This is a genomic window from Bacillus sp. 2B09, assembly GCF_003946835.1.
Lineage (GTDB): Bacteria > Bacillota > Bacilli > Bacillales > Bacillaceae > Bacillus > Bacillus altitudinis.
The window spans coordinates 57,672-105,467 of record NZ_RPSG01000010.1 but is presented as its reverse complement, the minus strand read 5'-3'; the positions used below and the strand labels follow the sequence as shown (position 1 = coordinate 105,467).

The window sequence follows — 47,796 nt, the reverse complement described above, 5'->3', positions numbered from 1 at the left end:
TGCATGTATTAGGCACGCCGCCAGCGTTCGTCCTGAGCCAGGATCAAACTCTCCGAAAAAGTACAAAACCGAAGTTTTGCTTTTCGCCAGTTTGACTGACTACCTATGATGTATCATAGGATTTTTTTATAAAAACTCGAATTAACAGGTACGTTTTGTCTTGTTTAGTTTTCAAAGAACTTGTTTGCCACTCTCTCAAAGCGACCACTTAAATATATCATATATCTCTATCAATAGTCAACATTTTTCTTGAAAAACATTTTATTTTTTTAAGAAGTTTTTGTTATGAAAGAGATAAAAAATAGAGTCTCTTTTTGCTCCTTTGAAAGATTAACACATATCTATGAAAAAAGCATTATAAACTTCAAAAAAAATCATGTTTTTTCAAAAAAAAATAAAGCCGGTGAAAAACCGGCTTTATCTTTACTCAGATTGCTCTTGATCTGACTCTACATTTTCTACGTTTTCTTCACTATTCTCTTCATCGTCTTCTGGTGATTGTTCTACTAATGCCACTGTAGCGACATGTTCATCATCACCTAGACGGATCAGGCGGACACCTTGAGTGACTCGGCCTGTTGTGGAGATATCTGAAACAGCCATACGGATGATGACACCACTACCTGTAATAATCATCAAGTCTTCTTCAGCTTCAGCGTTAGTCGCCTTCACTGCAACAAGCGGACCGTTGTTGTCAGTGATCTTGCATGTTTTCAGACCTTTACCACCACGGCTTTGGACACGATATTCTTTTTCAGGCGTTAATTTACCATAACCTTTTTCAGTTACGATCAATACGTTTGCATCTGGCTCAAGGATTTCCATTCCAACGACGATGTCATCCTCAGAAAGTGTGATCCCTTTAACTCCAGCTGCTGTACGTCCCATTTCACGAACATCTGTCTCGTCGAAACGAATGAGCATTCCTTTTTTCGTTCCGATGATGATTTGTTTTTCACCATTGGTTAAACGAACAGCCATCAATTCATCTTCATCACGCAGGCTGAGTGCAATCAAACCATTGTTTCGGATGTTTGCAAATTGAGACAATGACGTTCGTTTCGATACACCGTGTCTTGTTGTAAAGAAGAGATACGAATCTTCATCAAATTCGCTGACTGGAATAATGGCGTTTATCCACTCTCCCTTTTCTACTTCAAGAAGGTTAATAATCGGAATCCCTTTCGCTGTTCGTCCGAATTCAGGGATCTCATAGCCCTTCGCTCGATAAACCTTCCCTTTATTAGAGAAGAAGAGAATCGTATCGTGCGTAGATGTTGAGATCAGCTGTTCAACGAAATCATCTTCGTTGGTTCCCATTCCTTGTACACCTTTACCGCCTCTTTTTTGACTGCGGTATGTTGATGCAGGCAGGCGCTTAATATAACCATTATGAGTCAGTGTGATCACAATATTTTCAACAGGAATCAAATCTTCGTCTTCGATTGTTTCTATACCCGCTGTCACAATTTCTGTGCGGCGCGTATCATTGAAGCGTTCTTTGATTTCTGTTAATTCTTCTCTAATGATTTCTAGAACTTTCTCATTGTCTGCTAGAATGGCTTTCAATTCAGCAATCAAGTCAACAAGCCCTTTGTATTCATCTTCTATTTTCTCTCTTTCTAAACCAGTCAAACGCTGGAGTCGCATATCGAGAATGGCCTGTGCTTGTTTTTCAGACAAGCTATAGTTTTCCATCAAACCATTTCTTGCAATTTCAGCAGTTTGAGAGCCTCTAATTAAGGCAATGACCTCATCTAAGTGATCAAGCGCAATTCTTAAGCCTTCTAAAATATGAGCTCTTGCTTCCGCTTTACGCAATTCATACGCCGTTCTTCGACGAATGATCACTTTCTGATGCTCAAGGTAATATTCGAGACATTGTTTGAGAGACAACACTTTCGGCTGTCCATCAACAAGTGCAAGCAAGTTAATACCGAAGGACGTTTGAAGTGTCGTTTGTTTATAAAGATTGTTTAATAGAACATGGACGTTTGCGTCTCTTCGTAGTTCAATGACAATTCTCATTCCATTACGGTCAGATTCATCACGAAGATCTGTAATGCCATCAATCTTTTTATCACGGACAAGATCAGCGATTTTTTCGATCAAACGAGCTTTGTTAACCTGATAAGGAATCTCGTTGATGACAATGCGCTGCTTACCACTAGATGTTTCTTCGATATTTGACTTTGCACGTAATGTAATAGAGCCTCGTCCTGTTTCATACGCTTTACGAATACCACTTCGGCCAATGATTTGTCCCGCAGTTGGAAAGTCTGGACCTGGAATGATGTCCATTAGTTCCTGTGTCGTCATTTCAGGATTTTGACTAATTGCCAATACCCCATCAATCACTTCACCTAGTTGGTGAGGCGGGATATTCGTTGCCATCCCTACAGCGATTCCAGTTGCCCCGTTCACTAATAAGTTCGGGAACCTAGCAGGCATAACGACTGGCTCTCTTTCACTGCCATCGTAGTTATCTTGATAATCAATGGTGTCCTTTGTGATATCACGCAGGATCTCCATCGAAATTTTAGAAAGACGTGCCTCGGTATAACGCATGGCTGCTGCACCGTCTCCATCGACAGAACCAAAGTTCCCGTGCCCTTCAACCAGCATATTACGATAGTTGAAATCTTGCGCCATCCGAACCATCGCTTCATATACAGCGCTATCACCGTGAGGGTGGTACTTACCGATAACTTCCCCAACGATACGTGCAGATTTCTTAAATGGTTTATCACTTGTCATACCTAGGTCATTCATCGCATACAAAATTCTTCGATGCACGGGCTTCAATCCGTCTCGCACATCTGGTAATGCACGCGAAACAATAACACTCATTGCATAATCTAAAAAGGACGTACGCATTTCATGGCTAATATTCACTTCGCGTACATTTGGTGTATGTTGTTCACTCACTATAAGAACCTCCCTTTACGTATCACATGAAATAAATTATGTGGGAGTAAAATATGTATTTATCTTCACAAGACTATTCTCCATTATATCAATAATCTTGCCTTTATACACATTTATTTACTAGAAAATCAACGAAACGCAGAAAACCAGGACATTCGTTTCACGCCCCTGTTTCTTGAAAAACAACCTTATTCCAAACAAGAAATAAGGTTGCTCTCAAGGGGGATACCTATCTAAATATCAAGATTTTTTACGTATTGTGCATTTTCTTCGATAAAGTTACGTCTCGGCTCTACTTTATCTCCCATTAGCATTTCAAAAGTCTCATCAGCATCGATTGCATCCTCAAGTGTCACTTGAAGAAGTGTTCTCGCATCAGGATCCATTGTTGTTTCCCAAAGCTGAGTAGCATTCATCTCTCCAAGACCTTTATAACGCTGAAGTCCAGGTTTCGGTGTTTGAGGCAGTGTTTTTAACAGTTCATCTAGCTGTTTATCGTTATACACGTATTCAACACGTTTTCCTTGCTGCACTTTATATAAAGGCGGCTGTGCAATATACACATAACCATTTTCAATAATTTCACGCATGTAGCGATAGAAGAATGTTAGGAGTAGCGTCCGTATATGCGCTCCATCAACATCAGCATCAGTCATGATCACAATTTTGTGATAACGTGCTTTCTCTAAAGTGAAGTCTTCTCCGATTCCAGTCCCTAGCGCTGTAATCATTGAACGAACCTCGTTGTTAGATAAAATTTTATCTAGTCGGGCTTTTTCAACGTTTAGGATCTTCCCTCTTAACGGTAAGATCGCTTGGAAATGTCGATCACGACCTTGCTTAGCAGATCCGCCCGCAGAATCTCCCTCTACGATATAAAGCTCAGAGATGGAAGGATCTTTAGAAGAACAGTCTGCCAGTTTCCCAGGCAAGCTAGAGACTTCCAGTGCACTTTTACGTCTTGTCAGCTCACGTGCCTTTTTGGCAGCCATTCTTGCACGAGCTGCCATCACACCTTTCTCCACAATTTTCTTTGCAGCATCAGGGTTCTCTAAGAGGAATTTCTCAAGTGCTTCGGAGAAGAGGGAGTCGGTAATGGTTCTTGCTTCTGAGTTACCGAGCTTTGTCTTCGTTTGTCCTTCGAATTGAGGGTCTGGATGTTTGATAGAGATAATGGCTGTTAAGCCTTCTCGTACATCTTCTCCGCTCAAATTCGAGTCACCATCTTTGAATACGCCATTTTTACGAGCATAATCATTGATGACACGCGTCAGACCGGTTTTAAAGCCAGCTTCGTGTGTTCCGCCTTCATATGTGTTGATGTTGTTGGCGAAAGAATAAATATTGCTTGTATAGGAATCGTTGTATTGCAGTGCAACTTCAACTGTGATTCCGTCTTTTTCACCCTCGATGTAAACTGGTTCTTCATGAACGACTTCCTTCGAGCGATTCAAATGTTCTACATAGCTCTTAATACCGCCTTCATAGCAGTATTCGTTTCTTCGCTCTTTTCCTTCACGTAAGTCTTCAATGATGATGTTGACGCCTTTTGTTAAGAAAGCTAACTCACGTACACGGTTAGCAAGTGTGTCGTAATCAAATTCAATGGTTTCAGTGAAAATTTCTGGATCTGGCACAAAATGAGTGGTTGTCCCTGTTACATCTGTTTCACCAATGATCTCTAAATCTCCAACTGGAACACCGCGTTTGAATTGTTGATAATGAATTTTTCCATCACGGTATACAGTCACATCTAAGGTCGTAGATAACGCATTAACAACAGATGCCCCTACACCATGCAGACCGCCAGATACTTTATAACCGCTGCCGTCAAATTTACCACCAGCGTGAAGAACCGTCATAATCACTTCTACAGCAGGACGCCCCATTTTTTCGTGAATCCCAACAGGAATTCCGCGGCCGTTATCTTTCACTGTGATGCTATTATCTTTTTCAATTTGCACTGTAATGTCTGTACAATAACCAGCTAAAGCCTCATCAATACTGTTGTCGACAATTTCCCATACAAGATGGTGAAGTCCTTTTGCACTGGTTGACCCAATGTACATTCCTGGACGTTTTCTAACCGCTTCTAGTCCTTCGAGCACCTGTATCTGATTTTCATCATAACTATTATGTTGCTGTTCCATTGCCACGTACATTCACCTACACTTTTCTTAAACGATATATTTATATGAATTGAGCTTTTAGACTTCAATTTCAATCACAAATGAAGCACGTTTTTTGAGCGTGCTTGAGGAAAGAGGAGAGTAATACACGGATTCAGTTGTGACGACGATGGATTTGGGTGTCCCATGAGACAATGAAATGATTTGTTCTTCTTGTTTTTGAAGAAATTCCTCTACAACAGAAGATGACCTCATTTTGTAATCAACAATTGCGACAATCTCTCGTGTAGAAACAACACAATCATCACCTAAATGAATATACAAGACTCACACCTCATTTATCAGTCAATTACTTTTCCACTGGCTACTCTGAAAATTTCCGCTTCTTTCAGGGTGGCGTGATCGATGCCTTCAACACTCGTAGTGGTGACAAAGGTCTGTACACGTCCCTGAATGGTATGGAGCAAATGAGACTGTCTGTAATCATCAAGTTCAGATAAAACATCATCGAGTAGAAGAATTGGGTATTCACCGATTTCTTCATGAATCAGATCAATTTCTGCCAGCTTTAGTGAAAGAGCTGTTGTTCTTTGCTGCCCTTGAGAGCCATATGTCTGAACATCCCGACCATTCACAAAGAAAAGAAGATCATCTCTGTGAGGCCCCCATAGCGTCACCCCTCGGTCTATTTCTCTGTCTCTTAGTTTCTGAAACGATTCTTCATAGCTATTTTTTATTTTCGACAAGTCTGACGCTTCTGATACCTCTATGGCCGTCTGGTATTGGAGCGTGAGCGTTTCCAGCTCTCTTGAAATCCCAAAATGCAGCGGCTGCGCCCATTTTTCGAGCTGTTTCGTAAAAGTCAGTCGTCTTTTGACAACCTTCGCTGCCGCATCAATCAACTGCTCTGTTAAAATCTCCAGCATCGTTTGATCCGTTTGCTTTCTTGTTTGCAATTGTTTCAAGTAATGATTTCGCTGAGTGAGGATTTTTTGATAGAGCGATAAATCATGCAAGTAGACAGCAGACACTTGTCCAATCTCCATGTCGAGGAATCTTCTGCGGATTTGCGGGCTACCTTTCACAAGGCTGAGATCCTCTGGTGCAAACATGATGGTGTTCAAGGCACCAACATAATGACTGAGTTTCTGTTGTTCAATGTGATTGACCTTGCCCTTTTTTCCTTTTTTTGAGATCACGAGCTGCATGGGGAGTGGACCATTTTTTTTGATGACTCTACCTTCTATTTTAGCATAGTCTTCGTCCCATCGGATAAGTTCTTTATCATTTGACGTACGATGAGACTTTGCCATCGACAATACATAGATCGCTTCCATCAGGTTCGTTTTACCTTGGGCGTTCTCACCAATCATCACATTCACCTTATTGTCGAATTGAAGCTCGGTGTGTTCATAGTTTCGGTATGAAGTTAACGCCAGACTTTGAATGTACATGTATTGTCACCCGTTTCTAATTCACAACTTGAAATGTGCCGTGACCTTCTATCTCGACAACATCACCTGGGTATAATTTGCGTCCCCGTCTATTATCTGGCTCTTGATTGATGAACACCTCATGTTCACTTAAAAACCACTTCGCCATTCCACCAGATTGAATGACTTCGGCTAATTTCAAAAACTGCCCTAATGTAATCATTTCTGTTTCAATCGTTATCAGATTAGGCATTGTATCGACCTCTTTCAATATCACTAATATCTAATTGTACTAAAAAACAAGACAAGAAGGAAAGGGGGAAAGCGAACTGGGATGAAAGAAAGCTGAGGAAACGAGGAAAAAAGCTGCTGTGCGCTCACACAGCAGCCATTTTAGACCAAATTAATACGTTCTAACTGGAAGAATCAATTGCAAAATGGAATCATCATTTGGCGTGCGTAATAAGAATGGTCTCATTGCGCCAGTGAAACTGACATGAATCTCTGTTCCCTCTAATACTTTTAAAGCATCAAGCATATATTTCGGACTGAAAGAGATTTTGAGATCCTCCCCTTTAATGTCATCTGCTTGCACCGTTTCAACTACTTTACCGATTTCAGGCGAATTAGAAGAAATTTCAAGGCTTTGCGCAGGATCAGCAGAAAGCTTCACAACGTTGTTACGCCCTTCTCTTGCTAAAAGTGACGCGCGATCAATCGCTTGAAGGAATTCTTTCGTATTCACCACTACATCCGTTTTACTTTCTTGCGGAATGAGGCGAGCTGTATCTGGGTAATTACCATCCAGCAATCTTGAGAAGAACAGCACGTTCTGCGCTTTAAAGAGAACCTGTGTCTCCGTAATGACGATGCTCACAAGATCTTGTCCATCATCAAGAATTTTACTTAGCTCTGTTAAACTCTTTCCAGGAATGACCACATTGTACGAGCTTTCCTCGTTAATATCCAACTTCGCTTTTCTTAAAGCAAGACGATGACTATCCGTTGCTGTGCATATTAATTCACCTTTTTCAACCTTCCAGTTTACACCTGTCAAGATAGGTCGTGTTTCTGAGGTGGACACTGCGAAAACCGTTTGACGGATAAGGTTTTTAAGCAAATCTGTTGGAATTTGAAAAGCATGATGCTCTTCAATTTGTGGCAGATGCGGATATTCTTCAGCATCTAAGCCGTTTAAATTAAATTCTGCTGAACCAGAGCGGATGATGGTCAGATGATTTTGTTCTACCTCAATTTCGACAGTAGACATAGGCAGTTTCTTAACGATTTCGCTAAAGAAGCGGGCTTGCAGCACAATACTTCCTGGTCGATCAATTGTAATGACTTCTAAATCTCCATCTCTTTGAGGAATAAAAGATTCGATTGAGATATCAGAATCGCTCCCTGTGAGAGAAACCCCTTCGTCAGATGCAACAATTTTAATCCCTGTCAAAATAGGAATCGTTGTTCTAGAGGATACGGCCTTTAATACATCTTGGACACTTTCAACAAGACGATCTTTTTGAATCGTGAATTTCATAGTGGTCCTCCTAATTTTTCTTAATGACATGTATATATATTTATTTAATAAAAATCATAGAAGTACTAGTAGGGCTTGTGAATATGTGGATAAGTCAGTAGAAAGAAAGGAAAGACAGCCTATCCACATGTGGACAGACTGTGTATGACTATGCTCTAGTTATTCACATTTTCCCGTACTTATCTTATCAGCTTGATTATTTTAGTTGTTCTTTGATCTCTTTGACATGCTGCTGAAGCTGTTCATCTTCAACGATTAATTTTGAAATTTTCTCATGAGCATGAATGACGGTCGTATGATCTCGTCCGCCAAATTCTTCTCCGATTTTAGGTAGAGAGGAATCTGTCATTTCTCTAGAGAGATACATCGCAATTTGTCTTGGATAAGCAACTGATTTCGTACGTTTCTTCGCTTTGAAATCTTCTAATCGAATATTAAATTGCTGCCCTACAATTCTTTGAATATCTTTAATTGTAATCACCTTAGGTTTTGATGAAGGAATGATGTCCTTTAGGGCTTCAGCTGCTAGATCAGCATTGATGTCTTTATTGATTAAAGAAGAGTAAGCAACAACACGAATCAAAGCACCTTCCAGTTCCCGAATGTTGCTGTCGATTTGATTGGCAATATAAAGCATGACTTCATTCGGAATGTCTAAACCTTCTGCTTTTGCTTTTTTACGTAAGATCGCAATACGCGTTTCTAGATCTGGCGGGGTAATGTCTGTAATTAAGCCCCATTCGAATCGAGAGCGTAATCTGTCTTCAAGTGTCGGAATTTCCTTTGGCGGCCGGTCACTAGAAATGACGATTTGCTTACTTTCTTCGTGAAGTGTGTTGAATGTATGGAAAAACTCTTCTTGTGTTTGTTCTTTTCCTGCTAAAAATTGAATATCATCTATCAAAAGCACATCTACATTCCGATAGCGATTACGGAAATCGACTGCTTTGTTGTCCCGGATTGAGTTGATAAATTCATTTGTAAATTTTTCAGATGATAGATAGACCACTTTGGCTGATGGATTATGGTCGATGACGTAATGACCGATCGCATGCATTAAGTGAGTCTTTCCTAAACCAACGCCCCCATAAATAAAAAGCGGGTTATATGCTTTTGCTGGTGCTTCTGCGACTGCAAGTGAAGCGGCATGAGCAAAACGGTTGCCTGAACCAATAACAAAAGTATCAAATGTATATTTTGGATTCAGCATATTTTGTGGAATTTCAACGGGTTCTTCTTTCGACATTTTTTTGATTGGAGATTTTGGCATGGCTTCCTCTTCGTCCTGATTTTGAGGAATGATAAATTTGATGCTGAGCTCTTCGCCTGTCAGTTCATAGATGGTATCTGCAATTAAGTGAAGATATCTTGACTCGAGCCAGTCTCTTGCAAATTCATTAGGTGCAGTAATAGTCAGCGTATCTCCTTGAAGAGAATGGGCTTTAGTGGACTTCATCCATGTTTCAAAACTAGGTTTGCTCAATTTTGTCTCTATTTTTTGAAGTGCTTTATTCCACAGATCTAAAATATTTTCCATAAGGCTTCTCCCCCCTCCTTTTCTTTTTAAAATGACCAGTATCAAACTGTTATAGAACACGAAAAAGAGCAAATGGTCATCACCATTCGTGCACATACTTTGTTGAAAACAATTAATATAGTAGAAAAACGTCTTTTCGACAAATTACACAGGTTGTGGATAAACAATTCAACAAGCTGTGTAATAACTTTCCACAGGTTATCCACAAATTGTGGATAAGATAAATAGGCCAGATAAGTAATTAAGAGTTAAAACACAAATATAATATCAAAATAAACAAGATGGTGCAATGGGTGTCACAAACTTATCCACACACTTTACATCCTGTTGAAAAATAATTATCCACATAGGTTATTTGTGTGAAAAAAATGTCGATAATGGATGTGGATAGTCAAAATATGCCGAAAAAATATCCACAACCTTGTTTTGAAGGTTTTTTTGAAGGAAAAAAAGAATAAAATGCTGGAAACTAAAAAAGAAGGTTTCTTCACTTGATAACTTGTGTTATGCTTATAAGGTTGATAATAAGAGTTTTATCATTGATATTGACAATCGATGGGTTACACAAATATAATGAGTTAGACTGTCTTAAACAGCTATTCCTCAGGGAGGTGTCATAAATGAAAAGAACGTTTCAACCAAATAACCGTAAGCGTAGTAAAGTTCATGGCTTCCGCAGCCGTATGAGTTCTAAAAACGGACGTCTAGTTTTAAAGCGACGCCGCAGCAAAGGTAGAAAAAAATTATCAGCTTAGGCCACTGAATAATGTCAGTGGTCTTTTTTACATAAAATCGTAAATGAACTGTCAGTTTTTATCGGAGTGGAAGAAAACATGAAGAAGCGAAACAGGCTAAAAAAAAATGAAGAGTTTCAAACAGTGTTCAAAAAAGGTCAATCAATGGCTAATCGCCAATTCGTCATTTATCAGCTGGATCAACCAAATCAAGAAGAACTGCGTTTGGGATTGTCTGTCAGTAAGAAGATAGGTAATGCAGTGATAAGAAACCGGATTAAACGATTGATCCGTCAGGTGTTCTTAGAGGAAGGTCATAAGCTAAAGCAAGAAAAAGACTACATTGTTATCGCACGAAAACCAGCAAGCGAATTGACCTTTGAAGAAACAAAGAAGTCTCTCCAGCATTTATTTAGAAAATCCGCTGTTTATCAACAACAACCGAAAAAGTCTTCGTAATAGAAACTTTCGTTGAATCAATTTTTAAAAGCGCTTCCTTCATCTAGTGAATTAAAATGAAACCACCACTTTGTAATGAAAAAATGTTACCATACTGATTAGGTGAGTCACTTTCGTAATCAATTCCAACTTAAATAAAGTTTGAAGTAATGGGAGGAATCTTGTTGAAAAGGCGATTATTACTAATATTTAGCTTGATTGGCGTGTTGGTTCTATTGGCAGGATGTACACAAATCAATGAACCAATCACATCAGATAGTAAGGGATTTTGGAATTCTTACATTGTATACCCGCTATCTCAATTAATCACTTACATGGCAAACTTAACTGGTGAAAACTATGGTGTAGCGATTATTATTGTAACTCTTTTAATTCGTTTGCTTATTTTACCATTAATGATTAAACAATTAAGAAGTACAAAAGCAATGCAAGCACTTCAGCCAGAACTAAAGAAGCTTCGTGAAAAATATAGTTCAAAAGATCAAAAAACACAGCAGCAGCTTCAACAGGAAACAATGGCTCTTTTCCAAAAGAATGGTGTAAATCCATTAGCAGGGTGTTTCCCAATCTTAATTCAAATGCCAATCTTAATTGGTTTTTATCATGCGATCATGAGAACAGCTGAAATCAAGAAACATACTTTCTTATGGTTTGACTTAGGCAGTCCAGATCCATTATTCCTGTTACCGATTATTGCAGGTGTAGCTACTTTTATTCAGCAGAAGCTAATGATGGCTGGAAATCCTTCGGACAACCCTCAAATGGCGATTATGCTTTGGGTGATGCCGATTATGATCATTGTATTTGCAATCAGTTTCCCAGCGGCACTTTCACTGTACTGGGTTGTAGGTAACATTTTCATGATCATTCAAACTTTGGTCATTAAAACACCTCAAGTAAAAGTTGATACAAAAGAAAAAGCTGGCGGGAACAAAAAATGAAGGAAATAACTGCTGTCGGTCGCACAGTCGAAGAAGCAGTAGATTCCGGACTGAAACAAATTCAACTACTACAAGAAGAAGTAGATATCACAATAGTAGATGAAGGAAACAAAGGATTTTTAGGATTATTTGGTAAAAGACAAGCTGTTGTCAAGTTAGTAGAAAAGCGAGATGCGCTCAAATTAGCAACACAGTATTTAGATAAAATTGTTAAATCAATTGATCCTAAAGCAAACATTGTTTCGAAAAAAGAAACGAAAAAGATCTCTTTTCACATTGATGGAGACAAAACTTCATTAATGATTGGAAAAAGAGGACAAACACTGTATTCTTTAGAAACATTGGTGCAGTTAGTGTTTAATCGTTATTCTGATCAGTATCATCATATTACAATTGATATTGGAGATTATAGGAAGAAACGACAAGAAGCACTTGAACAATACGCAATCAAAACGGCAAATCGTGTTTTAAAAACGAAGAGAAAGGTTCATTTAGAACCGATGCCTTCGAATGAACGAAAAGTCGTTCATGATACGATTGCAGCATTTTCTAAAGAACTTGCCACGGCATCCGAAGATACAGGCACCAAGCGTCATGTTGTGGTGCTGTATAAAAAATAGCAGAAAGGCTAAGATTCAGCAAAGCTGGATTTTAGTCTTTTTTTATTGAAAAATTACCTTTTAATAGTAGATTCCTCCTTTATTTCTAAAAAGTTAGTGTGTTATTTAGATCGAAAACGTCGTTGTCCCTTAGTTGCAAAGGGAGAAGGGCGTTTTAATTTATTGGATTTAGGTGTAAGATGTGAAGACAAGTTTAGAACGTCGTTATTCACATGTGGATAAGTTAAGTGTTAAAATAGACAGGGTGCAAAACTGTGGATAATTAAATGTGGGCTACTTTCGCTTCGCATGCATTTATGGTATCTTTAAATTTTGGATTAAGCGTTTTTGATATAGAGATGGACAACGTCCATTTAATAGATATAAGACTGTCTATTGAATAGAGAAAGAGGTGAATGAGCGGTGGATACAATTGCAGCAATTTCTACACCAATGGGTGAAGGGGCAATTGCCATTATACGTTTAAGCGGGCCTGATGCAGTTCAGATTGCTGATCGCATGTATAAGGGGCCTAAGGAGAAAAAACTTGTATCAGTGGATTCTCATACAATTCATTATGGTCATATTGTAGATTCAAGTACCAAGCAAGTGATAGAAGAGGTCATGGTGTCTGTATTAAGAGCGCCAAAAACATTTACGAGAGAAGACGTTATTGAGATCAACTGCCATGGCGGAATTGTCACGGTCAATAAAGTCTTGCAGCTTGCTTTAAAAGAAGGAGCGAGATTAGCGGAGCCAGGTGAGTTTACAAAACGTGCTTTCCTAAATGGAAGAATCGACTTGTCACAAGCAGAAGCCGTAATGGACTTGATTCGTGCAAAAACTGACCGTGCGATGAATGTCGCAATTACTCAAATGGAGGGACGTCTCTCTGGTTTGATTAAACGTCTTCGTGGTGAGATATTGGAGACACTTGCCCATGTAGAAGTGAATATTGATTATCCAGAGTATGACGATGTGGAAGAAATGACACATCGAGTCTTAGTTGAAAAGGCGACCTCTGTGAAAAAGGAAATTGAATCGCTTCTAACGACTTCACAGCAGGGGAAAATCCTACGTGAGGGCTTATCTACTGTTATTATTGGAAGGCCAAATGTTGGGAAGTCTTCCTTATTAAATAGTCTTGTTCAGGAAACAAAGGCGATTGTGACCGATATTCCTGGAACAACCAGAGATGTCATCGAGGAATATGTGAATGTAAGAGGAGTACCGCTCCGTTTAGTAGATACTGCGGGTATACGTGAGACTGAAGACATTGTTGAGCGTATTGGGGTCGAGCGATCAAGACAGGTCTTAAAAGAAGCTGACCTGATTTTACTTGTGCTCAATTATAGTGAAGAGTTATCTGAGGAAGATATTAAGCTATTTGAGGCTGTCTCAGGTATGGATATTATTGTGATTGTCAATAAGACAGATCTTGAGCCTAAACTTGATGTAGAAAAGGTAAAAGAGTTAGCGAAGGATCGTCCGGTTGTTACAACATCTTTATTACAAGAAAAAGGGATTGATGAGCTTGAAATGGCCATTCAATCTTTATTCTTCACAGGCTCAATTGAAAGTGGAGATTTAACGTATGTGAGCAATACTAGGCATATTGCGCTCCTTCAAGAAGCAAAACAATCGATTGAAGATGCTCTAGAAGGAATTGAAATGGATGTACCGATCGACATTGTTCAAATAGATTTAACACGCTGCTGGGAGCAGCTAGGTGAAATTATTGGGGATGCTGTTCATGAAAGCTTAATCGATCAGTTATTCTCTCAATTCTGTTTAGGAAAGTAAAGGGAGGAACAAAAGAAATGGGTTATGAAGCTGGCCAATATGATGTAATCGTCGTCGGTGCCGGTCATGCTGGTGTTGAGGCTGCTCTTGCTTCTGCAAGACAGGGCGCCAAAACACTTGTATTGACCATCAATCTCGATATGGTTGCTTTTATGCCATGTAATCCGTCCGTAGGAGGTCCCGCTAAAGGGATTGTCGTCAGAGAAATTGATGCGCTAGGCGGAGAAATGGCACGAAATATAGATAAGACGCATATTCAAATGCGTATGCTGAATACTGGGAAAGGACCTGCTGTCCGTGCGTTAAGAGCGCAAGCAGATAAGTTTCAATATCAGCACGAAATGAAAAAAACAATGGAAAATGAACCAAACCTAACAATGCTGCAAGGGATGGTAGACCATTTAATTGTAGAAGATGATGAATGTAAAGGTGTTGTGACTCAAACAGGTGCAAATTATCGCGCGAAGTCTGTTGTTCTAACGACTGGTACTTTCTTAAAAGGCCGCATTATTTTAGGGGATCTTTCTTATTCAAGCGGTCCTAATAATCAGCAGCCTTCCATTAAATTATCGGATCATCTAGCAGAATTAGGATTCGATTTGGTTCGCTTTAAAACTGGGACACCACCTCGAGTAAACAGCCACTCGATTGATTATAGTAAGACGGAAATTCAACCAGGTGACGATGTACCACGTGCGTTTTCTTATGAAACTGTGGAATATATTACAGATCAATTACCATGCTGGTTAACATACACGAGTTTAGAGACTCATCAAATTATTGATGAGAATCTTCACCGTTCTCCTATGTATTCAGGTATGATTAAAGGAACAGGCCCTAGATACTGCCCGTCTATTGAGGATAAGGTGGTTCGTTTTAATGATAAACCGAGACATCAAATTTTCTTAGAGCCAGAAGGCCGTAATACGCAAGAAGTGTATGTTCAAGGTTTATCTACAAGTCTGCCAGAGGATGTACAGCAGCGAATGCTGTCAACCATTCCAGGGCTTGAAAATGTACAAATGATGCGAGCGGGTTATGCCATTGAGTATGATGCGATTGTGCCTACACAATTGTGGCCGACACTTGAGACGAAGAAAATTTCTGGATTATATACAGCTGGCCAAATTAATGGTACCTCTGGTTATGAGGAAGCAGCAGGTCAAGGAATTATGGCAGGTATCAATGCAGGAAGAAAAGCATTGGGTAAAGAAGAAGTCATTTTAAGCCGATCTGATGCATATATCGGTGTTCTCATTGATGATCTTGTCACGAAGGGTACAAATGAACCTTACCGTCTTTTAACTTCTCGTGCAGAGTACCGCTTACTTCTGCGTCATGACAATGCTGATTTAAGATTAACTGAACTTGGATATAACATTGGTTTAATTTCTGAAGAGAGATTCCAAGCATTCACACAGAAAAAAGAGGCCATTGAAGCAGAGAAAAAACGTTTATATTCTGTCATTATTAAACCTACAGCAGAGACACAGGAATATATCCGTTCTCTTGGTGGAAGTGAATTGAAGGACGGTATTCGAGCAAGTGATCTGATGAAGCGTCCAGAGATGAACTATGAATCTGTTGTGAAACTAGCTCCTGCTGACACACCGCTTCCTGCTGATGTGTGTGAACAGGTAGAGATTCAAATTAAATATGAAGGTTATATTGAAAAGTCGCTCCAACAAGTTGAAAAGCTGAAAAAGATGGAAAACAAAAAGATTCCGGATCGAATCGATTATGATGCCATCAAAGGGATTGCAACTGAAGCGAAGCAAAAGCTAAAAGAAGTCCGACCGCTTTCTGTTGCACAGGCTTCTCGTATTTCAGGCGTTAACCCTGCTGATATTTCTATCCTTTTAGTGTATTTGGAGCAGGGACGTATTGCGAAGATAGCAGAGTAGAAAGGATGTCGGCATGAACATTGAACAATTTACAGCAGCACTAGAGGAGAAAGGGATCACTCTTTCTCCAGTGCAGCTTGAACAATTTGAAACTTACTTCCATATGCTTGTAGAATGGAACGAGAAGATGAATTTAACGTCCATTACAGAAAAGGAAGAAGTATATTTAAAGCATTTTTATGACTCGATATCAGCAGCATTTTTTATTGATTTTCACAATGTGACAACAATTTGTGATATTGGAGCTGGTGCTGGTTTTCCAAGCATTCCTCTTAAAATTTGTTTCCCTCATCTACATGTGACCATTGTTGATTCTCTCCAGAAACGCATTACGTTTCTCAATGAGTTAGCAAAAGGGTTAAACTTACAAGATACTACTTTTTATCATGATCGTGCGGAGACCTTTGGACAACGTAAAGATCAACGTGAAAGCTATGACCTTGTCACCGCTAGAGCAGTTGCGCGCTTATCTGTCTTGAGCGAACTATGCCTGCCTCTTGTGAAAAAGGAAGGATTGTTTGTTGCATTAAAAGCATCTGCTGCAGAAGAAGAGATGCAAGCAGGAAAAAAAGCCGTCACTGTCCTCGGAGGAGAGGTTGTTGAAAAGCATTCCTTTGTTCTTCCTTTAGAAGAAAGTGAACGGAACATCATTGTCATTGAAAAGAAAAAACAAACACCAAAAAAATATCCTAGAAAACCAGGAACACCTAATAAATCACCAATAGAGGGTTGATCATGTAAAAGGTCGGTTTTTCTTCAATATTTATGATTTTACAGAAGGAAAAAACATGAGAAAATAGAATTATAAAAAGGTAGTTTTTAAAGGTGGTGTAGGTTCATGAAGCATTCACTCTCACGCTTCTTCGGGCTTGGTGACAAAGAACATCCTGAGCGTGATACCGAAATAGAGGCAGAGATTGCTGAGCATGAAACATTAAAGGAAGAGATACAGGAGCTCCCGGTCGACACAATTATGCCTAACCGTTTTCAGCCACGCACCATTTTTTCAGAAGAAAAGATACAAGAGCTGGCCACAACCATTCATACCCATGGCATTATTCAACCGATTGTTGTTAGACCAACAGAAGAAGAAGGAAAATATGAACTGATCGCCGGCGAAAGACGTTGGAGAGCGGTACAAACTCTTCAATGGGAGAAGATCCCCGCTATTATAAAAGATTTTACTGATACGGAAACGGCATCTGTGGCATTGATTGAAAATTTGCAAAGAGAAGAGCTGTCTGCAATTGAAGAGGCTCATGCTTATGCACGTCTTTTAGAGCTTCATGATTTAACGCAAGAAGCGCTTGCTCAGCGTTTAGGTAAGGGACAATCGACTGTTGCAAACAAACTAAGACTTTTAAAGTTGCCTGAAGAAGTACAGCAAGCCATTTTGGAGAAAAAAATCTCAGAGAGACATGCCCGTTCACTTGTACCTCTAAAGCTGCCAGAATTACAGATCACGCTGTTGCAGGAAATCATCGAAAAGCAGCTGAATGTGAAACAGACTGAAGAGCGTGTAGTGAAGATGCTTGAACAAAAAACAGATCGCAAACCGAAGCCGAAACGTAAGGCGTTTAGCCGAGATACGCGAATTGCGATGAATACCATTCGTCAGTCTCTCCACATGGTAGAAGACAGCGGACTTAAAATAAATACCGAGGAAGAAGAATTTGAGGAATATATCCAATTAACGATTCGAATTCCTAAATAGAAAGAAGCTGATGAGCATTACTCGTCAGCTTTTTTGTCTTTCTCTCCCTTCAATTCATGATATTTACTTATTATTAATTAATTGGTAAAATATGATTTTCATAGTAGAAGGGAGGTGACATGTAACCGATGAAAATGAAAAAGACTATTTTTGCTATTATCTGTTATTTACTAATCTCTTTTTCTCTTTTTTCAAATGAAACGACTGTGTTTGCTGTGAGCACGTCAACGAATCATGAGACCCATTCAGCGGAAGAAACGATTACGAAAGAAGAACTGAGTACTCTGAAGAAACAAGGTGTGGTTTCGACAGATGTAACGGTTCAACAATTAAATCAAGAGCAAGCGTCTCAGGACGATGCGATCGATGTGATCACAGCTGATGATGATTTGGAGAACTATGGTTTAAGGCAAAACAAACAGGATGAAATGGTAACAGATGAAAGACCGAATACCATTCGCCATCTTTTTGGTAAACCGTATCCTGGAACCGATATTATGCCTCAAAAAGGGGATATATTGGTGACGAGCACTGGTGCTTTGAATGGTTTAATTGGTCATGCAGGCATCGTCATTAATGAGAAAAGCTATGCATCCATTCCTGGGTTCCGGCAGCATCCCAATATTGATTCCATTCAAAGCTGGTTTCGCTATAGTGCCAATACAAAGGTGATTCGGATTAATCATCAGGAAAAGGCAGATTTAGCTGGGGATTGGGCGCACGATTACGTGAAAGACCATCCGAAGGCTCGATATTCGATCACTATGTCTATTCAATCCTTGGACCCTACTTATTGTTCAAAGATTGTATGGCAGGCTTACGCGAAAACCGGGGACGCTGTTGGACATGCCACATTTACCATTAAAGCACCCTATGGGTTTTTGAAAAAGAAGAACTATAAAACAGTGACACCTAAAGTCATTGTGAGCGAAGGTCGTAAAATTGGCGGATTAAACTTTTGATTGTATCTCCCTCACTTTTCATGAAAGTGGGGTTTTTTTGTCTCGTTATTTTCTTTGAAAAAATATATCAATATATCTTTAGAACGCATTTTTATGCAACTATTCATGTACGGAAACACAGATTCATTCACGAATTTATAATAGGGAAACAAAAAAAGCAAACGTTTCATACTTTTTTTGATAGAATAGGAAGTATGAATGAATGAGAAACTTGTTAAGTTGAAAGTGGGTGACATCGTGGGGAAAATCATAGCGATTACCAACCAGAAGGGCGGCGTTGGGAAGACGACAACTTCTGTTAATTTGGGTGCGTGTTTAGCATACATAGGAAAACGAGTGTTGTTAGTTGATATTGATCCGCAGGGAAATGCCACGAGTGGTATTGGGATTGAGAAGGCAGACGTAGAGAAGTGCGTGTACGATATTTTAGTAGACGATGCAGATGTACTTGATGTGATTAAGACGACAGAGGTCGAAAATCTTGATGTCATTCCTGCGACGATACAGCTTGCAGGGGCGGAAATTGAGCTTGTGCCTACGATCTCACGTGAAGTGAGGCTGAAAAGAGCACTTGAATCTGTGAAGCAAAATTATGATTATATGATTATTGACTGCCCGCCATCGCTTGGATTACTGACGATTAATGCGTTAACTGCATCCGATTCTGTTTTAATACCGGTTCAGTGTGAGTATTATGCGCTTGAAGGATTGAGTCAATTGTTGAATACGGTTCGTCTTGTGCAGAAACATCTAAATACCGACCTTGCCATTGAAGGTGTCTTACTGACAATGCTGGATGCAAGAACAAACCTTGGAATCCAAGTCATCGAAGAAGTAAAAAAATACTTTAGAGATAAAGTCTATCAGACTGTGATTCCGAGAAATGTGAGACTAAGTGAAGCGCCTAGTCATGGGAAACCTATTATCTTGTATGATCCACGTTCAAGAGGTGCAGATGTCTATTTAGACTTAGCAAAGGAAGTGGATGCGAATGGCTAAAGGTCTTGGAAAGGGTATTAATGCGCTATTTAACAATGTGGATTCCAATGAAGAAACTGTCGAAGAAATTAAGTTGAAGGATTTGCGCCCGAACCCTTATCAGCCAAGGAAAACGTTTGATGATGATGCATTGTCTGATCTCAAAGAATCGATTCAGCAGCATGGTGTTTTACAGCCGATTATTGTTCGTAAATCGATTAAAGGATATGACATTGTCGCAGGAGAACGCCGTTTCCGTGCAGCACAACAAGCTGGTTTGACAACGATTCCTGCGATCGTCAGGGAATTTTCAGAAACACTGATGAGGGAGATCGCTCTTTTAGAAAACTTACAGCGCGAGGATTTATCTCCATTAGAGGAAGCGGAAGCCTATGCCTCCTTACTAGATCACTTAAGTGTGACTCAAGAGGAATTAGCCAAGCGATTAGGCAAAAGCAGACCGCATATTGCGAACCACCTTCGTTTATTAACATTACCGGATGAAGTACAAAAGCTGATTGCGGATGGAACATTATCCATGGGACATGGACGCACGCTGCTTAGTTTGAAAAACAAAAAGAAGCTGGCGCCATTGGTAAAGAAGGTCGTGGACGAAGGATTGAATGTCCGTCAGGTTGAGAAACTTGTTCAGCAATTAAATGAAAATGTTCCACGTGAAACAAAGAAAAAAGAAGCACCAAAGGATCGCGTGTTGAAAGAAAGAGAATCTTTCTTACAAAATTACTTTGGTACTTCAGTGACGATCAAGAAACAGAAGAAAAAAGGGAAAATTGAGATTGAATTTCTCTCAAATGAAGATTTAGAAAGAATCCTTGAATTGCTTTCTACGAGAGAATCATCGGAATGACCATCTTGATATGAGATGGTCTTTTTTATATTCTTCCCGTGATATTTTGAATAGGGGTAAAGAGAGAACGGCTTTTTTCTCTCGTCCAATCCATTTGATCAATGTGGGATAGACTTTCAGAAAGTGTATTGGCCATAGACATTACAAGATGAAGACGTGTGTTTTGGAGAACGAAGTATTCCATAAAACCGCTCACGTTGACGATTCCATTAATATGAATATTTCCTACTTCTGGTAGCTCTTTTTGCACACCTGCACCGGGCTTTAACGGTCCTTCTCCAATTTGAAACGATCCTACACTTTTCACTCTCCCTAAACAGGCATCAACGGCTACGATAAATGGGTGTTTATGAGCTTGTTCAATTTCAGCGAGCTTTTCCTTTAAATTGACCGCATGCACTGGGTCAGAGAGAGTGCCGTATACATGCAGCTTTTTTAAATCAAGACTTGAAAGCTTTGTTCCTACAAGTGGACCTAGAGAGTCACCGGTTGATCGGTCTGTTCCTATGCAGACGATGGCAACGGGTCTTTTTCCTGCTTTCTGGAGATGCGAGAATAAAATACTTTTAAGCTGCTGAATGGCATTTGTATCCGTATGGGACACGTATTCTTTCACCCTATTTCTTAAAAAAAGACCGTTCTTGCTATTCATAGGTCTCACTTCCTTGTCATAGTAGTTAGTATCAGTATACGGAAACAAGCTTAATTCTATACCTATGAGGTGATGATTGTGTGGAAGGCTGGTTCAAGGTGGACGCTTTTAATTTTAGGAAGCTTGATAGGAGCGGGATATGCCTCCGGTCAAGAAATTTGGCAGTTTTTTGGCCTTGATAGCGGACTAGCCATTCTACTGTTTACGCTCATGTTTATGCTGTCTACCTATGTGGTGTTAAAAATCAGTTATGAGGTTCGTGCCGATCATTTTGTGCCGGTGTTAGAGCGTCTTGTAGGTCCTTGGCTGGCCAAGGTGTATGATATTTTAATTGTTCTTTATCTATTCACGACAACAACAGTCATGATTGCCGGTGGCGGGGTGACACTTGAGATGTATCATGTGCCATTTTGGGTTGGAATCGGTGCATTTTGTTTATTCTCATTTATGATTTTTTTCTGGGATGTGAAAGGGCTCTTATCTGTGAATGCTTTCATTATACCAATTTTGGTGGCGGGGCTCATCTATGCGTTTGTTTTTTATTATATGAATCATGATCATATGTGGAGAATTGATTTTGGCCAGCAATACAATTGGCCTGCCAGTATCGTCTTTGCTTCTTTGAATATATTATCTGTTGTGGCGGTGCTGTCTTCAGTGGGGAAAGAAATGAAGGGGCTTGGAGAGGCCAAGGTTGCGAGTATATTAAGCGGTTTGATTTTTGGTGTCATTTCTTATGTGTATAACGAAATACTAGTTGATATTTCTGGGAGTCTTTCAGCAGAGGGGATTCCTTTGTTTACAGTATTAGAGGGGGCACCAACATCATTGTTTGTGTTTATGACCATTGTTCTTTGTTTAGCGATTTATACAACAACCGCTGCGGGATTATTTGGTTTATCCAGCCGCATGCTCTCTTTTGTACGAATGCCCCGCTGGTTCATTGTATTCATCATGCTTCTTTTGATGGCACCTTTAACCTCTCTTGGATTTGCTGATTTGATTGCTTTCTTGTATCCGATTTACAGCTTGCTCAATCTTTATTTACTTGTCTGTTTAATGCTGTATCCGATTTTAAGTAAAAAGATATTTTTTCGTTCTAAAAATTATACTGATAAAATAAAATAAACACCTCTCTTTCAAAGAGAAGTGCTTATTTTATCCGAATGGAATCAATCGCTTCCTTGATATCGTCATATACAGGCATGTGCTGGAGACGCTGCATGCGTTCCTCTATTTCTGAGATGGCTTGTCCCTTTAAATGCTGGGATACATGCTGTTTGACAATGGTTGTCTGGTTCATCATGTCTTCTGTTTTGGACAATTGGTACTCCAAGTGCATGCGTGTGTTTGCCAATTCATCGTGAAGCCGCATTTTCAGCAATCGCTTTAAATCTTTTCGTTGTCCTTCTCTGCGCATGGCCTGAATAGCGGCAATTTCTTCTGGTGATTGCGATTGTGTTTGTGGTGCAGATTGACTTTCGAATACAGACATGGAGCGGCGGGCACTCACATTTTGCAAGAAACGCTGGGCGTCACTAGGAGGTTTATTTTGATTGATCATATGGCGACTCCTTTCTTAACGAATACCCATTTGCATCGCAAGGCGTCTATCTGCCTTGGCATAGTCATCACCCATTGTGTACATATGTCTTGAAAGGGTGGAAAGTTCTTGTTCGTAGTCCCTCAAGGTGTACAAGGCATTCAGTTGTTTTTCATGAGAATAAAAGGATGATTGCGGCTGCTCCATCCTTACTTCCTCTAACAGTGCTTCTACATCGCTATGGGTTAATAAATCATAGTGACCAAAGCCGACAAGTCCTTTCAGTTCTTGTTTTACATGATGGACGGCATCTTTTACACTATCATCAATTCCATCTATTTTCTCAAATACAGTGTGTACTTCATGTTCAATAATACTTTGTAGATCATAAGATGAATTTTTTAGTAAATGGGATTTTATGATAATTTCAAGCCCGCTTTGTGCATATGCACGGCCTGAATGGATTTCTTGTAAAAGCATCGCTGTAAAACTTGTATTGTGATCAAGCTGTTCATCTAAAATACGAGCGGTTCCATTCGAATGGAATGAATATCCATTTACTTTGAACTCTCCTGAAACGAGAGCTAAAAATGCATTTGTATCAAATGATTCGTTCCATTCTATATTCATCGATGCAAAAGCTGATCTTAAAAAGGTGTCAATTTCTCTTGGTTTATATTTTATGGATTCTTGGACCGATCCCTGCTCCCGGGGCGGTACGGTGTACTTGACTTGTCCAACTCCATGATCATGGCGATTGAGTAAACCTACATAATGATTGGGTTGAATATATTCTGTGAGAACATGGGTGTATTTTCCTTCTACTGCTTTTTGCTGAATGGAAGGTGCCAGGCTGCTCCATATATTTGGGCTATCGAATGTGATGGCTTTTTTGACAGCTGGCTGTTCTGTTGCAATATAAGCACAAACAGCACCGGCAAGCGCTTGTCCAGTGAGATAGATGGTTGCATTCGGGTGCTTCTGACAGACGTCCTCGATGTATTCCTTCCCTTTAAAAAAGACATGATCTTGCTTTCCGGCTAAGGATTTTCTTTCAATGGGGTAGGCATAATCCGTTTTTAACAATGATTGGGTAGCCGTTTGAACATCTTGTGTCGATGTCACCGTCATTTGTTTTGGCAGAGGACAGTGAAACGCGACAATGAACTCATCTGACTGTTCCTGCTGCATCGTTAAACCATATAATTGATGATCTATTTTTAGAAAATCGTTGACAGTGAGCGTATGCTGACCTACTTCTATCGTATGGTTCTGCTGGTAATTCTCTGCGTTTCCAGCGTGATCGGATATGATTTTATAATCTTTGTCGGTTAATCTATCCTTTCGATTGACCATCGTACCTGCTCCCTCACATAACATTTATGCAGATATCATAAATCAAAAAATATGGAAAAACCACAGCGTTCTACCAATAAAAACCTTTTGACCTACAGTGTTTGTGACAATATTGAAAAAAAGCGGAGTTTAAGTAACTATTGGTCACAAATAAAATGATCTAAAAGAAGGGTTTTTTCTATAAAAAAGAACGGGATTGATACATGACAGCGGCTCTTTATTTTGTGCATTGCTCTCCATCGGCGTTTTTTTGTACAATAGATTTAATGAAGTGAGCAAGAGAGGTGAATGCTGATGGCAGACAAAGCATTTGGGTTACATGACGTCGTTGAAATGAAAAAACCCCATCCATGTGGTGCCAATCGGTGGAAAGTCATTCGTTTGGGCATGGATATTCGTATTAAATGCGAAGGGTGTGGGCACAGCGTGATGATCCCAAGAAGAGATTTTGAACGAAAAATGAAGAAAATTCTCGTCAAGCATGAGGAGCCAACTGCTTAAGTAGGCCTCATGCTTTTTTGATGAAATTTGTCTTTTGTTCAGAGAAACAGATGCAATTTCTTATTTTAAAGCTCCGATTTAGTCTTTTTGGTAATGTTTCTTCTATTGAAAATGCATGATGGTTAGCTTGTCTTTTCATGTAAACCTACTTATAATTGCTCTAGGTTCATATTACGCAGTATAACGAGCACGTTTCATATAGAGGAGATGAAAGAATGGCTTTAACAGCTGGTATTGTTGGCTTACCTAACGTCGGGAAGTCAACGCTATTTAATGCAATTACACAGGCTGGAGCGGAGTCTGCTAACTATCCGTTCTGTACCATTGATCCAAACGTCGGAATTGTAGAAGTTCCAGACGAGCGTTTGCAAAAACTAACAGAATTAGTGCAGCCGAAAAAGACAGTTCCGACTGCTTTCGAATTCACTGATATTGCTGGTATTGTGAAAGGTGCATCTAAAGGAGAAGGTTTAGGGAATAAATTCCTTTCTCACATTCGTCAAGTAGATGCGATCTGTCACGTGGTGAGAGCTTTTGCTGATGATAACATTACACATGTGTCAGGTAAGGTTGACCCAGTGTCAGATATTGAAACGATTAATTTAGAATTGATTTTGGCTGATCTAGAAACGGTTGAAAAGCGTTTAACTCGTGTGAGTAAGCTTGCGAAACAAAAAGATAAGGAAGCGGTAGCTGAATTTGATATTTTGGAAAAGCTGAAGGACGCATTTGAAGCTGGAAAATCTGCAAGATCGGTTGAATTTACAGATGAGCAGCAGAAGCTTGTGAAGCAACTTCATTTACTCACGTCAAAACCTATTCTGTATGTAGCAAATGTGAGTGAGGACGAAGTAGCAGATCAGGACGGAAACGAATATGTACAGCAAATTCGTGAGTTTGCATCTGGCGAAAACGCTGAAGTCATCGTCGTTTGTGCGAAGATTGAGTCTGAAATTGCAGAGCTTGAAGGAGAAGAGAAGCAAATGTTCCTTGAAGAGCTTGGCATTAAAGAATCAGGTCTAGATCAGCTGATTAAAGCGTCTTATTCACTTCTAGGTTTAGCTACGTATTTCACAGCAGGTGAGCAAGAAGTGCGCGCTTGGACATTTAAAAAAGGAATGAAGGCGCCGGAATGTGCTGGAATCATTCATACGGACTTCGAGCGTGGATTTATTCGTGCTGAAACGGTGGCTTATGAAGATTTACTAGCTGGCGGAAGTATGTCTGCTGCAAAAGAAGCAGGTAAAGTTCGTTTAGAAGGTAAAGAATATATAGTGAAAGATGGAGACGTCATTCATTTCCGTTTTAACGTATAGGTTCTTGTCATAGGCCAAGTAATTTGTTATAATATACAATTGTGAGTAATATAATTTATTGCTCCTTGCCCGTATAGGGCCGCTTAGACCAAAAGGAGGTGCAATCAGATGAGAAAGTACGAAGTTATGTACATCATCCGCCCAACAGTTGACGATGAGGCTAAAAAAGCAGTTATCGACCGTTTTAATAACGTGTTAACTTCTAACGGTGCGGAGATCACTGGAACAAAGGATTGGGGTAAACGTCGTCTTGCATACGAAATCAACGATTTCCGTGAAGGCTTCTACCAAATCGTAAACGTTCAATCTGACGCTGCAGCAGTTCAAGAATTTGACCGCTTAGCTAAGATCAGTGACGATATCATTCGCCACATTGTTGTTAAAGAAGAAGAGTAAATCATTGAAATATATATTTAAAGGTGGTCTTTCAATATGCTAAACCGTGTTGTATTGGTCGGAAGACTAACAAAAGACCCTGAGCTTCGCTACACGCCTAATGGTGCGGCTGTAGCCACGTTTACTCTAGCTGTGAATCGTACGTTTACGAATCAATCTGGAGAGCGTGAAGCCGATTTCATTAACTGTGTTACTTGGAGAAGACAAGCCGAGAACGTGGCTAATTTCTTGAAAAAAGGAAGTCTTGCCGGTGTAGACGGTCGCTTGCAGACAAGAAACTATGAAAACCAGCAAGGACAGCGTGTCTTCGTGACAGAAGTTCAAGCTGAAAGTGTTCAATTTCTTGAGCCTAAAAGCGGCGGTGCTGGTTCAGGTGGATACAGCGGCGGTGGCAATAGCGGAGGCCAGTATTATGGCGGCAGCCAAAATGATCAGAATCCATTTGGAAATGAACCAAGTCAAAATCCATATGGCAATCAAAACAACCAAAATCGTAATCAGGGAAATAGCTTCAATGATGACCCATTTGCGAATGATGGTAAACCGATTGACATCTCCGATGATGATTTGCCATTCTAATTGATCTGAAAAAAATGACCAAAGGAAAGGTGTGAAAACAAATGGCAGGTGGACGCAGAGGCGGTCGTGCGAAACGTCGTAAAGTATGTTTCTTTACTTCTAACGGAATCACGCACATCGATTACAAAGATGTTGATCTTCTTAGAAAGTTTGTTTCTGAGCGTGGTAAAATTTTACCTCGTCGTGTAACAGGAACTAGCGCTAAGTATCAACGTAAATTGACATTAGCGATTAAAAAATCACGTCAAATGGCATTACTTCCATACGTTACTGGTGAGTAAGTCGTTGACTTAAAAGCGAAGGGCCTTGAGCTCTTCGCTTTTTTTATTTGTCTCACTTTTATGAGAAAGTCGTTTCTGGCAGTCTAACTAGGGGAAGTATGTAAAAAGAGAGTTAACGTGACAGTTTGTTCTATACAAATACTAGGTTAATCTGTCATATTGGTATTTTAAAATATACTTGCAGTCAGGGCGTGGGAAGATGATTGAATTTAAGAATGTATCGATGCAATTTTCTGATGACCGCTATGCCGTTCAATCTGTTGATTTGGAGATTCAGAAAGGTGAATTTTTTGTATTGATTGGACCTAGTGGAAGCGGGAAAACGACGACTTTGAAAATGATTAATCGTCTCATCTCTTCTACAGAAGGTGAGATTTACATAAAGGGTCGAACCATCAGCGATTATGATATTTATGAGCTGCGCTGGGATATTGGTTATGTGCTTCAGCAAATAGCGTTGTTCCCTCATATGACCATAGAAGAGAATATTGCTGTAGTGCCAGAGCTGAAACAATGGAAGCGGACTGAGACGAATCAGCGTGTTGATGAGTTGATGTTCATGGTGGGGCTTGAGCCTTCTACCTATCGACATCGAAAGCCAGCAGAGCTTTCAGGAGGACAGCAGCAGCGAGTAGGCGTAGCACGGGCACTTGCTGCTGATCCTGAGATTGTCCTAATGGATGAACCTTTTAGTGCGTTAGATCCACTGACGAGAGAGAAATTACAAGATGATCTGCTTGAGTTACAGCGCCGTATTCAAAAGACTATCGTTTTTGTGACACATGATATGCAGGAAGCCATGAAGCTTGGAGATCGAATATGTGTGATGAATGAAGGAAAAGTGGTGCAGGTTGGACGCCCAGAGGAATTGATTCAGCATCCAGTTAATCCATTTGTGCGGGAGTTTGTTTCAGGAGCTGCCCGTCATGTAGACCATCAAGCATTTGAGCTGACAACTATTTATCAGCCCATGCCTCAAGATGATCTGTTAGGCGATGAGGCGGTCTCCATCCATGCGACGCTGGAAGAGGTTCTATCTCGACTGGCAGAGCATGAAGAGCTTGTTGTTGAAAAGGATGGGGAACGGATCGGGCTCATCACTCGTCAAGCGGTGATTCAGTATTTAGCCGGTACTTCTGCTGAGAGGGGCGAGACACATGAATGAATGGACCAGTGTGCTATGGGCTCGAAAAGATCAGCTCGGACACGCCTTACTTGAGCATATTCAAATTTCCTTCATTGCGTTATTTCTAGCGATTTTGATTGCCATTCCATTAGGGATTTATTTAACGAGAGTCCCTAAGATAGCAGAGTGGATCATTGGGGTGACGGCTGTCTTGCAGACAATTCCGTCTTTGGCGCTGCTTGGACTGCTGATTCCTCTCGTTGGGATTGGTCAAGTGCCCGCAATTATCGCTCTTGTCGTCTATGCTCTTCTTCCTATTTTAAGGAACACATATACAGGCATTCGTGAGGTCGATCCGTCGCTGCGGGAAGCGGCGCTCGCTATGGGAATGAATCACCGCAAACGCTTATTAAAAGTAGAACTCCCTCTTGCTATGCCTGTGATCATGGCAGGTATCCGAACAGGGATGGTTCTTATTGTAGGGACAGCCACTCTTGCAGCTCTTATTGGGGCAGGTGGATTAGGGAGTCTGATTCTGCTTGGAATTGATCGGAATGATATGTCCTTGATCATCATTGGTGCTATTCCAGCTGCATTACTTGCGCTCTTATTTGATGTGGTTTTGCGGACACTTGAGAAAATCTCCTTTAAAAAAACCGTGATCTCTGTGACGGTCTTTGCTGTAATAGCAGGAGCAGTTGTCGCTGCCCCATTGCTGTTTCAACAAGAAAAAAAAGAGATCACCATTGGAGGGAAGCTGGGGTCAGAGCCTGAAATTTTGATCTCCATGTATAAGCTTTTAATTGAGCAGGATACAGATATCCAAGTCAATCTTAAGCCTGGTCTTGGTAAGACGTCCTTTGTTTTTCAAGCACTGCGGTCTGGTGATATTGACATCTATCCTGAATTTACAGGGACAGCGATTTCTGAATTTCTGAAAGAAACAGCGAAAAGCACGGATAAGGAAAAAGTGTATGAGCAAGCGCGCCAAGGTTTGGCGTCATCCTTTCAGCTTCAGCTTCTTCAGCCGATGGCTTATAACAATACATATGCTTTAGCCGTGCCTCAATCACTAGCGGATCAATATGATTTATCAAAGATTTCAGATCTGGGTCAAATCAAGAATCGTATACGTGCTGGCTTTACTTTAGAGTTTTCTGATCGTCAGGATGGATATTTAGGCATTCAAAAAGCTTATCAGTTTTCTTTCGACGATGTGGTCACGATGGAACCGAAACTTCGATATCGAGCCATTCAAAAAGGGAATATTCAGTTGGTCGATGCGTATTCGACAGACAGTGAATTGAGACAATACAAGTTGAAGGTGCTTGATGATGACAAGCATGTTTTCCCGCCCTATCAAGGAGCGCCCTTGCTAAGACAGGAGACATTAAAAGAGTATCCTGAGATTGAGGCCTCTCTCAACAAGCTCGCTGGTCAAATCACAGATGATGAGATGAGAGAAATGAATTACGAAGTCAATGTGAAGGGGAAAGATGCATTTCAAGTAGCCGAAGCCTATTTGAAAAAGAAAAAATTGCTTCAATAATCAAGGGAAAGCAGGTCTGCTATAACAAAGCGGCCTGCTTTTGAAAAGAAAAAAACAAAAATCATTGACATCTATTTCAAAAAATAATATCCTTAATTCGAGATAAATATATTTTTTGGTCATATATCTCGAATTCGAGATAATATAAAAGCGTCAGTCAAGACATAATGAGTAGGGACATGTTACGTCATGAAGAGGAGGTCATTAGAAGTGAAGAAAACAGAAGGAATTCACCATATCACAGCAATTGTTGGTCATCCTCAGGAGAACGTTGATTTTTATGCAGGTGTTTTAGGTCTGCGTCTCGTGAAAAAGACCGTCAATTTTGATGATCCAGGCACATATCATTTATATTTTGGAAATGAAGGAGGTTCTCCAGGTACCATAATTACGTTTTTTCCTTGGCCAGGTGCACAAAAGGGACAAATTGGAGCAGGTCAAGTAGGTGTGACAACATATGTCGTACCAACCGGTGCTTTCTCTTTTTGGAAGGAACGCCTTGAGCAGTTTGACGTTTCTTATGAAATGATTGAACGCTTTGGTGAGGCCTTTCTCTCATTTGAAGATCCGCACGGTTTATTGATAGAACTTGTAGAACGTGAAGAAGCAAAACAGAATGACTGGACATTTAATGGAGTGACACCAGAAGTAGCGATTAAAGGGTTTGGCGGAGCTGTTTTATTAACTTCACAGCCTGAGCAAACGATGCAGTTGCTAGAGCAAACGATGGGACTTGAAAAAGTCGGCACGGAAGGAGATTATGTGAGATTCCGTTCGTTTGGAGAAATCGGCAATGTCATTGATGTGAACAAGACACCTGTTGCACGAGGACGTATGGGCGTGGGTGTTGTACATCATATTGCGTGGAGAGCAACAGATGATCAGGATCAATTAGATTGGCAAAGACATGTTGCGCAAAGCGGATATCAAGTGACGCCTGTGCAAGATCGAAATTATTTCAATGCCATTTATTTTAGAGAGCTTGGCGGCATATTATTTGAGATTGCGACCGATCCTCCAGGGTTTGCACACGATGAATCTGTGGAAACGATGGGTGAAGCGTTGAAACTGCCGCCGCAATATGAGGCGCAGCGTAGTCAAATTGAACAAATCGTGCTGCCGATTGAGGTAAGAGAAATCAAAGGGAAAGGAGATTCATGATGAAGCATCTTTTTCAAAAAGGAAAGAATGAACAAAAACCTGTCCTTCTCATGCTGCATGGAACTGGCGGGACAGAGCAAGACTTATTGCCGCTTGCAGAAGTGGTAGACCCTGAAGCATCTGTTCTTAGTGTGAGAGGAAATGTATCAGAAAACGGCATGCCGCGTTTTTTCAGGCGTTTGGCAGAGGGTGTTTTTGATGAGCAAGATTTAATTGAGCGTACAGAGGAATTATATACATTTATCGGGGAAGCAGCAGATAAGTATGGATTTGATCGTCACAATGTGGTAGCCATCGGCTATTCAAACGGGGCGAATATTGCTGGAAGTCTGTTATTCCATTACGGAGATGCGCTGAAAGGAGCGATCCTGCATCATCCAATGGTCCCAAGACGAGGGGTTTCATTACCTTCATTAGCGGGGAAACAAGTCTTTATAGCAGCTGGTGAAAATGATCCAATGTGCCGTCCTGAGGAATCTCAGGAACTGGAGCAACTGCTTCAGGAGGCGGGAGCATCCGTAACGCTTCATTGGGAAAATCGTGGACATCAGCTAACGAGAGAAGAAGTCGATGCTGCGGCATTGTGGTATCGTCGTCAATTTAAATAAGGTGGGGAATACAGGTGGGATTTTTACAGAAGCTTTTTGGGCAAACCAAACAAAAGGAGATGGAACAAGTGGAAAACGTAAAACTAGCGATTATTTATTATAGTTCAACAGGTACAAACTATCAGATGGCGAAATGGGCGGAGGCTGGAGCGAAAGAAGCTGGTGCTGAAGTCAAAATTTTAAAGGTTCCTGAATTGGCACCAGAAGCAGTTGTTGCATCAAATCCAGCATGGAAAGCACATTTAGATGAAACAAAAGATGTCCCTGAGGTTCAGTTAAGTGACTTAGAGTGGGCAGATGCCATTATTTTCAGCATGCCGACACGTTTCGGTAACTTACCGGCTCAAATGAAACAATTCTTAGACACAACAGGCGGTTTATGGTTCCAAGGGAAACTAGCAAACAAAGCAGTGAGTGCGATGACATCTGCACAAAACCCAAATGGCGGACAGGAGCAGACGGTTCTGAGCCTGTATACAACGATGTTCCACTGGGGAGCCATTATTGCCGCTCCTGGCTACACGGATGATTCCCTATACGGCGCAGGGGGTAACCCTTATGGTGTGAGTGTGACTGTTGACCAAAATGGAAAGATCCAAGAGGATGCAGAAGCAGCCGCAAAACATCAGGCGAAACGTACAGTGAATGTAGCAGAATGGATCAAAAAAGGTCAAAACGCTTAATAGATGTATACAAAAAGAATGCAGCCACTCCGCTGCATTCTTTTTTCATTAATAAGGATCTGAAGGGGTGCTGTTGTTGATCGCATCGTTGACAGCCTGTGCCGCGCCTGTTGATCCAATTGGTCCGCTTGGCTCCTCTTGTTTGAAGGCTTTTAAGCCATCGGCCACACGTTTTCCGTAGTCAGGATCAGCTTTTGTAAAGTTTTCGATCATTTGGTCTTGGATGTCTTTTTGGCAGGTAGCTAAGGTGTTGACTAAGTTTTTAATCAGTTCCTCACGTTCCCAATCATTGAAGCGACGATAGGTTTCTCCGGCTTGTCCGAAATTGTTCGGGCGGTCAATGGCTTCTCGTTTGACTTCACCCTCTACAAAAGGCGTATGATCCTTTCCATCTTGCTGTGCTTCTTTTAATCCCCCGAGAATGGACGGTTCATAATTCACATGGGGGTTTTGTCCTTTTCCTTGATCTACATGATATTCCATTTGCCCATCTCGCTGATTGGTGGCAACATGCTTTTTCGGTGCATTGATCGGCAGCTGTAAATAATTTGGCCCGACTCGATATCGCTGCGTATCAGAGTAAGAGAAGGTACGCCCTTGCAGCAATTTATCATCTGAGAAATCTAATCCGTCTACAAGAACCCCCGTCCCAAAGGCAACCTGTTCCACTTCTGCAAAATAATTTTCTGGATTTTTGTTTAGCACCATTCGTCCGATCGGTTTCCATGGATAGTCATCCTTGTACCAGAGCTTTGTCGGATCGAGTGGATCAAAGTCTAGACGGGGGTGGGTGTCATCTTCCATGATTTGCGCGTATACTTCCCATTCAGGATGATTCCCTTGTTCAATGGCTTCATATAAATCCTGTGTGGCATGATTAAAGTTTTCCCCTTGAATGGCTTGGGCTTGTTCTTGTGTCAGGTTGCGAATTCCTTGCTTTGGTTCAAAGTGATATTTGACCAACACTGCTTTTCCTTCATGATTCACCCATTTATAGGCATGGACGCCAGAGCCTTGCATGTGCCGGTATGTGGCAGGAATGCCCCATGGCGAGAAGAGAAATGTCACCATATGTGTTGCTTCAGGTGATTGTGAAACGAAATCAAAAATGCGCTCACCATCCTGACGATTGGTGACAGGGTCAGGCTTAAAGGCATGAACCAAATCAGGGAATTTCAAAGCATCTCGAATAAAGAAAATCTTGAGGTTGTTCCCAACGAGATCCCAGTTGCCGTCTTCTGTATAAAATTTGATCGCAAATCCCCGCGGATCGCGTAAAGTTTCTGGTGAATGTCCGCCGTGAATAACAGAAGAGAATCGAACGAAGACAGGGGTCTTTTTTCCTTTCTCCTGAAATAATTTGGCTCTTGTATAAGTGGAAATGGGTTCGTCACCGAATGTACCGTAGGCTTCAAAGTATCCGTGTGCGCCGGCACCTCGTGCGTGAACGACACGTTCAGGGATGCGTTCACGATCAAAATGACTGATTTTCTCTAGGAAATCGTAGTTTTCAAGCGTAGTCGGCCCTCTATTCCCAACGGTTCTCATGTTTTGATTATCTGTTACCGGGTGACCTTGGCGATTCGTCAAGGTTTCTTCTGACTCTGAAGATGATGTAGGCTGTTGATCTTCTTTCAAGGTAGAATCCCTCCTTCAATATCTCCCTAACAATATGGTCATGTTGCTCCCTATTTCATACAAGGATTGATATAATGAGTGAAAACTTTTATGAGGAGCGGACTTAATGATTCGATTACACTGCCTTCACGCACATCCATCTAATATTTCTTACATTGACGACGCTTTCTATGACACAGGATTTGATCTGCATCACATCGTCGATTCATCCTTTATGGAACGAGCCAAACAAGATCCTGCATTTGATCTTGAGCAGCAGCAAACCTATGCGATCAACAGACTCATGCAAGAAGCAGAGGCTGATCTTGTTTTATTAACGTGTACACAATACATTGCGGCTTTGGGGGAGCAGCAGCACCTGTTCAAACAACCAATTGTTCCGATAGATGAGCCGTTATTTGAGCAGATTTGTGAGCGAGAGGGTCCGCTTCAGCTGGTGTTTTCAAACCCAGATACAGTAGAAGGAACGATGAAGCGACTGTCTTCATATGTAAAAGAGCGGGGAAAGCAGTTAAAGGCAGAAGTGGTTGTGCTAGAGGATGTCTTTCATCTTTGCTTGAACGGTGATATACAAGCCTACCATGAGCGAATTATGGAACAGTTAAGGCGATCTGTGAAGCAGCATGGAGATATATGTGTGATGCAGCTCTCGATGGTTCACGCTGCAAAGCAGGTGGAGCAGGAAACAGGAGTGTCCATCATTCATCCGCTATCACCACTCAAACCATTTGTTTATCAAAAAATAACTACTCTAAAAGAGTGAACCCGCCACAGGTTCGCTCTTTTTGTATAGAAACGTAAATGGGATGACATGTTAAAAAATAATGGAGCGCAAACTATTTTTAACAGGTGCGCGTCTATCCAATGTAAGAAATAACAGATGCGCATTTAAGATAAAGGAGCTCTTTGTAAAATGAAGAAACGAAAGATTGATGATCAATTTGCGGATTACGTAATGGAGCATAAACACAGTTTTTATCGATTGTCCTATAGCTATGTCAAAAACCCAGAAGATGCGATGGATGTCGTTCAAGAGGCGATTCATAAAGCACTCAAATCTGTTCACCGATTAGAGGATGCGACCAAGATGCATAGCTGGTTTTATAAAATCGTCGTAAACGCTGCCCTCGACTTTTTACGAAAGAAGAAGCGTGTGCAAGTGACAGACGATGATACGCTGGAATTTTTATCACAGGGTGAATCGGATGTCTATGAGGATCAAGATGTCAGGCGGGCAATAGAAGATTTGCCGGAGATGTATCGGGTCATCATTATATTAAGATTCTTTGAGGATTTAAAGCTAGAGGACATCGCTCATATTCTTGGAGAAAATGAAAACACCATTAAAACAAGATTATATAAGGCGTTGCGGCTTTTAAAAGTAGAATTATCGCAGGAGGAAATATAAATGGATAAGCATTTGGAACAGTTAAAAGAAGAATATCTAGAAATCCCTATTCCCCCGGAATACGATGCTATGGTTGAACGGACATTAAAACGAAAAAACAAGAAACCTCATTTTCAGAAATGGACGATCGGACTTGTTGCTGCGGCTGCTTTATTTGTCACCACTGTAAATGTCAGTCCGCAGGCAGCAAGAGCGATTTCAGAAGTACCTGTCATTGGAGAGCTGGTGAAAGTCGTGACGTTCACAGAATTTAAAAAGAGCGATCAGGGAACAAATATTGATCTCAAAACACCACACGTTTCAGGGCTTGGGGACGGAAAATTACAAGACAGCCTGAATCAAAAATATTTAGCTGAGAACAAAAAGCTGTATCAAGATTTTGAAAAGGAAACAAAGGGTTATAAAAATGGTCATTTGAGTGTAGAGAGCGGATATGAAGTAAGAACAAATAATGATCAAATTCTTTCACTAGGTCGATACAAGGTGACGACTCAGGCTTCTGCGGCAGAGGAAATGACATATGATACGGTGGATAAGAAAAACCATGTACTCATTACATTACCAAGTCTGTTTAAAGATGACCGTTATATTGATGTGATTAGTGAAAATATTAAAGAACAAATGAAGAAACAGATGAAAGAGGATTCAAATAAGATTTACTGGATGACGAAGCAAGATACGGTTGATCCGTTTAAGAAGATTCAGCCAGATCAAAGTTTCTATATCAATTCAAAAGGCAAACTGGTGATTTCCTTCAACGAATATGATGTGGCGCCTGGTTACATGGGTGTAGTTGAATTCACGATTCCAACAAGCGTGCTAAAGGATGTTCTTGTCAGCGATATGTACATTCATTAAAAGAAGAAAAAAGACTGCTGAAGATGTCAGCAGTCTTTTTATGTTTATGAAGAAAGTGCGTCTGTTAGTGCAGGCACGACTTGTTTCTTTCTTGATACAACACCTTTGAGTAAAGCAGTGTTGTTTTCAAGTGTGACATTAAATGCTTTTTCTACTTTTGCTGCTTCAGCACCAAGGGCAAGCGCAAGAGAATCATTTTCTAGAATGTCTGTGATCACTAAAACAAATAGATCAAGACCTTTCGCTGCGATAACTTCATTGATTTTTGCTTCGATGTCAGCTTGTCTTGCTGTTACTTCAGCAATATCAACTGTATTAACTTGTGCAATTTCGACTTTGCTGTTACCTAGTGCAAATTCTTTTGCATCCAGTGTGATTAATTCTTGAACTGTTTTTTGGCTTAGGTCAGCTCCTGCTTTCAGCATATCTAAACCATATACGTCAGGGTCTACTCCTGCGATTTTTGCCAGCTCATGCGCAGCATCAACATCCTGCTGTGTGCATGTTGGGGATTTGAATAGCAAGGAATCAGAAATGATCGCAGACAAAAGCAAACCAGCGATTTCTTTTTCAATTGTGACTTGGTGCTCTTTGTACATTTTGTTTAAGATCGTTGCTGTGCAGCCAACTGGCTCAGCACGATAGTAAAGAGGTTCACTTGTTTCAAAGTTGGCAATACGGTGATGGTCAATGACCTCTGTCACTTGTACTTGATCAATATCGCTTACACTTTGTTGGAATTCGTTATGATCGACAAGAATGACTTGTTTTGTTTCGTTTGCAGCCGTTTCAATGAAACGAGGTGCTTCTTGTTTAAAGAAATCTAATGCGTATTGTGTTTCTCCATTGATTTCTCCAAGTCTGACAGCTTCTGCTTGAACGCCAATTTTGTTTTTCAGATCAGCGTAAGCGATAGCAGAGCAAATCGTGTCTGTGTCAGGGTTTTTGTGTCCGAATACGAGTGTTTTTCCCATGTGAATTCTCCTTCTTACTTTTATTGATGATGTTTCTATTCTAACAGCTTTTGACCTTGAATTCAGGGTTTATAGCTAAGAATAATCTAAAAAATTGTAACATGCTGTCTGAAAAGTTGCATGTACAAGACGATCTAAGTTGTTCCACGTGAAACGCTCTTGGGATAGCCTGCATTTTACTTGCGATTTGCGGCTATGGTAAAATAAAGGTTGGGTCAAGATATGACGGAGCGTACATCGTACGTATACATAGAAGTACACATTGAGCAAGATATAGAAAAATGATTGGATTGAGGTGAAGGTGTGAAACAAACAAAAGCGTTAGTAGAAGGCGCTATCATGATCAGTATTTTTGCGGTAATGACGCTGTTTTATTTGTATGTGCCACTTTTATCCATTATTTTCTTCATGGCTGCTCCGATTCCGATCATTCTCTATACAATCAGGCATGGCTTGAAAAAAGGAATTGCGGCTGGCGCTATTGGCATAGTGATCAGCTTTTTAATTGGGTCTATTAATGGGCTGTTAAGTGCGCCAATGCTGATTGCTGTTGGAATAGGTATGGGTGTTTTCTACAGCAGGAGGCAGCCAGGTCAGGCTATCATTACGGGTGCGCTGATCTATTTATTCAGTTTTCTCATTTACTTTGTTGTCAGTGTCCAGCTGTTTCAAGTAGATATACTGGGTGTCGCAAAGGAATCAATTGACCAAATCATGCCGATGGTAGAGAGTACCTTAAAACAATCTGGCGCTTCTGACCAGGACATAGCAAAACAACTCAAGCAGTTTAGAGAGATGCAGGATACGGCATTAAATTCTTTACCTGTAGCGCTTTTGATTTTTGTCACGCTGATGTCTTTCGTCAATCATTGGTTTGTGCGGCCGTTGATCAAACGGTTTGTTCCAGACATGCCAGCTCTTAAGAAATTTAAGGATATGCGACTGCCAAAAAGCATGGTATGGTATTATTTACTCACACTGCTTTTGATGCTGATTCAGCCGGAGAAAGGCAGCTTTTTATCGCTCGTGCAAACGAGTGCTTTTCAAATTTTATTTATACTGGTGCTTATTCAGGGCTTTTCTTTTATCTTCTATTATTGCCACGAAAAAAACATCTCAAAAGTGGTACCCATTTTTGCCGTCGTATTGACGATTCTCTTTCCGCCAATCGGTGTGATTGTGCGTATTATAGGGATTGCTGACATAGGCTTTGATTTAAGAGAAAAAGTAAAAACAAATAATTCACTCTGAATGTTGAGGAGTTGATATCAGTGCCAAGCTTCTATCGAAAACCTGTCATCAAGTATCCGATCTTCGCGTTAATTGTCCTTGCGGTGATCACAGTCCTCCTCAACCTTTATTTTAATTGGATCATAGGAGCGGTTGGTCTTTTAGTCCTTGCGGGTGTGCTCTACTTTTTAAAGTGGGCAGATACGCAGGTACAAAAAGAGATTGATTCATATATTTCAACATTATCCTATCGAGTCAAAAAGGTTGGAGAAGAAGCATTAATGGAGATGCCAATTGGTATTATGCTGTTTAATGACCAGTATTATATCGAATGGACCAATCCATTTCTCGCTTCGTGCTTCCATGAAAGCACACTTGTCGGCAGATCCTTGTATGATACATTTGAATCCATTGTGCCTCTTATTAAACAAGAGGTTGAGACAGAAAATGTGACGCTGAATGACCGGAAATTCAAAGTCATTATTAAACGGTCAGAGCGCCTTTTATATTTCTTTGATGTCACGGAACAAGTGCAGATTGAAAGACAGTATGAAAATGAACGAACGGTGTTATCTTATATCTTTTTAGACAATTATGATGATGTCACACAAGGTCTCGATGATCAGGTGCGCAGCGCGATAAATAGTGAAGTCACATCGCTGTTAAACAATTGGGCACAAGAATACGGCATTTTCCTAAAAAGAATTTCATCTGAACGATTTATGGCGGTATTAAACGAGAGCATCTTAGCAGAGCTTGAAGCGTCGAAGTTCTCTATTTTAGACGAAGTTCGTGAGAAAACAGGGGCACATAGCGCCACGCTTACCCTTAGTATTGGAATCGGTGCGTCTGTTCCTTCTTTAAAAGAACTTGGTGCACTTGCACAGTCGAGTCTTGATCTTGCCCTTGGACGAGGCGGGGATCAGGTAGCGATTAAACAGCCGAATGGGAAAGTGAAATTCTACGGTGGAAAAACCAATCCAATGGAAAAACGGACACGAGTACGCGCACGGGTCATTTCACATGCTTTAAAAGAAATTGTATCTGAAAGCGGTAATGTCATGATCATGGGGCATAAGTTCCCCGACATGGACTCTATCGGTGCCTCGATCGGGATTTTAAAGGTTGCTCAGGCGAATGGAAAAGAAGGTTACATCGTCATTGATGCCAACCAGATTGGGGACAGCGTTCAACGCTTAATTAGTGAAATTAAGAATTATGAAGAACTTTGGTCCCGTTTTATCACGCCTGAGGAAGCGATGGAGCTTGCAAAGGATGACACATTGCTTGTGGTCGTAGATACACATAAACCGTCCCTTGTGATGGAAGAACGACTGCTAAATAAGATTGAAAACGTCGTTGTCATTGACCACCATAGACGTGGTGAGGAATTTATTCGTGATCCTTTACTTGTCTATATGGAGCCGTATGCTTCATCTACAGCAGAACTTGTGACAGAGCTGTTAGAGTATCAGCCGAAGAAATTGCGGATTAACATGATTGAGGCCACAGCACTTCTTGCTGGGATCATCGTGGATACGAAGAGTTTCTCCCTCAGAACGGGGTCAAGAACGTTTGATGCAGCATCCTACCTTCGTGCAAAAGGGGCAGATCCTGTCCTTGTGCAAAAGTTTTTGAAAGAGACAGTCGATCATTACATCAAACGGGCAAAGCTCATTCAGCATACAGAGCTGTATCAAAATCAGGTAGCGATTGCTTCCTTGCCGTCTGACAGATCTGAGTATTATGATCAAATTACGATCGCACAGACGGCTGATTCTCTCTTGTCGATGAGTGAGGTTGAAGCATCATTTGCTGTCGCAAGGCGAGATGACGATACGGTTTGTATTAGTGCAAGATCGTTAGGGGATATCAACGTTCAAATTATTATGGAAGCATTAGATGGTGGCGGTCATTTAACTAACGCTGCGACCCAGATTTATGGTATAACCATTGAAGAAGCGGTAGAGAAGTTAAAAGCTGCCATAGACGAATATTTCGAAGGAGGGGTTCAAAGATGAAAGTCATCTTTCTAAAAGACGTAAAAGGCAAAGGGAAAAAAGGCGAAGTCAAAAATGTAGCTGACGGATACGCTCACAACTTTCTCATCAAACAAGGGTTAGCTGTTGAAGCAACTCCAACGAACCTAAGTGCATTGGAAGGGCAGAAAAACAAAGAGAAAAAGAATGCCATCCAAGAGCTTGAGCAAGCGAAACAATTAAAAGAAACACTTGAGGCGCTGACAGTGGAACTCACTGCTAAATCAGGTGAAGGCGGTCGTCTATTTGGTTCGATTACAAGCAAACAGATCGCTGATAAATTGCAAAAAGAACATCAAATCAAACTCGATAAGCGTAAAATCGAGTTGAATGATGCCATTCGTGCGTTAGGATACACAAATGTACCGGTGAAGCTTCACCCAGAAGTACAAGCAACATTAAAGGTGCACGTCACAGAACAAGCATAAACAGAAAAGAACCCGTCTCCTCGTGAGGCGGGTTCTTTGTTTATGATGGATCTGAAATATAGATGCTTCGTCCAGCACGCATACCGGATATAAACATAAAAAATAGGACGATGATAAATATGATAATGGCTGGCGTCCATGTATGTGTCACATCAAAAAGGATACCGATCATGAATGGACCAACAGCGGCTAATAAATAACCGAGTGACTGCGCCATTCCAGAGAGGGCAGCTGCTTGTTCCATATTGGTTGTTCTTAATCCAATAAATGTGAGGGCAAGACTGATACTGGCCCCTTGTCCGACGCCGATGAATAGCACAGAGATAACAAGAATAGGTGTCGACCCTCCGAGAAGGAGACCAATCATGCCGAGTAAATACACAAGGACAAGGCCGACGACAAGCGGTCTTTGCGTTTTTAATTTTTCTGCAAAAACGGGCGTTAAGAAGGTGGATGGCAGACCAGTAAACTGCATAATAGAGAGCATCCATCCCGCTGTCGCTAGGTTCATGCCATGTGATGTCAAAATATCAGGAAACCATGCGATACTGCTGTAGAAAAGGAATGATTGCAAGCCCATAAAAAAGGTCACCTGCCATGCGACACGTGAACGCCATATTGGCTGCTCTTTGAGTGAAATGCTTTTGACAGCCGCTGTGTTCTGATGAAGAAGCTGCGGCGCCCACACCATCATCGCAAGAAGGGCAAGTCCGGCCCAGACAAGGAATGATGTATTCCAGCCGCCAGGCATCGCATGACTGAGCGGAACACTGACACCAGATGCAAGTGCAGCAAAAACGGACATCGATGTCGTATACACGCTTGTCATTAATCCAGCATGTGCAGGGAATTTATGTTTCACAAGTCCAGGTAAAAGCACATTACAAATCGCAATCCCGACGCCGACTAGCGCCGTTCCCATCATTAAAAAGGTGATGCTACCCAATGAACGAATGACAATCCCAAAGAGCAGGACAGCAAGCCCAAGCCAAAGTGTTCGTTCATTCCCAAGACGTTTTCCGATTTTAGGTGCAATGGGAGATAGCAATGCGAATGAGAGCAGTGGTAATGTCGTGAGGAAACCAGCCAGTCCATTTGAAAGCTGTAAATCAGAACGAATGGCACCGATCACAGGACCAACAGACGTAATGGCTGGCCTCAGGTTAAAGGCAATGAGTAAAATCCCAGCAATCAGCAAAATGGTTTGCCCTGTACTGCGAGGATGAAATGTTGATTTTTCTAGTTGTTGTTCCATGAATGTAAACTCCTTTATTTCTTTAAGAACGATCTTTCTTCTGTTCAAGCTCCGCTAATTTAGCTAATAAGATGTGCTGCGGCATATGCATGATTTGCTCTAACGGTACATTGAGTGATGCAGCAAGCTTTTGTGCGGTATCGGCTGAGATTTGTAAAGGTCTCATTCGCAAATCCCTCCTCTTTCAATCTATACGTTCCAATATACCATATCGACTTTGTGACTTGCTGATAAAAAATTTGGGTTTTCTTTTATAAAACCACTTGATGGCCGATAAGAAATTTTTTTGAAATTGTTTCAGATGGTGGCCCTCTCCTTGTTCAATGTGAAAGTGAAGCTTTCGTTCCTGCATCCCTTTCTGTAATAAAAGATCCTGGAGTTGTTTGTTGAATAAAGGCATGTGCTGTTGGGCCGATGTTTTGCCTTTCCCTTCTTCACTGCCTACAGACAAATAGACAAGGTGGTCCACAGACTGAATGCTTTGTTGTTTAGCAAATGGTAGAAAATCTCGATACCAAAATGACCCAGAGATAGATGCGATACGTTGAAAAAGGGTAGGGTGCATCAATAGGGTATAAATAACAAATAGCCCACCTAATGAAGCACCTACATGGCTATGTTCATGACCGGTCTGTTTGACTGGGTATTCTCTTTTGATATATGGAAGCAAGTCATTTGCTAAAAATGACACATATGTCTGTGCCTCACCTTTAAAGTCAGGGAATCCAGAATGCAGTGATGATGCTTTCCATGGTGTATATTCGTCAAGTCGATTGAAGGGGTGTATACCGACGATGATGATTGGCGAGATGGTTTTGGCTTCAATCATGCTTTCGATCTCTAGCAGGTGGGTTCTAAACAAAGAAGAGCCATCTTGTACAAAGACAGCTGGAACATCAATAGAGGTGTCCGGTGGAAGGTAAATATCAAGCTGCCGCCCGTTCAATTCGTCATATAGAAACGTTCCGTTCATGTGTATTCTCTCCTTCAAGTTTTCAAGCTCCGCTGGAAAAGAAGAACAAAGGGCTAAAATGTTTAGCCCTTTGTCAAGATGCGCATCTTTTTAGTTGGTTTGATCTAGCCATTTGACAGCCTGATCAAGGAAGGTGGTTTTGCTTAGTGCTGTTCCTCCCTGAAGCATAGGATCAACGACATTTTCATTGATGTGCCCATTTTTCACAGCTTTTAGGCTGTTCCAAATTTTATTTCCCTCTAAGTCCTTCAATGCATTTGGATTCGATGAGTTTTCCTCTTGGGAGAACTGAACAAAGATATAATCAGGATTGAGTTCACCTAGGCGTTCCAATGAAATCATTGCTTGTGCTTTGGCTTTTTTGACATCACTTGGTGCTGTAAACCCTAAGTCCCCATATAAGGTAGAGTTGAAGTATACGTCTTCAGGGTACACGTACAGGTCTCCCTGTCTAATGCGTAAAATGACAGCTGTTTTGTTGTTGCTTTTGTCTTTCAGGGTTTCTTTCGCTTGTTTGAGATCTTTCTGATAATCAGAGATGATGCTTTTCGCTTCTTCACTTTTTCCAGTCAGTTCACCGAGTAATAAAAGGTTGCTTTCCCAGTCGGAAGAGACATGTGATACTGGGATCGTCGTTTGGACTTTATCTAGTTTTTTAATTGTTGCAGGCGGAAACTTGGTTGATCCGAGTATCACGTCTGGTTTTAGTTTTAAGATTTTTTCTAGGTTTGGTTCAGTTTTTTCCCCAATGCCTTCTGTTTTTGCTGTAATGTCTTTAAATAATTCAGGGAAAGTGCCGCCGACAGTAGAAGCACCAATAGGGTCGATACCAAGTAGTTTTGCATCTTCCATCGATTCTAGGCTTCCAGCAATGACGATTCGTTTCACTGGTGTTTTCAGTTTGTACGTTTGATCTAAGTATTTGATGTTTGTTTCTGCTGCTTCAGCTGACTTGCTTTTGGTTGTGTTTGAAGCCGGTTTATTTTCTGCAGCACCACAGGCTGCTGCGGTGATCGTCATGATACAAAGGATAAGCAATGCGAACCATTTTTTCATTTGTTTTCTCCTTTAACTGATAATTGTTCTCAATTAAAGATTGTAGTAGTCATTCGTCCTTTTATCCATAGACAATGATCTGTCTAGTGATGGACTTTTTACGGAAAAAAAGATAAAAGGTCCTGAATGACTCGTTGATGACTGGCTGCTGTGTATTCACGCCAAGGGTCAGAAGCGAGTGGATAGACGGCTTGTTGCGTCACAGCCTTGAGATTTTGCCAAGCCTCCTGTTGCTTTAATTTTTGATAAAAAGCAATGGTTTTTGGTTCTTTATGCAACAAAAGGAAGATGGCATCTGGGTCTAACTGCTGTATAGAGTGAATGCTGATTTTTTTTTCGATGAGCTGGCCATCATTCTGAAAAGCTGGCAGAAGGCCAATGTCATGAAAAATTACTTCTGCCATAGTTCGATTGACAGATAAGTAGAGCTGATCTTGAAAGATACGAAGAGGCAGGACGGTTCTTGGTGGATGATCAATAAGGCATGCCTTTTTCGCTTGAATGACGAGTTCTTCGTAATGAAGGAGCCATTCTTCTGCTTCCCTCGTTTCGTTTAAGAACAGAGCTGTTTGTCTGAATTGAGCGCGCCAATCCAATTGTGTGAATGGAACAAAGTGAACAGGACAGATGGTTTTCAACACTTGTTTTTCTTCCTCTGTCACATGATCATTGGCAATGATCAGCTCAGGTTGTGCTTCCTTCAATTGCTGTAAATTGGCTTCAGCGTGTTCGTTGATACGATGTGCACTCAGATGGATCGGAATTTCTTCTGCATAATGCTCAAAATCATGTGCTGTCCATTTAGGGTGAAGAGGGGCAGCATATGGGATGATATGAATAGGTGTGAGCTGCCCGAGTATGGAATGGCCATAGGCAGCCATTTTCCGTTGACGGCTTTTCATATAAGCAGAAGGAGTGATACCCGTTTTTTTCTTAAAGATGCGGCTAAAGTAATAGGGGTCTTGATAGCCGATGTCCTGTGCAATGTCTTTGAGTTTTGCATGACCTTTCGCCATGAACTGTTTGGCTCTAGCCAGTCTTTTCTTGGTGATATAATCAGTGACACTCACATCAAAATGCTTTTTAAATAGCTCGCTGTAATGATTGGCGCTGATACCAGCCATATGAGATAGACTTGTAAGGCTGAGAGGTTCTTCGGAATGTTGATCGATATATTGTTTTGTTTTGAAAAGGGCGTGTGTTGTGTCACAAATGTCTTCTTTATGCAGTGTGAAAAGCTGCAGGATGAGCTGTTGAAAAAGGGTTTGGCTTCTAAAAAAGCTAATGGATTCAGGTTTTTGCCATTCTGTTGTCATGTCGGACAGTAAAGAATGAATGTGTTCAATCGAGCTAATATCGATAAATTGCCATACATTCAGTAAAGATCGGGCTTGTTCAGTTGATACTTCTTCTATGCTTTGACCTTGTGGCGTGTACATCTGAAAGCGAAACAGATAGAGCTCGTGTTTTTGATGTGGCTCTGTTTTCAACATAAATGTTTCCCCAGGCATCATCGTATAGAGTGTCAGATTTTTCAATCGCCATCTTTGATCATTCAATGTAAGTAAACCGCTGCCGCTTATGTTAAAGAGGAGGCAGAAAGTATCTGAAAACTGTTGCTCCGTATGTGGAAGATCTGCATTATTTATTTTTTCAGTATATGTTAATCGATAAATGCATTGTTCAGCATTTACCTTTGTACATAATTGATGATTGTTTCCCATAAAACCACCTGATCTCTTATTAATTGATAAATATTCTCAATTGAATTGTATCAGAAAGAGCTGGAAAATGGTGTGTTTATTCTGTCAAAAAAGCACCCTGATGGAGATCAGGGTGCGATGATTTATTCCGTTTTTCCATGTGCTAACGCAGGTTCTTTTGTTAAGCTTAATGGCCGTAAGTCCTGCCAGTGTGTCTGGATATAATCAATGCAGGCATTTCTAGTGTCTTCACCAAAGACCTTTTCCCATCCATCTGGTATTGGTGCAAATGATGGCCAAAGTGAATGTTGTCCTTGTTCATTGACAAGCACAAGAAATACACCGTCTTCACGATCAAAGGGATTTGTCATTTGTCATCTCTCCTTTATTCTTAGTGCTTTTGTTTGACCCGGTGCAGAGCGTTGTCTAAGATGACACCAATTTCTGCTAGGGGTTTAGGCTGGCACATGTCTTTGTGCCGGCAATGAATGTCGTGCTGTTCAATGGTTCCATTGATATAAGGTGCCCATGCTTCGGGATCAATCGATGTAAACCAGTCTGGGATAATGGTAGATCTAAAGAATAATATGTCCCCTTGATAGGTTTTTGGCTGATATTCCCCGAGCAATCGCACTGAGTTGACATAGGTTTCTTTTAGATTTCTAATGGCATCCTCACTTAAGCTTGCTAGTGCACTGCCGTCTTTCTTCAAGATATCGACAGCACTTTTCATCGTGAGCGGTTCACCTGTTAAGGTATCTGGATCATAACCGCCGAGTGCAAGAAGAGCGATTAGTGCCTCTTCTTCATCAGGTGCTTCTTTAATCGGTAAGAAATGGTTCGGATAGGCATCCAGCATCGCAACGAGAGCGATTTCTTCACCTTGCTGCTGGAGTTGAGTAGCCATTGCTTGTACAACGTTTCCGCCAAGTGACCAGCCAAGTAGATGATAAGGGCCTTTTGGCTGAATCGTTTGGATGTGCTTAATATAATCGGCAGCCATATCATCGAGTGTATGCGGATAGTCATCTTTTCTTGCGATTCCTCGTGCCTGTAATCCATAAATAGGGATGTCTTTTTCTAATGTATTCAAGAGACCTGCATAGCACCAGCTAAGACCACCTGCTGGGTGAACACAGAAGAGAGGATGTCTTTCTCCATTTGTTCGTAGCGGCAGTAAGATTTCTAGTGCGTTTTCATCGCTTCCTGTTTCTAGTTTCTCTGCCAAGCTTGCAACGTTCGGTGCTTCAAACAACGTTCCGATGCTCAGTTTCACACCAAGTGCATCACGAATGCTGCTGATTAAACGAACCGCAAGTAAGGAATGCCCCCCAATGTCAAAAAAGCGATCGTCAATGCTGATTTTTGGCAAATCAAGCACCTCTTCAAAGAGGTGGCATAGAACTTCCTCTTTCGGGTTTCTTGGTCCGCGGCCATCCGTTTGCTGTATATGCAATTGAGGTGCCGGCAGTGATTTTTGATCAAGCTTCCCGTTTGCTGTAAGCGGCATCGTATCAATCTGTACATAAGCCGCAGGCACCATGTAATCAGGAAGACTGGCTGCAGCAAAATGGCGAAGAGTCTCTGTATCGAAACGGTCTTCTTCAGTTGTGACGATGTATGCGACTAAGCGTTTGTCGCCAGGCTGATCCTCTCGCAAAATGACGGCAACTTGTGCAACTGCGTCGTGGCGTGATAGAACGGCTTCAATTTCTCCAAGTTCAATTCTAAACCCGCGTATTTTAATTTGATGATCAGCTCTACCAATGTAATCAAGTGCCCCTTCTTCTGTCCAGCGAGCGAGGTCGCCTGTACGATACATCCTTGTGCCAGGTGCTCCATAAGGATCGGCAGGGAATCGATCTGAGGTCAGGTCAGGCCTGCCTAGATAACCTCTTGCCAAACCAGCTCCAGCTACATACATTTCACCTGTTGTCCCAGGTGGAACAGGTTG

Annotated in this window: 47 protein-coding genes and 1 rRNA gene (1 of these 48 cut by a window edge); 28 read left to right on the top strand and 20 right to left on the bottom strand. The window is 41.0% G+C overall.

Features of this window, described 5'->3' with window-relative positions:
* From EBQ12_RS16935 to dnaA, 8 genes are all read right to left on the bottom strand, one after another.
* Positions 1-59: ribosomal RNA gene (locus EBQ12_RS16935) — 16S ribosomal RNA — on the bottom strand; the annotation flags it as partial.
* Positions 60-423: 364 nt separating this feature from the next.
* Entirely contained in the window at positions 424-2,928 is a 2,505-nt protein-coding gene (gene gyrA, locus EBQ12_RS16930; RefSeq protein ID WP_046526899.1) for a DNA gyrase subunit A, read from the bottom strand.
* Between the two features lie 233 nt (positions 2,929-3,161).
* Positions 3,162-5,078: a DNA topoisomerase (ATP-hydrolyzing) subunit B gene (gene gyrB, locus EBQ12_RS16925; RefSeq protein ID WP_024718422.1), complete on the bottom strand. Its 1,917-nt coding sequence runs from the start codon at positions 5,076-5,078 to the stop codon at positions 3,162-3,164.
* A 57-nt stretch (positions 5,079-5,135) separates the two neighbouring features.
* A complete protein-coding gene (gene remB, locus EBQ12_RS16920; protein WP_008347601.1) occupies positions 5,136-5,381 on the bottom strand; it encodes an extracellular matrix regulator RemB in 246 nt (81 codons plus the stop codon).
* 17 nt (positions 5,382-5,398) lie between these two features.
* On the bottom strand, positions 5,399-6,511 hold the full coding sequence (gene recF / locus EBQ12_RS16915; protein ID WP_017368464.1) for a DNA replication/repair protein RecF: 1,113 nt from the start codon (positions 6,509-6,511) through the stop codon (positions 5,399-5,401).
* A 16-nt stretch (positions 6,512-6,527) separates the two neighbouring features.
* The gene (yaaA, locus tag EBQ12_RS16910) at positions 6,528-6,743 is read right to left on the bottom strand and encodes a S4 domain-containing protein YaaA (protein WP_008347598.1); all 216 of its coding nucleotides are present in this window, start codon (positions 6,741-6,743) and stop codon (positions 6,528-6,530) included.
* 150 nt (positions 6,744-6,893) lie between these two features.
* The gene (gene dnaN, locus EBQ12_RS16905; RefSeq protein ID WP_008347596.1) at positions 6,894-8,030 is read right to left on the bottom strand and encodes a DNA polymerase III subunit beta; all 1,137 of its coding nucleotides are present in this window, start codon (positions 8,028-8,030) and stop codon (positions 6,894-6,896) included.
* Positions 8,031-8,226: 196 nt separating this feature from the next.
* Entirely contained in the window at positions 8,227-9,567 is a 1,341-nt protein-coding gene (gene dnaA / locus EBQ12_RS16900; RefSeq protein ID WP_008347594.1) for a chromosomal replication initiator protein DnaA, read from the bottom strand.
* 620 nt (positions 9,568-10,187) lie between these two features.
* Between dnaA and rpmH the strand changes: the two genes are divergently transcribed.
* From rpmH to EBQ12_RS16845, 11 genes are all read left to right on the top strand, one after another.
* Positions 10,188-10,322: a 50S ribosomal protein L34 gene (rpmH, locus tag EBQ12_RS16895; RefSeq protein ID WP_008360908.1), complete on the top strand. Its 135-nt coding sequence runs from the start codon at positions 10,188-10,190 to the stop codon at positions 10,320-10,322.
* A 78-nt stretch (positions 10,323-10,400) separates the two neighbouring features.
* Positions 10,401-10,760: a ribonuclease P protein component gene (rnpA, locus tag EBQ12_RS16890; RefSeq protein ID WP_008347592.1), complete on the top strand. Its 360-nt coding sequence runs from the start codon at positions 10,401-10,403 to the stop codon at positions 10,758-10,760.
* 158 nt (positions 10,761-10,918) lie between these two features.
* Complete coding sequence (spoIIIJ, locus tag EBQ12_RS16885) at positions 10,919-11,701, top strand: YidC family membrane integrase SpoIIIJ (protein ID WP_089374159.1); 783 nt, start codon at positions 10,919-10,921, stop codon at positions 11,699-11,701.
* Positions 11,698-12,321 carry an RNA-binding cell elongation regulator Jag/EloR gene (gene jag, locus EBQ12_RS16880; RefSeq protein WP_041508099.1) on the top strand — a complete coding sequence of 208 codons (624 nt, stop codon included), beginning with the start codon at positions 11,698-11,700 and terminating at the stop codon, positions 12,319-12,321. The genes spoIIIJ and jag overlap by 4 nt, the downstream gene beginning before the upstream one ends.
* A 402-nt stretch (positions 12,322-12,723) precedes the next feature.
* Complete coding sequence (gene mnmE, locus EBQ12_RS16875) at positions 12,724-14,103, top strand: tRNA uridine-5-carboxymethylaminomethyl(34) synthesis GTPase MnmE (protein WP_125590806.1); 1,380 nt, start codon at positions 12,724-12,726, stop codon at positions 14,101-14,103.
* Between the two features lie 17 nt (positions 14,104-14,120).
* Complete coding sequence (mnmG, locus tag EBQ12_RS16870; protein ID WP_039169033.1) at positions 14,121-16,007, top strand: tRNA uridine-5-carboxymethylaminomethyl(34) synthesis enzyme MnmG; 1,887 nt, start codon at positions 14,121-14,123, stop codon at positions 16,005-16,007.
* 13 nt (positions 16,008-16,020) lie between these two features.
* Entirely contained in the window at positions 16,021-16,740 is a 720-nt protein-coding gene (gene rsmG, locus EBQ12_RS16865; protein ID WP_024718431.1) for a 16S rRNA (guanine(527)-N(7))-methyltransferase RsmG, read from the top strand.
* Between the two features lie 105 nt (positions 16,741-16,845).
* Positions 16,846-17,721, top strand: coding sequence for a nucleoid occlusion protein (gene noc / locus EBQ12_RS16860; protein ID WP_024718432.1), 876 nt, complete (start codon positions 16,846-16,848; stop codon positions 17,719-17,721).
* Positions 17,722-17,849: 128 nt separating this feature from the next.
* Entirely contained in the window at positions 17,850-18,683 is an 834-nt protein-coding gene (locus tag EBQ12_RS16855) for a YiiX/YebB-like N1pC/P60 family cysteine hydrolase (RefSeq protein WP_039169031.1), read from the top strand.
* A gap of 237 nt (positions 18,684-18,920) precedes the next feature.
* Positions 18,921-19,682: a sporulation initiation inhibitor protein Soj gene (gene soj, locus EBQ12_RS16850; RefSeq protein WP_008360890.1), complete on the top strand. Its 762-nt coding sequence runs from the start codon at positions 18,921-18,923 to the stop codon at positions 19,680-19,682.
* Positions 19,675-20,529, top strand: a complete 855-nt coding sequence (locus EBQ12_RS16845) for a ParB/RepB/Spo0J family partition protein (protein ID WP_035704116.1) — start codon at positions 19,675-19,677, stop codon at positions 20,527-20,529. Before soj ends, EBQ12_RS16845 begins: the two co-directional genes overlap by 8 nt.
* 25 nt (positions 20,530-20,554) lie before the next feature.
* Here the strand turns inward: EBQ12_RS16845 and yyaC are convergent, their stop codons facing one another.
* On the bottom strand, positions 20,555-21,181 hold the full coding sequence (gene yyaC, locus EBQ12_RS16840; RefSeq protein WP_025208343.1) for a spore protease YyaC: 627 nt from the start codon (positions 21,179-21,181) through the stop codon (positions 20,555-20,557).
* Between the two features lie 72 nt (positions 21,182-21,253).
* Here yyaC and EBQ12_RS16835 point away from each other — a divergent pair, with 72 nt between their 5' ends.
* On the top strand, positions 21,254-22,309 hold the full coding sequence (locus EBQ12_RS16835; RefSeq protein WP_079919768.1) for a YkvI family membrane protein: 1,056 nt from the start codon (positions 21,254-21,256) through the stop codon (positions 22,307-22,309).
* A gap of 25 nt (positions 22,310-22,334) precedes the next feature.
* Here EBQ12_RS16835 and EBQ12_RS16830 read toward each other — a convergent pair whose 3' ends face one another.
* Together EBQ12_RS16830 and EBQ12_RS16825 are read right to left on the bottom strand one after the other, a co-directional pair.
* Positions 22,335-22,745 carry a hypothetical protein gene (locus EBQ12_RS16830; protein WP_007497462.1) on the bottom strand — a complete coding sequence of 137 codons (411 nt, stop codon included), beginning with the start codon at positions 22,743-22,745 and terminating at the stop codon, positions 22,335-22,337.
* Positions 22,746-22,760: 15 nt separating this feature from the next.
* Positions 22,761-24,080, bottom strand: coding sequence for a phage hydrolase (locus tag EBQ12_RS16825; RefSeq protein WP_039169028.1), 1,320 nt, complete (start codon positions 24,078-24,080; stop codon positions 22,761-22,763).
* Positions 24,081-24,374: 294 nt separating this feature from the next.
* Between EBQ12_RS16825 and EBQ12_RS16820 the strand changes: the two genes are divergently transcribed.
* The 10 genes from EBQ12_RS16820 to wrbA all read left to right on the top strand — a co-directional run bounded on the left by EBQ12_RS16820 (position 24,375) and on the right by wrbA (position 32,280).
* Positions 24,375-24,581: a DUF951 domain-containing protein gene (locus EBQ12_RS16820; RefSeq protein ID WP_008347561.1), complete on the top strand. Its 207-nt coding sequence runs from the start codon at positions 24,375-24,377 to the stop codon at positions 24,579-24,581.
* A gap of 215 nt (positions 24,582-24,796) precedes the next feature.
* Positions 24,797-25,897, top strand: coding sequence for a redox-regulated ATPase YchF (ychF, locus tag EBQ12_RS16815; RefSeq protein WP_007497458.1), 1,101 nt, complete (start codon positions 24,797-24,799; stop codon positions 25,895-25,897).
* A 108-nt stretch (positions 25,898-26,005) separates the two neighbouring features.
* Positions 26,006-26,293: a 30S ribosomal protein S6 gene (rpsF, locus tag EBQ12_RS16810; protein ID WP_008347557.1), complete on the top strand. Its 288-nt coding sequence runs from the start codon at positions 26,006-26,008 to the stop codon at positions 26,291-26,293.
* Positions 26,294-26,329: 36 nt separating this feature from the next.
* Positions 26,330-26,872: a single-stranded DNA-binding protein SsbA gene (ssbA, locus tag EBQ12_RS16805; RefSeq protein ID WP_007497456.1), complete on the top strand. Its 543-nt coding sequence runs from the start codon at positions 26,330-26,332 to the stop codon at positions 26,870-26,872.
* 41 nt (positions 26,873-26,913) lie between these two features.
* On the top strand, positions 26,914-27,153 hold the full coding sequence (gene rpsR, locus EBQ12_RS16800) for a 30S ribosomal protein S18 (RefSeq protein ID WP_008347556.1): 240 nt from the start codon (positions 26,914-26,916) through the stop codon (positions 27,151-27,153).
* Positions 27,154-27,352: 199 nt separating this feature from the next.
* Positions 27,353-28,318, top strand: coding sequence for an ABC transporter ATP-binding protein (locus tag EBQ12_RS16795; protein ID WP_035704107.1), 966 nt, complete (start codon positions 27,353-27,355; stop codon positions 28,316-28,318).
* Complete coding sequence (locus EBQ12_RS16790) at positions 28,311-29,828, top strand: ABC transporter permease/substrate-binding protein (RefSeq protein WP_008347552.1); 1,518 nt, start codon at positions 28,311-28,313, stop codon at positions 29,826-29,828. Before EBQ12_RS16795 ends, EBQ12_RS16790 begins: the two co-directional genes overlap by 8 nt.
* Positions 29,829-30,017: 189 nt before the next feature.
* On the top strand, positions 30,018-30,989 hold the full coding sequence (locus tag EBQ12_RS16785; protein ID WP_206428039.1) for a ring-cleaving dioxygenase: 972 nt from the start codon (positions 30,018-30,020) through the stop codon (positions 30,987-30,989).
* Positions 30,986-31,597 (top strand): alpha/beta hydrolase, encoded by a 612-nt coding sequence (locus EBQ12_RS16780; RefSeq protein WP_024718443.1) that lies wholly within the window; start codon positions 30,986-30,988, stop codon positions 31,595-31,597. The genes EBQ12_RS16785 and EBQ12_RS16780 overlap by 4 nt, the downstream gene beginning before the upstream one ends.
* Positions 31,598-31,656: 59 nt before the next feature.
* Complete coding sequence (wrbA, locus tag EBQ12_RS16775; protein WP_045034926.1) at positions 31,657-32,280, top strand: NAD(P)H:quinone oxidoreductase; 624 nt, start codon at positions 31,657-31,659, stop codon at positions 32,278-32,280.
* Between the two features lie 48 nt (positions 32,281-32,328).
* On the opposite strand, the gene katX is transcribed toward wrbA, so the two are convergent.
* A complete protein-coding gene (katX, locus tag EBQ12_RS16770; protein ID WP_235702137.1) occupies positions 32,329-33,828 on the bottom strand; it encodes a catalase KatX in 1,500 nt (499 codons plus the stop codon).
* Positions 33,829-34,024: 196 nt separating this feature from the next.
* On the opposite strand from katX, the gene EBQ12_RS16765 reads away from it, so the two are divergent.
* The 3 genes from EBQ12_RS16765 to rsiV all read left to right on the top strand — a co-directional run bounded on the left by EBQ12_RS16765 (position 34,025) and on the right by rsiV (position 36,184).
* Entirely contained in the window at positions 34,025-34,681 is a 657-nt protein-coding gene (locus EBQ12_RS16765) for a hypothetical protein (RefSeq protein ID WP_125590800.1), read from the top strand.
* 150 nt (positions 34,682-34,831) lie between these two features.
* Positions 34,832-35,326, top strand: coding sequence for an RNA polymerase sigma factor (locus tag EBQ12_RS16760; protein WP_007497431.1), 495 nt, complete (start codon positions 34,832-34,834; stop codon positions 35,324-35,326).
* The gene (rsiV, locus tag EBQ12_RS16755) at positions 35,327-36,184 is read left to right on the top strand and encodes an anti-sigma-V factor RsiV (protein ID WP_048001995.1); all 858 of its coding nucleotides are present in this window, start codon (positions 35,327-35,329) and stop codon (positions 36,182-36,184) included.
* Between the two features lie 44 nt (positions 36,185-36,228).
* Here rsiV and EBQ12_RS16750 read toward each other — a convergent pair whose 3' ends face one another.
* Entirely contained in the window at positions 36,229-37,158 is a 930-nt protein-coding gene (locus tag EBQ12_RS16750) for a manganese-dependent inorganic pyrophosphatase (RefSeq protein ID WP_048001996.1), read from the bottom strand.
* 303 nt (positions 37,159-37,461) lie between these two features.
* On the opposite strand from EBQ12_RS16750, the gene EBQ12_RS16745 reads away from it, so the two are divergent.
* From EBQ12_RS16745 to rplI, 3 genes are read left to right on the top strand one after another with little or no spacing between them, the layout of a single operon-like run.
* Entirely contained in the window at positions 37,462-38,409 is a 948-nt protein-coding gene (locus EBQ12_RS16745) for a YybS family protein (RefSeq protein ID WP_017368456.1), read from the top strand.
* A gap of 20 nt (positions 38,410-38,429) precedes the next feature.
* A complete protein-coding gene (locus EBQ12_RS16740; RefSeq protein WP_017359884.1) occupies positions 38,430-40,409 on the top strand; it encodes a DHH family phosphoesterase in 1,980 nt (659 codons plus the stop codon).
* Positions 40,406-40,855, top strand: coding sequence for a 50S ribosomal protein L9 (gene rplI / locus EBQ12_RS16735; RefSeq protein WP_007497423.1), 450 nt, complete (start codon positions 40,406-40,408; stop codon positions 40,853-40,855). The genes EBQ12_RS16740 and rplI overlap by 4 nt, the downstream gene beginning before the upstream one ends.
* Positions 40,856-40,895: 40 nt before the next feature.
* On the opposite strand, the gene EBQ12_RS16730 is transcribed toward rplI, so the two are convergent.
* From EBQ12_RS16730 to EBQ12_RS16700, 7 genes are all read right to left on the bottom strand, one after another.
* The gene (locus EBQ12_RS16730) at positions 40,896-42,110 is read right to left on the bottom strand and encodes a CynX/NimT family MFS transporter (RefSeq protein WP_125590798.1); all 1,215 of its coding nucleotides are present in this window, start codon (positions 42,108-42,110) and stop codon (positions 40,896-40,898) included.
* A gap of 22 nt (positions 42,111-42,132) precedes the next feature.
* Positions 42,133-42,276: a YycC family protein gene (locus EBQ12_RS16725; protein ID WP_008347524.1), complete on the bottom strand. Its 144-nt coding sequence runs from the start codon at positions 42,274-42,276 to the stop codon at positions 42,133-42,135.
* Positions 42,277-42,294: 18 nt separating this feature from the next.
* Entirely contained in the window at positions 42,295-43,083 is a 789-nt protein-coding gene (locus EBQ12_RS16720; protein ID WP_125590796.1) for an alpha/beta hydrolase, read from the bottom strand.
* Between the two features lie 90 nt (positions 43,084-43,173).
* Positions 43,174-44,139, bottom strand: a complete 966-nt coding sequence (locus EBQ12_RS16715; protein WP_125590794.1) for an iron-hydroxamate ABC transporter substrate-binding protein — start codon at positions 44,137-44,139, stop codon at positions 43,174-43,176.
* Between the two features lie 98 nt (positions 44,140-44,237).
* Positions 44,238-45,863 (bottom strand): ABC transporter substrate-binding protein, encoded by a 1,626-nt coding sequence (locus EBQ12_RS16710; protein WP_125590792.1) that lies wholly within the window; start codon positions 45,861-45,863, stop codon positions 44,238-44,240.
* Between the two features lie 122 nt (positions 45,864-45,985).
* Positions 45,986-46,213 (bottom strand): MbtH family protein, encoded by a 228-nt coding sequence (locus tag EBQ12_RS16705; protein WP_024718451.1) that lies wholly within the window; start codon positions 46,211-46,213, stop codon positions 45,986-45,988.
* A 20-nt stretch (positions 46,214-46,233) separates the two neighbouring features.
* On the bottom strand, positions 46,234-47,796 hold the end of the coding sequence (locus EBQ12_RS16700) for an amino acid adenylation domain-containing protein (RefSeq protein WP_125590790.1). The gene runs 5,586 nt beyond the window's last position; the window shows 1,563 of its 7,149 coding nt (coding positions 5,587-7,149); the start codon falls outside the window, past its right edge; its stop codon occupies positions 46,234-46,236.

What these genes read in the sequence shown, in the direction of transcription:
- gyrB (WP_024718422.1), bottom strand. Translation starts at nt 5,078, where the DNA reads ATGGAACAGCAACATAATAGTTATGATGAAAATCAGATACAGGTGCTC.
- recF (WP_017368464.1), bottom strand. Translation starts at nt 6,511, where the DNA reads ATGTACATTCAAAGTCTGGCGTTAACTTCATACCGAAACTATGAACAC.
- yaaA (WP_008347598.1), bottom strand. Translation starts at nt 6,743, where the DNA reads ATGCCTAATCTGATAACGATTGAAACAGAAATGATTACATTAGGGCAG.
- dnaN (WP_008347596.1), bottom strand. Translation starts at nt 8,030, where the DNA reads ATGAAATTCACGATTCAAAAAGATCGTCTTGTTGAAAGTGTCCAAGAT.
- dnaA (WP_008347594.1), bottom strand. Translation starts at nt 9,567, where the DNA reads ATGGAAAATATTTTAGATCTGTGGAATAAAGCACTTCAAAAAATAGAG.
- rpmH (WP_008360908.1), top strand. Translation starts at nt 10,188, where the DNA reads ATGAAAAGAACGTTTCAACCAAATAACCGTAAGCGTAGTAAAGTTCAT.
- rnpA (WP_008347592.1), top strand. Translation starts at nt 10,401, where the DNA reads ATGAAGAAGCGAAACAGGCTAAAAAAAAATGAAGAGTTTCAAACAGTG.
- jag (WP_041508099.1), top strand. Translation starts at nt 11,698, where the DNA reads ATGAAGGAAATAACTGCTGTCGGTCGCACAGTCGAAGAAGCAGTAGAT.
- mnmG (WP_039169033.1), top strand. Translation starts at nt 14,121, where the DNA reads ATGGGTTATGAAGCTGGCCAATATGATGTAATCGTCGTCGGTGCCGGT.
- rsmG (WP_024718431.1), top strand. Translation starts at nt 16,021, where the DNA reads ATGAACATTGAACAATTTACAGCAGCACTAGAGGAGAAAGGGATCACT.
- noc (WP_024718432.1), top strand. Translation starts at nt 16,846, where the DNA reads ATGAAGCATTCACTCTCACGCTTCTTCGGGCTTGGTGACAAAGAACAT.
- EBQ12_RS16855 (WP_039169031.1), top strand. Translation starts at nt 17,850, where the DNA reads ATGAAAATGAAAAAGACTATTTTTGCTATTATCTGTTATTTACTAATC.
- EBQ12_RS16845 (WP_035704116.1), top strand. Translation starts at nt 19,675, where the DNA reads ATGGCTAAAGGTCTTGGAAAGGGTATTAATGCGCTATTTAACAATGTG.
- yyaC (WP_025208343.1), bottom strand. Translation starts at nt 21,181, where the DNA reads ATGAATAGCAAGAACGGTCTTTTTTTAAGAAATAGGGTGAAAGAATAC.
- EBQ12_RS16835 (WP_079919768.1), top strand. Translation starts at nt 21,254, where the DNA reads ATGATTGTGTGGAAGGCTGGTTCAAGGTGGACGCTTTTAATTTTAGGA.
- EBQ12_RS16830 (WP_007497462.1), bottom strand. Translation starts at nt 22,745, where the DNA reads ATGATCAATCAAAATAAACCTCCTAGTGACGCCCAGCGTTTCTTGCAA.
- EBQ12_RS16825 (WP_039169028.1), bottom strand. Translation starts at nt 24,080, where the DNA reads ATGGTCAATCGAAAGGATAGATTAACCGACAAAGATTATAAAATCATA.
- EBQ12_RS16820 (WP_008347561.1), top strand. Translation starts at nt 24,375, where the DNA reads ATGGCAGACAAAGCATTTGGGTTACATGACGTCGTTGAAATGAAAAAA.
- ychF (WP_007497458.1), top strand. Translation starts at nt 24,797, where the DNA reads ATGGCTTTAACAGCTGGTATTGTTGGCTTACCTAACGTCGGGAAGTCA.
- rpsF (WP_008347557.1), top strand. Translation starts at nt 26,006, where the DNA reads ATGAGAAAGTACGAAGTTATGTACATCATCCGCCCAACAGTTGACGAT.
- ssbA (WP_007497456.1), top strand. Translation starts at nt 26,330, where the DNA reads ATGCTAAACCGTGTTGTATTGGTCGGAAGACTAACAAAAGACCCTGAG.
- rpsR (WP_008347556.1), top strand. Translation starts at nt 26,914, where the DNA reads ATGGCAGGTGGACGCAGAGGCGGTCGTGCGAAACGTCGTAAAGTATGT.
- EBQ12_RS16795 (WP_035704107.1), top strand. Translation starts at nt 27,353, where the DNA reads ATGATTGAATTTAAGAATGTATCGATGCAATTTTCTGATGACCGCTAT.
- EBQ12_RS16790 (WP_008347552.1), top strand. Translation starts at nt 28,311, where the DNA reads ATGAATGAATGGACCAGTGTGCTATGGGCTCGAAAAGATCAGCTCGGA.
- EBQ12_RS16785 (WP_206428039.1), top strand. Translation starts at nt 30,018, where the DNA reads ATGAAGAGGAGGTCATTAGAAGTGAAGAAAACAGAAGGAATTCACCAT.
- EBQ12_RS16780 (WP_024718443.1), top strand. Translation starts at nt 30,986, where the DNA reads ATGATGAAGCATCTTTTTCAAAAAGGAAAGAATGAACAAAAACCTGTC.
- wrbA (WP_045034926.1), top strand. Translation starts at nt 31,657, where the DNA reads ATGGAACAAGTGGAAAACGTAAAACTAGCGATTATTTATTATAGTTCA.
- katX (WP_235702137.1), bottom strand. Translation starts at nt 33,828, where the DNA reads ATGAGAACCGTTGGGAATAGAGGGCCGACTACGCTTGAAAACTACGAT.
- EBQ12_RS16765 (WP_125590800.1), top strand. Translation starts at nt 34,025, where the DNA reads ATGATTCGATTACACTGCCTTCACGCACATCCATCTAATATTTCTTAC.
- EBQ12_RS16760 (WP_007497431.1), top strand. Translation starts at nt 34,832, where the DNA reads ATGAAGAAACGAAAGATTGATGATCAATTTGCGGATTACGTAATGGAG.
- rsiV (WP_048001995.1), top strand. Translation starts at nt 35,327, where the DNA reads ATGGATAAGCATTTGGAACAGTTAAAAGAAGAATATCTAGAAATCCCT.
- EBQ12_RS16750 (WP_048001996.1), bottom strand. Translation starts at nt 37,158, where the DNA reads ATGGGAAAAACACTCGTATTCGGACACAAAAACCCTGACACAGACACG.
- rplI (WP_007497423.1), top strand. Translation starts at nt 40,406, where the DNA reads ATGAAAGTCATCTTTCTAAAAGACGTAAAAGGCAAAGGGAAAAAAGGC.
- EBQ12_RS16730 (WP_125590798.1), bottom strand. Translation starts at nt 42,110, where the DNA reads ATGGAACAACAACTAGAAAAATCAACATTTCATCCTCGCAGTACAGGG.
- EBQ12_RS16725 (WP_008347524.1), bottom strand. Translation starts at nt 42,276, where the DNA reads ATGAGACCTTTACAAATCTCAGCCGATACCGCACAAAAGCTTGCTGCA.
- EBQ12_RS16720 (WP_125590796.1), bottom strand. Translation starts at nt 43,083, where the DNA reads ATGAACGGAACGTTTCTATATGACGAATTGAACGGGCGGCAGCTTGAT.
- EBQ12_RS16715 (WP_125590794.1), bottom strand. Translation starts at nt 44,139, where the DNA reads ATGAAAAAATGGTTCGCATTGCTTATCCTTTGTATCATGACGATCACC.
- EBQ12_RS16710 (WP_125590792.1), bottom strand. Translation starts at nt 45,863, where the DNA reads ATGGGAAACAATCATCAATTATGTACAAAGGTAAATGCTGAACAATGC.
- EBQ12_RS16705 (WP_024718451.1), bottom strand. Translation starts at nt 46,213, where the DNA reads ATGACAAATCCCTTTGATCGTGAAGACGGTGTATTTCTTGTGCTTGTC.